Genomic DNA, 57,671 nt, shown 5'->3' with positions numbered 1-57,671 from the left:
CCGCGCGCTCGACTATGGCATGGTCGCCATCAACCGCGTCAAGATCACCGGCGCGCCGGTCCCGTTCGGCGGCGTCAAGCAGTCCGGCATCGGTCGCGAGGGCTCGCGTCACGGGCTCGAAGCCTTTACCGATCTCAAATATCTCTGCCTCGACGTGGCGTAACGCCCCGTCAGGCTTTTGCTTTCAAGGAGTAAAAAATGCTCGACCAGTCCAACGAACTCGCCGCCTGGGATCGCGATCATTTCTTCCATCCCTCGACCCATATGGGCACGCACGCACGCGGTGAATCTCCGACGCGGGTGATCGCCGGTGGCGAAGGCGTCACCATCTGGGACAATAGTGGGCGCAAGAGCATCGATGCCTTCGCCGGGCTCTACTGCGTCAATGTCGGCTATGGCCGCCAGAAGATAGCCGACGCCATCGCCGCGCAGGCCAAGAACCTCGCCTATTATCACGCCTATGTCGGGCACGGCACCGAGGCGTCGATCACGCTTTCCAAGATGATCATCGACCGCGCCCCGCAAGGCATGTCGAGGGTCTATTTCGGCCTCTCCGGTTCCGACGCCAATGAAACCAACATCAAGCTGATCTGGTACTACAACAACGTGCTCGGCCGGCCGGAGAAGAAGAAAATCATCTCGCGCTGGCGCGGTTATCACGGCTCCGGCATCATGACCGGATCGCTGACCGGCCTCGACCTGTTCCACAACGCCTTCGACCTGCCGCGTGCGCCGGTCCTGCACACCGAGGCGCCCTACTACTTCCGCCGTGCCGACCGCTCGCTGAGCGAGGAGCAGTTTTCGCAACACTGTGCCGACAAGCTCGAGGAGATGATTCTCGCCGAAGGGCCGGAGACGGTCGCCGCGTTCATCGGTGAGCCTATCCTCGGCACCGGCGGCATCGTGCCGCCGCCGGCCGGCTACTGGGAGAAGATCCAGGCGGTGCTGAAGAAATACGACGTGCTTCTGGTTGCCGACGAGGTCGTCACCGGCTTCGGCCGGCTGGGCACCATGTTCGGCTCCGACCACTACGGCATCAAGCCCGACCTGATCACGATCGCCAAGGGCCTGACCTCGGCCTATGCGCCGCTGTCGGGCGTCATCGTGTCAGACAAGGTCTGGCAGGTGCTGGTGCAGGGTTCAGACAAGCTCGGCTCGCTCGGTCATGGCTGGACCTATTCGGCGCATCCGATCTGCGTCGCCGCCGGCGTCGCCAACCTGGAACTGATCGACGAGATGGACCTGGTGCGGAACGCCGGCGAGACCGGCGCCTATTTCCGCGCCGAGCTGACGAAAGCCGTCGGCGGCCACAAAAACGTCGGCGAGGTGCGCGGCGACGGCATGCTGGCGGCGATCGAGTTCGTCGCCGACAAGAACGATCGCGTATTCTTCGACGCCTCGCATAAAATCGGGCCGCAGGTCGCGACCACCCTTGCGGCAAGCGGCGTCATCGGCCGGGCCATGCCGCAGGGCGACATTCTCGGTTTCGCGCCGCCGCTCTGCCTGACGCGGCAAGAGGCCGATATCGTCGTGTCGAGGACGGCCGACGCGGTGAAGAGCGTGTTTGCAAATATCTGAAGAGCCGACATGAATGCCATGACCAAGACCCTCCCCGCCACCATGGCCGCCGTGCAGCTGATCGGGCACGGCGGACCGGAAAAGCTCGTCTACCGCACCGACGTGAAAGTGCCCTCGCCCGCCCGGGGCGAGGTGCTGGTCAAGGTCACCGCTTGCGGCATGAACAACACCGACGTCTGGGTGCGCCAGGGCGCCTATGGAACGGAGGAGGATGCCGCCGCTGTGTCGACCTGGCGTCGTCGGGGCAATACGCTGAGCTTCCCGCGCATCCAGGGCACCGACACGGTCGGCAACATCATTGCCGTCGGCGACGGCGTCTCGCCGACCCGCATCGGCGAGCGGGTGATGGTCGATTTCTCCATCTACAATCGCGACGACGATTCACTCGCCGACATCGACTATATGGGCCACGGCCGCGACGGCGGCTATGCCGAATATCAGGCGGTGCCGGCAGAGAATGCCCATGTCGTCGATACCGATCTCAGCGATGTCGAGCTCGCCACTTTCTGCTGCGCCTATCTCACCGGCGAACAGATGCTGGAACGCGCAGCATTGAAGGCCGGTGAGCGCGTGCTGGTCACCGGCGCCTCGGGCGGCGTCGGCTCCGGCATCGTGCAGTTGGCGCGGGCACGCGGCGCCATTCCCTATGCGGTTGCCGGCAAGGGCAAGGAACAGGCCGTGCGTGACATCGGCGCCGAGGCGGTGATCACCCGTGGCGTGGCCGACCTGCCGGCAGCCGTGAACGAGGCGACCGGCGGGCGGCCAATCGATGTGGTCGCCGACCTGGTCGGCGGCGCCATCTTCAACGACCTCCTGCGCATCTTGAGGCCGGAAGGCCGCTATACCACGGCCGGCGCGATTGCCGGCCCGGTCGTCCAGCTCGATCTGCGCACCATGTACCTGAAACAGCTGCAACTGCATGGCTCAAGCCAGGGCACACGCGCGGATTTCCGCCGCATCGTGCGCTACATCGAGGACAAGAAGATCCGGCCGCTGGTCGGCGGCGTCTACAAGCTGTCCGATTTCCATCGCGCCCAGGCCGATTTCATCGCCAAGGATTTCGTTGGCAAGCTGGTCGTCGTGCCGGATGCGTCGCCAAAATAGCGCGTCGACCAAAAACGCCTATGACAGGCTCGGGCCGTTCGCGGACGCGGTGAGGTCGAGCGCCACATCCAAGCAGCGTTTTCGTGATGGCTTTGTTTATCTGAATGAGCAAAACCCATTCTGATTTGGCTGCACGCCGGCAACAAGGATTCCTGACCCTCTCCTGCGGTGTTATAGGTTTTCGCGATTTTCTTATAACTCCCGCTTGCGTCCCTTGAGGTCATGCCGCTATAAGAGAACCGCATTTTTCTTATAACCGGAGCCGCCTGACATGAAGACGGTCGACCTCGTTTACCGCACGATGTATGCGGAACTCGTCCAGCGATCCTTGGACGCAGTCTTCGAAACGGATTTCCCTACGACGGGCAATCTCGTCAAGGTGCCCGTCAAGGGCAAGGTATACTGGTATTTCGAGGAAACGCAGCCGACGAAGACGCGACGGTATGTCGGGCCTGACAGCGATCCCGAGATTGCAAAACGCGTTGAATCCTTCCGTCAGATCAAGGACGACCTCCGCGCCCGCAGGAAGCTGGTATCCACGCTCGTGCGCGAGGCAGGGCTGACAGAACCCGAAAGGTTCACCGGGGATGTCGTCGAGGCGCTGGGGAAGGCTGGCATCTTCCGCTTACGCGGCGTCCTGGTCGGCACAGTCGCCTTTCAGTCCTACGCGGGCTATCTGGGCGTGAAGCTGCCCGGTGCAGCGTTGCAGACGGGCGATGCAGACTTCGCCCTATTCCATTCCGTGTCGGCCGCGGTCGAGGACAGCCTGCCGCCCATCCTCGAAATCTTGAGGGAGATCGACCCAACCTTCAGGGAAATCCCTTACAGATCAGATCCCGGACACGCGACGCAATTCGAGAACGCAGTCCGATACAAGGTCGAGTTCCTTACACCGAACACGGGCAGCGATGACTACGCCGATCATGCAACCTCGATGCCGTCTTTGGGCGGTGCATCCGCGCAGCCTCTTCGGTTTCTCGATTTCCTGATCCACGAACCAATCAGAACTGTGCTGCTGCATCGATCGGGAGTGCCTGTCGTGGTACCGTCGCCCGGACGATATGCGGTTCACAAGCTGATCGTTGCCTCGCGCCGACAGAACAACGCAAACGGCGTGGGCAAGCGGGAAAAGGATGTCCGCCAGGCAGCACTTCTGGTCGAGGCACTGGAAGCTACCCGTCGCCAGGACGATCTCGCCGTCGCGTTTTCGGAAGCGTGGGACAGGGGGAAACATTGGCGTGAAGCGATACAAAAAGGACTTGGCTTGATTCCCCAGAAACAGCGTGGCGACGTCGAGGCGACGATCGTCAACGCACTTTCAGGAATCGGCGAGGAACTGGAAGGATTCAGCGGCTCATCTGCGAAAACAAAGCACGGAGACTAAACGGCAGCAACGGGTGTGGAGGGTAACCTTCTGCCAGCCGTCGCCGAGGCGTTTTTGTTTTCAGGTTTCAAAAATCGACTTTGCCTATTCAGCTCTGCGATCGGATCTGCTTGGCGGCAGCCTCGAGCGACCGTTCAAACGCGTCGATCACCTGGTCGACCTGCGGCTCGGTGATGATCAGCGGCGGGCAGAAAGCCAGCGCATCGCCCATATTGCGCGAGATGACGCCGTTCTGCTGCATGAAGCCGTTGACGAGCCCGCCCAGTTCACTGGTCTTCCCCCACGGCGCCTTGTTCGCCTTGTCGCCGACCAGTTCGACCGCCGAAATCAGGCCGATGCCGCGCACCTCGCCGACAAGCGGGTGCGAAGCGAGCGTGCGCAGCCGCTTCAGCATATGCGCGCCGACCGCACGCGCATTGCCGACAAGGTCGCGCTCCTCGATCAGCTTCAGGTTCTCGAGCGCGACCGCTGCCGCAACAGGATGGCCGCCGCCGGTGAAACCGTGGCCGAAGGTGCCGATACGGTTGCTTTCGTCGGCGATCGGCTCGAATACCTTGTCATTGATCAGCAGGGCTGAGATCGGCAGGTAGGACGAAGAGATCTGTTTCGATAACACCATGATGTCGGGCCTGATGCCGAAGGTCTGCGAGCCGAACATCTCACCAGTTCGGCCAAAGCCGCAGATCACCTCGTCGGCGATGAGCAGGATGTCGTATCTCGACAGGACCGCCTGTATCTTCTCCCAGTAGCCCGCCGGCGGTACGATGACGCCGCCGGCGCCCATGATCGGTTCGCCGAAAAAGGCGGCGATGGTTTCCGGTCCTTCGGCGAGGATCAGCTTTTCCAGTTCGTCGGCAAGCCGCGTCGAAAACAGCTCCTCGCTTTCACCCGGCAGCGCCTCGCGCCAATGGTGCGGCGTCGAGGTATACAGCACATTGGCAATCGGCAGGTCAAAGGAAGTGTGGTTGTTGGGCAGTCCGGTCAGGCTTGCCGAGGCGATGGTGACGCCGTGATAGCCCTTCTTGCGGCTGATGATCTTCTTGCGCGCCGGCTGGCCGAGCGCATTCGACCGGTACCAGATCATCTTCATGGCCGTATCGTTGGCCTCGGAGCCGGAATTGGTGAAATACGCCTTGCTCATCGGCACCGGCGCCATCTGCACCAGTCTCTCGGCGAGATCGATCAGCGGCGAATGCGATTTGGAGCCGAAATCGTGATAGTAAGGCAGCTTCGACATTTGCCGTACTGCCGCATCGACCAGCCGCTTCTCCGAAAAGCCGACCGCGACGCTCCAGAGCCCCGCCATCGCCTCGATATAGCGGTTGCCGGCAAGGTCCTCGACATAGATGCCGTCGCCCTTCTCGATGACGAGCGGCCCCGACTCCTGATGCTTGCGCGCATTCGTATAGCCATGCATGTGAAAGCTTATGTCGCGGGCTTCGGGTGAATTCGGTCGTGCGTCCATGACGGCTCCTGATGCTGACGCGGAACAATCCTGCCGCCGGTCCGGCTCGGCAGGTCCCCGTGCGTTATGCCGTTTGATGCATCTTTCTCGAACGGTATAGTGTCAAGCGCTTTCGGCAGGGCCAGCGGATGGATGGACGCATGCAGAACTTCGGCTTGACCTAACCGTGGACCATGTCGACTGCATTGTCGCCGGCGCCGGCGTTGTTGGCCTGGCGATCACGCGAGAGATGGCGCAGCGCGGCATCGATACGCTGGTCCTGGAAGCCGAGAACGCTATCGGCACCGGGACAAGCTCGCGCAATTCCGAGGTCATCCATGCCGGCCTCCACTATCCGGTTGGATCGCTGAAAGCCCGGTTCTGCGTGGCCGGCCGAGAAAGACTCTATCGCTATTGCGAGGAGCGGGCGGTCCCACACGCGCGCTGCGGCAAGCTCATCGTTGCCACAAGTGCCGAACAGGAGCCGGTGCTCGCCTCAATCCGGGCCAATGCACGCGCTTGCGGCGCCGGCGACCTGTTGCGCTTGAGCGAAGCCGAGGCGCATACGCTGGAGCCCAGCCTTAAGTGCACGGCGGCGCTGCTGTCGCCCGCCACCGGCATCATCGACAGCCATGCCCTGATGCTCGCCCTGTTGGGCGACGCCGAGGAGCACGGGGCGGCACTTAGTCTCAACACGCGCATCGCCTCCGGCCGCATCGAAGCAGGCCGCGTCGTGCTCGAGACGGTGGACGCTGCCGGCGGCGAGCGCTTCGAGATCGCCACTCCGCGTTTCGTCAATGCCGCCGGGCTTGGCGCCGCAGCACTTGCCGGTTCGCTTGAAGGGCTCAATCAGCAATTGGTGCCAAAGCTCCATTATGCCAAGGGCAATTATTTTTCGGCGGCCGGACGGGCGCCGTTCTCGCGATTGGTCTATCCGGTGCCCGAACCCGGCGGGCTCGGTGTTCATCTGACACTCGACCTTGATGGCGTCGCCCGCTTCGGGCCGGACGTCGAATGGACCGATCAACTCGACTACCGCGTCGACCCGGCTCGTGGCGAGCGCTTCTACAGCGAGATCCGCAAATACTGGCCGGACCTGGCCGATGGCAGCCTGCAACCCGCTTACAGCGGCATCCGGCCAAAACTGTCCGGTCCCGGTGAGGCCAATGCCGACTTCGTCGTCCAGGACGTGGCGGTGCACGGCGTGGATAGCCTGGTCAACCTGTTCGGCATCGAAAGCCCCGGCCTGACCTCCTGCCTGACGATTGCCGACCACGTCGCGCAGTGCCTCGCGCCGAAGTTGTAGCGTGCGGCGCCCCGCGCCGCGATCTGCACTGTATCAAGGCGCATTGCGTGAACTTTCAGACGCAAGTCGCCTATGAGGCACATCGCGCACTTGCAGCCCGCTCCGCGCTCTGATTCCCTGCATTCTGGGGCTGTCCTGATTCGCACTGCCCGGTTCAGAGTTTTCGCAGTGCGCCCGGGACAAGCTTCCAGCGACCACTCGGCGTATCCAGGGAGAACGGCAATGAACACCGCGACGAGGCCGGTAATCTCGGAGATGAGGCCCAAGATCACCGTCGTCGGGGTCGGCGGCGGCGGCGGCAACGCCGTCAACAACATGATCGCCGAAGGCCTGCAGGGCGCGGAATTCATCGTCGCCAACACCGATGCCCAGGCCCTTGCCATGTCGAAGGCAACGAGGCTGATCCAGTTGGGCGCTCATATCACCGAAGGTCTCGGCGCCGGGTCCCTGCCCGAGGTCGGCCGTGCCGCGGCCGTGGAATCCATCGACGAGATCATGGATCACCTTGCTGGAACGCACATGTGCTTCGTGACCGCCGGCATGGGAGGCGGAACCGGCACTGGTGCCGCGCCTGTTATAGCACAGGCAGCGCGGGCAGCCGGAATACTGACCGTTGCCGTCGTCACCAAGCCATTCGTCTTCGAAGGCAGGCGCCGCATGTACGCTGCCGATGAGGGCATCGAGCGCCTGCGCGAAAGCGCCGATACCGTCATCGTCATTCCCAACCAGAATCTGTTCAGGATCGCCGACGCCAGAACCACGTTCGCCGACGCCTTTGCCATGGCCGACCGGGTCCTCTATGCGGGTGTCGGCTGCATCACCGATCTGATCGTCAAGGAAGGCCTGATCAATCTCGACTTCGCCGATGTGAAGTCGGTGATGCGCGACATGGGCCGCGCCATGATGGGAACCGGCGAAGCCGCCGGAGAAGGCCGCGCCAAGAAGGCAGCGGAAGCGGCAATCGCCAACCCGCTGCTCGACGAAGCTTCGATGATGGGCGCCAAGGGCGTCCTTGTCTCGATATCGGGCGGCATGGACATGACGCTGTTCGAGGTCGACGAAGCCGCTACCCGCATCCGCGAGGAGGTCGACAACGATGCCGACATCATCGTCGGCGCCATCTTCGACAAGGCACTCGCCGGAAAATTCAGGGTATCGGTCGTGGCGACCGGCTTGCGGCGTGGCCTGGAGATTCCACTGCTTGCCGAACCGGAAGTTCGCATGAACTGAACAGCGTTATCGCGTGCGGTTCGCTCAGCTGATTGCCAGCCTCGCGTCACCACGGCCGCGCGCCGTCGATCACTTCCATGGCGCGTGCAGCAAAACGGCCGGCCAGCGGTGCCACGTCGGCCGCATCGGCCGCAACCGCGCTGCCGGCCAGCACGCGGTCGGCGATGCCGACGAAGATCACGGCAAAGCGGAACATGGCAAACACCAGATGGAACCGCTGGAGCGGCGCCGTCGGCACGGCGTGGGCGAAGTAATGATCGAGGAATTCGCGCTGTGTCGGAATCCCGAGGGCTGCCTGATCAAGGCCGAGGATGCCGCCATATTCGTCCGATGAGGAATGCCAGGGCATCGAGCAGAAGCCGAGATCAGCAAGCGGATGGCCGAGGGTCGATAACTCCCAGTCGAGTATGCCGATCACCTCGGGCCGCTCGGGATGGAAGATGAGATTGCCGAGACGGAAATCGCCATGCGCGATCGAAACGTGGCCGTCATCTGGCGGAAGATGTCGCGGCAGCCATTCGGCGACGGCTTCGAGCGCGGCAATGCGCTCACTCGGCGATTCCCGCAACTGTCTGGTCCAGCGCGCGATCTGTCGCTCAAAATAGTTCCCGGGACGGCCATAGTCGCCGAGCCCAACCTCTTCCGGCCGGACTGCGTGCAGCTTTGCCAGCGCCTCGGCCATGCCGAAATAGATGCCGCGCCGCTCGTCCGGCGCCAGTCCCGGCAACGCGCCATCGTGGAACACCCGGCCGTCGAGCCGCTGCATCAGATAGAACGGCGTGCCGAGCGGCTCGTCGCCGTCGTGATAGAGCACCGGCCGCGGCACCGGCACCTTTGTCGATGCTAGCGCCTCGATCACCCGGTACTCGCGATCGACCGCATGAGCGCCGCGCAGGATCGGTCCCGGAGGTTTCTTGCGCAGAACCATGCGGCGGCCGCCATAGTCGACGAAATAGGTCGGGTTGGATTGGCCGCCGACGATCCGCTCAAGCGACATTTGGCCATCGCCAAAATGCGCTCTCAGAAAATCCTCCAGGCGTACCGGATCGAAATCCATCCTCATTGCCGGCTCAGCGGTTCCCGCCGCGACCTGTTTCGTCTTGTCTGCCGGCTTCGACATGCCAGCGCCAGAAGCCCGCACCTTCCTCGTTGAGAAAGCGGTTGAGCACCATCTTGTGGACCTCGTCGGCGCCGTCGACCAGGCGAGCTTGGCGGGCGTAGCGGTAAATCCATTCGAGTACAGTGTCTTTCGAATAGCCGCGGGCGCCGTTGATCTGGATCGCCACGTCGGCGGCGTCATGCAGCACGTTGGCGACCTGGATCTTGGCCATGGAGACCTCCTTGCGGGCAAAGCCACCGCGATCGAGCTCCCAGGCCGCCTTCATCACCAGCAGCCGCCCGATCTCGATGCGCATGGCAAGGTCGCCGAGCATCAGCTGGATACTCTCACGGTCGGCCAAAAGCTGCCCGAAACCGCTACGCTCGGCGGCATAGGCGCGCGCGATCTCGATGCAGCGCTTGGCAAGACCGAGCCAGCGCATGCAATGGGTGAGCCGCGCCGGACCGAGCCGGACCTGGGTAACCCGGAGGCCGCTGCCTTCGCCGGCAAGCACGTCCTCGACCGGGACTTCCAGGCCGTCGAACTCCAGCTCGCAATGGCCGCCATGTTCTTCCGGTCCCATGATTTCGATGCGCCGCACGATCCGCCAGCCCGGCTGGTCCTTGTGGAACAGCAAGGCCGAAAGGCCGTGACGCGGATCGTCCGAAGTGCGCGCAATGAGAATGAAGTGGCTCGCCTCTTGCGCGCCGGTGATGAACCATTTGCGGCCTGTGACGACATATCTGTCGCCACGCCGTTCGGCTCTGGTCATGATCATCGACGGGTCGGAGCCGCCGCCCGGATGCGGTTCCGTCATTGCGAAAGCCGAGCGCACCTTGCCCTCGACGATCGGTTTCAGCCATCTTTGCTTCTGCTCAGGCGTTCCCAACCCTTCCAGCATCATCATATTGCCATCGTCGGGGGCCGCGGAATTGAACACGACCGGACCGAAGATCGAGCGGTTCATCTCTTCATAGCAGACGGCCATATCCACCTTGGAAAGGCCGGCCCCGCCGGTCTCGGGTTTGAGCTGCAGGCACCACAGGCCGGCTGCTTTCGCCTTGCCGCGCAGCGTTTCAAGCAGCGGCAGCGCAATATTGCCATGGCCGTCATAGCAAGCCTTGTCAGCCTCGAGCGGCAGGATTTCGCGCTCGACGAAATCGGCGATCCGGCTGCGGAAGGCCTCGGTTCGGACGGAAATGTCGAAATTCATGGCGCTCACAAGGATGAAACGAGATGCCGCCATCGGCTCCGATGGTCGCGCCGGTAGTGTAACTGCCGTCGTTGAATGCGAGCAACAGCAGTTCGCCGGCCGTTCCTTGCGCACGTTCAAAGCGCCGGTTCGATACGCATCGATGCCGGCGTGCTGCCGATGGCGGTCGAATTCCAGGAGTACTCAGGCTTCGTATGGCTAACGTCCGCGACAATGCTCAGATCAATTCGAGGACAGCGCAGCCATAGCCGTCCAGCGTCAACACTCCGGAGACGGGTCCTTCGCTATCGAGCAGGTTGCTGCCGAAGGGAACGCCGGTTACCGAAACGGGCGTGTCTTTGACGTTTTGCACGAACAGCAGCCGGCGTTCGTCATTCTCGCGCATCGTGACCTCGACGCCGTCCGGCAGATCCGGAACCAGAGGCTCCACATTCGCATCGACGAAAGTGCGCGTAGCGAGTTGAGCTGTCAGCTCCGGGGTTAGATAAGTGCCGACATAGAGCACACGGCCCTTGCCGACGGCGCGGGAGGTAATTGCAGGCGTTCCCGCCGCGTAGCGGTTCGACCAAACCCCTACAATTTCGACTTCCGGTTCGACTGCGAGGTTCTCATAGAAATAACCGGCATCGACCTCGTGGTTTCCGACGGTAAAACGACGGATACGGCGGCTGGATTCGGCCGGTCTGTCGGGAGGAATAACGAGCCCGCCGGAGCGCGACATCGTATTGAACAGGCCATTGGCCCCAGGTGCCGCCAGCCGCCCGAAATCCTCGACGCGAACGCCGGTCAACTTCGACAGCGACCGGCCCGGCGCTGTCTCGCGGATGACGTGGTTGTTTTCGTCGCGGGTTCCAGTGCGCGCGCCGATGATGACGGTACCGCCATTTTCGGCAAAGACTTGCAGCCGCTCGGTCCAGCTGTCCTTCCAGATCACCCAATGCGGCACGTAGAACACCTTGAGCTTCGACAGATCGTCTTCCGGGTGGATGAAGCCGCAGGCGATGCCGCGGTCATAGCAATACTGATGCAGCAAGATTGCATCATCCTGCGGACTTGGCAGGCCGATGGGGAAGGTCTTGTGGGCTTCCTGATTGTCGAAGTCCGAGCCGGCGATGCCGACATCCATCCGCACATGGGTGCCCAGGATCTTGTCTTTAAGCGCCGTCATCTCGGTGGCGAACTGCCTGGCTTCGTCATAGCGGCGGCGAGCGACATCATCATGGTCTATGATGCCCATCCAGTATATCTCGGCGCCGAAATGTGCGGGACGCCAGCGGAAGAACATGATCCCATCGGCGCCACGCGCAACCGACGACATCGCCATGCGTCGCATTTCGCCTGGCTCCGGCGTCAGCGTGCAGAAGCCCGGCTGGGCGCCAAAACCCGACTGTTGTTCCGGCACTATGTAGTTGCCGGAAAATCCCCTGCAGATGTCGAGATGCAGCGCCTGGATCTTGGCGTGATTGCCGAGGCGAAAGAACTCGTCATAGAGGAACGGATAGATGTCGTAGCCGACGAAGTCGAGATCGGTGGAGAATTGGCCGCGAAAGTCGATGTCACGCAATCCGCCGAGATTGTGGAAGATGAACCAACTGGCATTCGCTTTTCTCAGGATCTCGACCTGGTCGTGCTGGAACCGTGCTGTCGAAAAGGCGAGAAAACGGTGGTAGTCCTGGAGGTGACCGGGACCGGGAAAGGACGGGGAAAAATCCAGCGGGAAGACAATTTCGCGGAAATCGCCGTAAGCCGTCGCCCAGAAATCGCCACCCCAGGCGAAGTTCAGCCTGTCTATCGTCTGGTAGGTTTCCTGGAGGTAAGCCTGGAATTCCTTCAATGCCGACGGCGAATAGGATTCCGGCATGCTGGTGTTGAGTTCGTTGTCGGTCTGCCAGCCAATGACATTTGCGTTGTCGCGGTAGTGGTCCGCCATCGCGTTGGTGATCCTGCGGCTATAGTCGCGAAACACCGGGCTGCTGGTGTCGGCATACTGGCGCGAGCCGTGGCCCATCGACCGGCCATTTCCATCAAGCCGCAGGATTTCCGGATGCTTTGCGGTCAGCCAGCGCGGCGGGGTGGCGGTCGGCGTGCACAGGATCGTGTTGACGCCGTGACGCGCGAGGCCCTCGATTGCCCGGTCGAACAGGTCGAAATCGAAGGTGCCTTCACGCGGTTCGAAAATGTGCCAGGCGAATTCGCCGAGGCGGGCGACGTTGAAGCCGGCCTCGGCCATGCGCCTGGCGTCATTGTCCCAGTAACTCTCGTCCACATGCTCGGGGTAATGCGGCGCGCCGACCAGAAAGCGGTCGGTCTGGATCGTGCGCCAGACCGACAGGGCGCGGCCTCTTGAAGTCTTGTTCACGAAGGATACTCCTGCAGATCAGTCGGTGATGGTGGGTTTGCGGGCACTGATTGTCCGCTCATCGACAGAGGAAAAGAGATAGACGTCACGCGGCTCGACCTTGAAGCCGACGGTCGCATCGGCAGCGACGGCGCTCGCATGGCCGATCTGGACGGTGACGTTGCCGCTGCCGCTTTCAGAACTGACGCATTGCAGCGGGCCGGCGTCGGCATAGAGGATGGTCTCGCGGCCGAGATGCTCGACCAGCCGCACCCGTCCTGCAAAACTCGCTGTCCCTTCCGCGGCCAAGCTGATGCTCTCCGGCCGAATCCCCATCGTCACCCTATCGCCGACCTGTACGGATGCCGCTTCCGTCAGTTCGACAGTCAAAGGAGAAAGACCGGCGGTCGACAGCGTGGCGGCGCCGCCGGAGACAGCGGCGACGGTCACTTCGAAAAAATTCATCCGGGGTGCGCCGAGGAAGCCCGCGACGAAAAGGTTGGCCGGATTGCGATAGAGTTCGAGCGGAGCGCCCACCTGCTCGACCGAGCCGCGATTGAGCACGACGATACGGCTCGCCATTGTCATCGCCTCGGTCTGGTCGTGCGTGACATAGACCATGGTGGCGCCGAGCCTGGCGTGCAGATCGGAAAGCTCGACGCGCATCTGCGTGCGCAGCGCTGCGTCAAGGTTGGATAGCGGTTCGTCGAACAGGAACACATCGGGCGAGCGGGTTATCGCACGGCCGATCGCCACTCGCTGACGCTGGCCGCCGGAAAGCTGTTTCGGCCGCTTGTCGAGCTGGTCGGTAATGCGAAGGATCTTGGCGGCTCGCAGCACGGCGGCATCGATCTCGGCCTTGGGGCGATGCGCCATGCGCAGGCCGAAACCCATGTTCTCGGCGACGGTCATATGCGGGTAAAGCGCATAGGACTGGAAGACCATGGCAATGCCGCGCTCACCCGGCTCGGTGGTGGTGACATCGCGGCCGCTGATGAGAATCTTACCGGTCGAGACGGTTTCAAGCCCGGCGATGATCTTCAACAGCGTTGACTTGCCACAGCCGGACGGCCCGACGGTGACAATGAACTCGCCCTGTTCGACGCTGAGATCGATGCCGCGCAGCGCGTGGTAGCTGCCATAATTCTTTTGTATCTGCCGGAGTTCAAGACTGGTCATGGAGCCCTGCTTGCGAAATCAGTTTCGGATCGGGTGGGCGACGCCTTGAAGCCATGGTCGCTCATCCCTTGACCGCTCCCATGGTGAGGCCGGTGATGAAGTGCTTCTGCATTAGGAAGAACATGCCAACCGGCGGCAAAGCCACGACGATGGTGCCGGCCGAGATCAGGTTCCAGGCCGAGACCCATTCGCCGCGCAGGTTGGCGAGGCCGGCGGTTACCGGTTTGACGGTATCGCTGATGGTCAGCACGACCGCCCAGAAATAATCGTTCCAGATAAAGGTGAAGAGCAGGATGGCCAGCGCCGCGAGAGCCGGCCGCACCAATGGGACCACGACATGTACCAATGTCTGAAACGGCGTCGCGCCCTCGGCCCTGGCGGCCTGAAACAGTTCTCCCGGCAAGGCGGCGATGAAGTTGCGCATGAACAGTGTCGCAAACCCGGTCTGGAAGGCGATGTGGAAGATGATCAGGGCCGCCATCGTGTCGTAGAGGTTGAGCCGCACCATGAGATCGCGCACCGGGATCATCATGATCTGGTGCGGCAGGAAGTTTCCGCCGACGAACAGGGCGAAGACGAGCATATTGCCGCGAAACCGGTAACGGGCGAGCACGAACCCGGCGAGCGTGCTCAAGATGAGAACGCCCATCACCGAGGGGATGGTGATCGTCAGGCCGTTGAGGAAGTAGCGAGCCATCGGCGTCTGGGTGAAGACCGCCGTGTAGTTGTCGACCAGGCCGAATTGGGTCGGCCAGCCCCACAGATTGCCGCCCATGACATCCTGTGTAGAGCGGAACGAGGTAAGGATGATGGCAAAGAGCGGCGCCAGCCAGACAATCAGGATGCCGACCACCAGCACGACATAGAGGCCACGCTGCCAAATAGCAGTCTCGGGAATCGGGCGGGGAAACATCAGCCGCCTCTTTCATCGGCGCGGATCATCCGCGTCAGGTACCAGGCGATGAAGACCGCCATGATCACGAACAGCACCGAGGCAATGGCCGCGCCATAGCCGAAGCGGTAGGAAAATATGGACTGCTCGAACATCTGATAGGCAAGCACCTCGGACGAACCGAAGGGGCCGCCGCTGGTCATCACCGAGACCATGTCGAAGGAACGCAGTGCGCCGACAACAGTGACGGCGATGGCGATAAAGGTGACCTGCGTCAGCTGCGGCAACACGATGTGGCGCAGCATGTTCCAGCCCCTGGCGCCGTCGACCCGCCCGGCGCCGATCAGGTCCTCGCTGAGATTGTTGAGGCCGGCGAGATAGAGCACCATGCAGAAGGCGATCTGCGGCCACAACGCTGCGATCACGACGGCGAAGGTGACGAAGTTTTCATCCGACAGCACTGCCGGGGCGGTCGCGCCGAAGGTGCGGAAGATCAGGGCGAGAAGTCCGAATTCCGGCGTATAGACCCAGGTGAAGACAACGCCGACGGCAACCGAAGCCAGCACCAGCGGAATGAAGAACAGCGATTTGAGCAGGCGCATGCCGCGGATTTTCTGGTTGACGAGCAGCGCGATGGCGAGGCCGAGCGGCGGCGCCAGCATGAACATCACCAACCAGATCAGATTGTTCTTCAGCGAAACATAGAACTGCGGGTCGGCGAACAGTTCGCGGTAGTTGCCGAGGCCGATCCAGACCATCGGGCTGAAGCCGTCCCATTCGTGCAGGCTGATCCACAGGCTCTCGACCGCAGATGCCAGAATGACGACGGAAAACAGCACAGCGGCTGGCAGGATCAGAAGTGTCGGTGTCAGCCACCAGCGATGGCGGCGCCAAAGCTTCGTCATTTTGGGAGACCTCATTCACGGAAAGCATCAGGGAGCAGAGTACGAACCCCGCTCCCCTCCGCTGGGAGGCGCTAGATCTTGAAGATCCGGCGACGGGTTCCCTCGAGACGCTGAAGAATGGCGTCCCGGCGCTCCGGCTTGGCCATGAATTCCTGGAAGCCGACCAGGCCGGCCTGGGCCATGTCGGGATCGGTGTCACGGTCGTAATATTGCGACGTGCCGGCCACCGTCTTCAGGCTTTCCACAGCCGCGTTGACCAGCGGGTCCTTGCTGGCCGGAAGGTCGTTGCGCGGCGGAACGTTGCCGCCGGGTTCCAGATAAGGGCCGAAATTTTCCGGCTGGTAGAAGAACGCGAGGAACTCGCGGGCACCCGCCTTGTTCTTGGCGTTGGCCGGGATGTGGACCGAATTGACCGAGAATTCTTCGTAGCGGTCGAGGGCGCCGTCAATCTTCGGGAAAGGGGCGAATGTCAGCTGCTCGAGATCCTGCTCAGGGAAAGTAGCTTTCACGAAGGCACCGAGGTTCATCATGCCGGCCTTCTTCTGGGCGAGGAAGGCGCCGGCCTCCTGCCAGCCGAACGACGTCTGATCCGGTGTGAAGAAACCCTGCTTGATCAGCTCTTCCCAGTGGTCGAAAACAGGCGTCAGCGCCGGGTCGGTGTAAGCCATCTTGCCATTCATCAAGGCAAAGTGCTTGTCGAGACCGTTGATCCGCAGGTTCATCTGGTCGAACCATCCGGCCGCCGGCCAGAGTTCCTTGGTGCCGATGCTGACGGGAATAAGGCCGGCAGCCTTGGACTTCTGGCCGTAAGCAAGGAATTCGTCCCAGGTCGCCGGCACCGTCAGTCCGTGCTCGGCAAAGACGTCCTTGCGATAGAACATGCCCCACATCGTGCCGCCAGTCGGCAGGCCATACTGCTTGCCGTCGACAGTGACGGCACCGGTCGTGGCACCCAGCACGTCCTTGTACTTTTCCTTCTCGAACAGATCCGAAATGTCGTCGAACAGGCCGCGAGTGACGAAGGCGCGCATGCGGTTTCCGGAGAACCAGAAGCAGACATCCGGCGCGCCGGCGACAAGGTAGTTGCGGATCGCGGTCTTGTGGGCCTCGTGATCCATATTGTTGATCACAACCTTGGTGCCGGACTGCTTCTCGAAGTCGGCCGCGATGCGCCGCAAGATCCGCAGGGCATCGGCATTGTTTTCGTCGGAAATGATGGTGACTTCGCTCGACTGGCTGAGTGCCGGCATCGGGAAGCCCGCGAGGGCTCCAGCGGAAATCCCCCCAGCTCCCTTCAGGAAATTGCGCCGCGTCGACGGCTTTTCAATCCACTTGAACGTCATTGTTACTCCTCCCGTGTTGTCAATTCTCTACTGGCACACCGGCCGGCGCGGTTGTTCTTCTCAACGGCACGGCTCACCTCCCGGGCAAGGGAATATGCTTGCCCGCTCCTTCAGAGGGCGGTGACATTGCTAACCGGATTAATTTCGCTGACCCCCGGTTCGGGTGTTGAACAGTCGGGCAAACTTATGCATATGTTTTCTCGAGAGGCAATAATTAATTTACAAAATTAAGAAAGCGGATCCGTGAAGCTCAAGGGTGACCCGAGCACGACTCGGGCGATGAACCGCAGACTGATCCTCAATCTCTTGCGGCAGGAAGGAGCGCGCAGCCGGGCCGACATAGCGTCAGTTACCGGCCTTAGTCCGGCAGCGGTCACCTTCGTCGTGGCCGACCTCATCGAGGATGGCCTGCTGATCGAAGGCAAGACAGTCGTGGGCTCGGCTGGGCGCCGCCCTATCCCGGTGGATATCAACTATGCCAACGGCCTTGCCTTAGGTTTCAAGCTGATGGTCGGATCGGTCGAATGCGTGGTCACCGATCTTGCGACCAATCCGCTGGGCTCTCTGCGCGTCAAGCTCTCGGACAGCGATCCCGACCACATCATAGCGACCTTGGCCAAGGCGGTACCGGAGCTGATTTCCATTGTCGATCGGCCCGCTGCCAAGCTTGCCGGGATCGGCATTTCAATGCCTGGCGTCATAGACAACCAGAAGGCTGTGTGTATCCGCAGCAATCGCTACAACTGGGACAACGTTCCCCTTGGCCCGATGCTGGCCGAACTGGTAGACGTCCCCGTGTGGCTTGAGGACGACACCAATGCCTATGCCATTGCCCAGCAACTCTTCGGCCTGGGACGCCAGCACCGCAATATGGCTGTGCTGGCGATCGGCGTCGGAATCGGCTGCGCGCTCGTCTTCGATGGCAAACTCTATCGCGGCGCGAACGGTGCCGCCGGCAAGTTCGGCCACACCTCATATGAGGAGAACGGCCGCCTTTGCGAGTGCGGAAAGCGCGGCTGCTTGATGGCCTATTACGCCGAGCCGGCGATCCTGCGCACCTGGCGCGAAGCCACGGGGCACAACGAAACGGATAGCAAAGTCAGCCTTATGGCAGCCTTGGCAGACCGCGAACCGCGAGCCGTCGCCATTCTCGAGGAAGCGGGACATGGCATCGGCCGGCATCTCGCCAATCTTGTCAACATCACCGACCCGGAGGTCATTGTCGTCGGTGGTGAAGCCGTGTCGTTTGGCGATGCGCTGTTTGGCCCGATGCGGGCGACGCTCGGACAAAACACCTTTCGACAAGCACCGCCAATGCTGCTGGACTGGGAGGACAATTCCTGGGCAAGAGGGGCGGCTGCACTCGTGACGCAGAAGCTCTTCGATTTCGAAACATCGGCCGGCAACGCCGCGCCGCTTTCAAAGCGGGCTCTATGGTCAGCATAGAGCGACGAACTGGCAGCCCTGCTTCAGCTCGACAACGAATAGCCAAGTGGATTGGCGCGTCAGGCTGCCCGAACGCTGCGCGCTCCACGCGCCCATGCCGGCAACCAGTCGCCATGCGCAACCAGCAAATCATCGACCAGCGACCATATCTGGTCGAGGTCGAGCTCGGCCGCCGTGTGCGGGTCCATCATCGCCGCGTGATAGATGTGCTCGCGGTTCTCGGTCATCAGCGCCTGGACCGTCAGCTCCTGGACGTTGATATTGGTGCGGATCAGCGCGGTGAGCTGCACCGGCAGGTCGCCAATGAACGTGGGTTGAATGCCGGAGGCATCGACGAGGCATGGCACCTCGGCCGCGCAATTATACGGCAATGACGTGATGCAGCCATTGTTGCGGACGTTGCCATAGATCACCGACGGCTCGCCGGTCCAGACCGAGTTCATGATCGAGGACGCATATTCCTTCGACTGCTCCACTTCGATCTTGTCAGCCGAGCGATAGGCTTCCGCTTGCCCCTTCCAGCGTTCGATCTGCTCGATGCAGCGCTTCGGGTATTCGTCGAGCGGGATACCGAATTTCTCGATCAGATCCTCGCGCCCGTCCTTGATGAAATAGGGCGTGTATTCCGCGAAATGTTCGGAGCTCTCGGTGACGAAGTAACCGAGGCGCTTCAGCATCTCGTAGCGCACCTTGTTCGGGCAGCGCGGATTCCATCCCGGCTTCGGCGCCCGCCCTTCGCTGTAGGCGCGCAGCAGATCCGGATAGAGATTGCGGTAGGAGCCGTCCGGCTGGCGATGCTCGAACTTCAGGTAGAAGGCCATGTGATTGATGCCGGCCGAGCGGTAGCGAATCTCCTCGTAGGGAATATCGAGATCATGCGCCAGTTCCATCGCCGTACCTTGCACCGAATGGCAGAGGCCGACCTGCTTGATGTCGGGGTATTTCTCCGCGATCGCCCAGGTGTTGATCGCCATCGGGTTGACATATTGCAGCATGATCGCCTGCGGGCAGACCGCGAGCATGTCCTCGCAGATCTTCCAGAGATGCGGCACGGTTCTCAAGCCTCGCATGATGCCGCCAACACCGAGCGTATCGGCGATGGTCTGGCGCAGCCCGTATTTCTTCGGAACTTCGAAATCGGTTACCGTGCAGGGCTCGTAGCCGCCGATCTGGAAGGCGACGACGACGAAATCGGCGCCCGCCAGCGCCTTGCGCTGGTCCGAATAGGTTTCGGCTTTGGCCTTTACGCCAAGCGTCGAGATCAGCTTGCCGACGACGATTGCGCTTTCCTCGAGCCGTTGCGGATTGATGTCCATCAGCGCGATCGTCGAGCCGGATAAAGCCGGACGCTGCAATATGTCGCCGACGATGTTCCTCATGAACACCGTCGAGCCAGCTCCGATGAAAGCGACCTTGGGATTTCTTGCCACAACAACCTCCGGCATAAGCAATTAGGCTACCTCGAAAGCGGCTTTGACCAGCCGTTCGGTGTAAGCGGTCTTGGGATGGGACAGGACTTCGTCGACCGGCCCCTCTTCGACGATCTTGCCGTGCTGCATGACGATGACGCGGTGGCACAGCGCCCGCACGACCTTGAGGTCGTGCGAGATGAAGATGTAGCTCAGGCCCCGTTCGCGCTGCAGCTTGCGCAGCAATTCGATGATCTGCGCCTGGACCGAGAGATCCAGCGCCGATGTTGGCTCGTCGAGTACGATGAATTCCGGTTCGAGCGCGACGGCGCGGGCAATCGCAATACGCTGGCGCTGGCCGCCGGAAAACTCGTGCGGGAAACGCGAGAGGATATCGCCGGGCATGCCGGCGCTGATCAGCGCCTCGCGCACCCGCTCGATCCGATCGTTCCTGGTGGCGCCCATGCGGTTGACGACCAGCCCTTCCTCGATGATCTGGCCGATCGTCATGCGCGGGTTGAGCGACGAGAACGGATCCTGGAAGACGACCTGCATGCGCGACCGCAACGGCCGCATCTGCGCCCGCGAGCAGCCATGAATCGGCTGGCCATCGAAATAGATCTCGCCGCTGTCGGTGGTGTTGAGCCTGAGCAACGCCTCGCCGAAGGTGGTCTTGCCCGATCCGGATTCGCCAACGAGACCCAGCGTCTCGTGCCGTCGAAGGGTCAGGCTGAGGCTGTCGACGGCAACGAGTTCGCGCAGGTCCGGCCTCATGAACGTGCCATGCCGCAGCATGAAGGAGACGCGCACATTCCTAGCTTCAAGAATAACGTCGGCGCCTTCCGGCAACGGATTTGCCTGGCCGCGCGGCTCGGAGGCAAGCAGGTGACAGGTGTAGGGATGCTGCGGATTGGCGAACAGCTTCTCCGTCACATTGTGCTCGCGCATCTCCCCATGCTGCATGACGTAGACATAGTCGGAGAACTGCCGCACCACGGTCAGGTCATGCGTGATCAGGATCACCGCCATGCGCAGTTTCTTCTGCAGGTTTCGGATGAGATTGAGGATCTGCGCCTGAACCGTGACGTCGAGCGCCGTCGTCGGCTCATCGGCGATCAGCACATCGGGATCGTTGGCCAGCGCCATGGCGATCATCACACGCTGGCGTTGGCCGCCGGAAAGCTGGTGCGGGTATTGTTTCAGCCGCGCCTGGGGCTCAGGAATCTGTACCTGCTGCAGCAGCTCGAGCGCTCTTGCTTCGGCCTGCCTGCGGCTCATCTTGCGATGCACCCGTATCGCCTCGACGATCTGGCTGCCGATCGTGTAGATCGGGTTAAGCGAACTCATCGGCTCCTGAAAGATCATCGAGATGCGGTCGCCGCGCAGTTTGCGCCGCGCACGCTCGGAAAATTTCAGGATGTTGGCCCCGTTGTATTCGACAGTCGATTTCGGCGACACGACTGCGCGCTTCGACAACAGTCCCATGACGGTGCGCGCCGTCACCGACTTGCCCGATCCCGACTCGCCGACAATGGCGATCGTCTCGCCGCGATAGAGCTGGAACGAGATGTCCTTGACGGCTTCCACCATGCCGTGTTCGACCTTGAAATCGACGGCGATGTTGCGGGCATCAATGACCGGGTTTTCCGAACGGCCGTCATGGTCGAGCCGGACGGGCGGTGCGAAGGATTTGACGAGCGCGTGTTGCATCATCTCATGCTCAATAAGGATCGACCGCATCGCGCAGTCCATCGCCAAGCGCGTTGAACGCGAAGACGGTGACAAGCACGAAGCCGACCGGTGAGAGGATCCAGGGATAGGTGCCGATGACCGAATACGTCGCGGTGTCTTGCAGCATCAGGCCCCAGGAGATCAGCGGCGGCTTCACCGCGAAGCCGAGAAAACCGAGGAAGGATTCGAGCAGAACCACGCTGGGGATTGCCAACGTGACCGCAACGATCACGTGGCTCATCACGTTTGGAAAAATGTGTTGCATGATGATGCGGCCATCTGTGGCGCCGACCGCCATCGCCGCACGAACGTAATCAATCCGCGCCAGTGCCAGGGTCTTGCCGCGCACTTCGCGCGACATCTGCGCCCAGCCGAGTGCCGACATGACAACGATCACGAAGGCCAGGAAGACATTCGTCGGCGCCGTCACCGGAACCAGCGAGGTCAGCGCCAGATAAAGCGGCAATTGCGGAAACGCGAGCACCAGTTCGACGAAGCGCTGGACCCAGACGTCGAATGTGCCGCCGAAATAGCCCGACACCATGCCGACCGTCGTGCCGATCACGGTGACGATGAAGACCACGGTCAATGCGATCATCAACGAGATGCGCGAACCATAGATCGCACGAGCCAGCACATCGCGACCGAATTTGTCGGTGCCAAGGAAGTGCACCGGCTGGCCGTCGGTCGAGCCGAAGAAGTGCCGGTTCGCGGGAAGCAGGCCGAGCAGTCTGTACTCCGCTCCCTTGACGAAGAAGCCGAGCAGCCGCGGATGGTCGTAGTCCGGCCCGACGACGGGTTGGAAGGTGACCGGGTCGAGGTCTTCCGAATCCGCCAGGGCATAGACGCGTGGCTGGAAGACGAAGTTGCCGTCCTTGTCATGGAAGCTCATCATCTGCGGCGGGGCGAAGCCGACATCGGTCACCTTGGGATCCATCGGTGCGAAGAAGTCGGCAAACACCGCCAGCAGCACCAGAAACGCGACCAGGATGAGCCCGGCCATGCCGGTCCAGGACCGTTTCAGGCGGCGCCAGACGAGTGCGATGTAACTCTCATTGCCGCGCGGCTTGATCTTGGCCGGTTCCTCGGCAAGTGGCGGCAGCGAGGGCTCGAAAGCAAGCATCTCAGGACCCTGCATATTGGCGCACACGCGGATCGAGCATGACGAGCAGCATGTCGGCGATGATGTTGCCGACGATCAGCGTCGCCGACAGCACCATCATGAATGTCGCCGTGACATAGACGTCGCCGACCGCCATCGAGCCAACGATCGCCGGGCCGACGGTCGGCAGGGCAAAGATGATCGCGGTCTCGATCTCGCCGGTCAGCATATAGGGCAGCACCACGCCCTGATACATGACCAGCGGATGCAGCGCATTGGGCACCGCATGGCGCATCACGACCGCACCGCCGCTAAGGCCCTTGGCGCGAGCGGTTTCGACATATTGCGCGTTCAGCGTGTCGAGCAGATTGCCGCGCATCACCCGCATGTTGTAGGCGAGCCCGCCGAAGGTGGCGATGGCGACAACCGGCCAGACATGCCGGACGAGATCGACGAACTTCGCCCAGGACCACGGCGCCCCGCCAAATTGCGGCGAAAAGAAGCTGCCGATCTCGGAAACGTTGAACTGGAAGACCAGCAGATAGACGATGATCAGCGCCATCAGGAAGCGCGGCACCGTCATGCCGAGGAAGGAAATCGCTGACAGCGTACTGTCGATCCAGCTGTACTGCCTGGTCGCCGCCCATATGCCGAAGGTGATACCGAGGACCGAGGCCAGCAGATGGCACACCAGCGCCAGCAGCAGCGTGCGCGGCAGCCGCTCGCCCACCACATCGGCCACCGGCTTGTTGTAATAGAGGCTGTAGCCGAAATCGCCGCGGGTGATGATGCCGCCGATCCAGTTGAAATACTGGACGGGCAGCGGCTTATCGAGACCGTGTTCTATCCGATAGGCCTTGGCCTGCGCGTCGGCCTCGGCGAATGAGGCCCCGCCCTGATTGATCAACTGCGAGCGGATGTAGTCGGCATAGTCGCCCGGCGGCGCCTGGATGATGGCGAAGGTGACCAGACTCAGAATGGCGAGGACCGGGATCGCCGACGCTATGCGCGTGAGCAGGAATCGCAACATCGGTCGGTCCGCTTCCTTGTCTGGCCGGTCGCTCTCTTTGAGCGTACGGAGGTTTGCTTTGTCCGGCCGCGCCAGCTGGCGCGGCCGGAGTTCTCAGTCAGGGGAGGTAAACCTAGTTCATCGGGCCCTTGTCTCCGGGCTTGCCGGGAAGCTCTTCGGGGAACAGCTCGTACTTGGCCTGCTTGTCGGCAGCGACAAAGACCCGCTCGCGGACGATCGAATCCTCGGCCCAGTTGAACATGAAGATCGGCGTGCCCTGCGGGATGTTGGAGAAGCGTTTGTTGATGATCAGCGCGCCGGGATATTCCGTCAGGCCGACATTGTAGACGTGCTCGGTCGAGATCTTCTGGAACTTTCTCATCAGGCTGGCGCGCTCGTCATTGTCCGCGGACGAGACAAACTTGTTGACGATGTCGACGAGGTCCTTCTCGAAAGGCATCATATCGACCTCGCCGTTTTCCGGCGCACGATGGTCCCAGCTGGTTCGTGGACCGACCGGGGCCAGCTGATCGGTATTCTGGACGACGGAAGTCAGCTCCTGATCGTTGCGCCGTACCAGCCAGTCGAAGCGGCCGGAGTATTGCGAGGCATCGCGCTGGGTGCCGTTGAGTCCGTTCAGCACGATCCGCAGCCCTAGCTTTTCCATCTGGGCGACGACACCTTCGGCAAGGCTCTTGTCGGTGGTGTAGTCGTTGTTGACGAGCATCACGATCTCGACATTCTTGCCGCCGGCGGTACCTGCAGGAAAATTGACGAAGCCGTCGCCATCCGTGTCCTTCAGGCCTGCCTTGGCGAGTTCCGCCTTAGCGCCTTCGAGATCGAAGGGGTAGTAGACCGTCGACTTCCGGTCGTAGAAGCTCGTGCCCGAGGATAAGCCGCCCGGATAGATGGCAGTGAACGGACCCTTGACCAGCGAGTCGCCGAGCGCCTTGCGGTTGAGCGCCATGGTGACGCCTTTGCGGAAGTCCTCGTTGCGGTTCAGCTCGCGTATCGCCTGTCCGCGCTCGTCGGGGTTGCCCCAGCCATTGGCTGAGAAATTCATGCGCAGATTATAGCCGATCAGCCGCGCGCCGAACGCAAGCCGTGCCGGTGCGTCTTTTTGCGCCGCGCGCTTCAGCGAGGCGACGAAGTTCTCTGGCTGCTCCAGATTGGAGAAGTCGCCCGCCCCCGATACCGCCTGAACGTCGCGGTCGGCCCAGGTCGACAATTTGTAGTGCAGTTCATTGAGATACGGCAGCTGGTTGCCCTTCTCGTCGACCTTCCAATAGTACGGATTGCGACGCATGACGATGATGTCGTCGGGGCGGTATGCCACCGGCACCCAGGCACCCATCACCGGCATGTTCATATATTCCGGCGGGAACGCGTTCTTGAACTGCTCGTAGGTGTTCTTCGAATATTTCGGATGCTGCGGCTTGAGGATATGCGACGGGCCCGGACAAAAGGTGCCGTAAGCCATGGCGTAAAGGTATTGTTTCGGAAAGGCGTCCTTGAACGTCCACTCGACGGTGTAGTCGTCGATTTTCTTCAACGTCGTGCCGACGCCGAAGGTCTCCTGCGTCGCGCCGTTCAGCGGCGACACATTGGGGTCGATCACCTCGTCGTCCCAGTAGAACATCACATCGTCGGCGTTGAACGGAACGCCGTCCGACCATTTGGCGCCTTCGACCAGATGCATCGTCAGCGTGTGGCCGTCCTTCGACCAGTCCCAGCTCTTGGCGAGGTTCGGCAGCGGCTCCGTGTCCTTGGCCTCGACCTGGAACAGCGGCGCGGTGCGCGTCAGGCATTCGGAAAGGCCGATGTCGATACCGCCCCAGCCTTGCGTCTGGCCGGCGCCGTAGTTCCAGCCCTCCGGCCGGCCGCCGATGACATGACGCATCGTATCACCGTAGACACCGACGCCGTCCGGCATATTGCCGGTCTTGAAGACCAGCGGCTCCTTCGGCAGCCGGTCCTTGACCGGCGGCAGCTTGCCTGCCTTGACGTATTTGTCGGTGACCCAATCGGGTTCGTGGTATTCCGGAAGTGCCTTGAACTCCAGGATGGAGTCGCGCGCGACGTATTTGATCTTTCCCTCGGCGGGAAATTGCGCAGGCACCGGCGGCACGGTCGGCTCGGATGCATACGCGTTCAGCGCCGAGGCCGAGACGCTAAGCGCCAGCCCGGCGAGAATGCCAATGTTTCGAAAATTCCTCATCGTCTCTCCTCCCTGTTGTTCAGGAGCGCGTTGACGCCGCTCCATTTCTCCTCGAACGAATGTACAGACGGGTGCGGAAAATCCTCCCGAAAGCTTGCCGCGATCCGTTCTGGCGAAATTCAGACGGCCTGCTTGAGAGCCGTTTTTTCCGCACGCAATTCCTCGATCGAACGGACGTCGCGCCTTGCCGCACCGGCCCATTCGCGGGTCTTGATCCTGGATTTCGAAAGCCGTTCCTTCGCGGCCGGCACCGCATCGGCATATTGCGGCAGCCAGCGAGCCTGGGCGACGACCATTTCGTCCACCATTTGCCAAACCTCTTCCGGCGTCGAAACCGCGCCGACCAGCGGGTCGTGCAGGACCGCGAGCTTCAGCAGGTCGATATCGCCGGAGATCGCCGCATGAACCGACATGCGCTGGACGTTGATCGAGGAAATGCAAGTGGCGGCGCAGGCCTCCGGCAGCGTGATGCCGGAGGCCATGTTGATACCGAAGCGGTCGACGAAGCCGGGCGACTCGATGATCGCGTCTTGCGGCAGGTTGGTGATGATGCCGTTGTTCTTGACGTTGAAATGGCCGCGGTAAACGCGGTTCGTCTCCAGCGCCTCGAGAATGTGGCTGGCATGCTCGTTGGAGCGCTTGGCGGGGTCTATCGGCCTGGCGGCGGATTCCAGAAATTGCGGGAACTCCGTTTCGAACCAGTTGCGTGTTTCGGTCGAATAACGAAGGTAGCCGCCGGTCTCGCCGTGAATCCAGTCGGACATGTCGATCCAGCGGGTGATTTCGTCCGGCCGCTTGCGATACCAGGGCAGGTATTCGGAAAGATGGCCGTTGCTTTCGGTCGAATAGACGCCGAAGCGCTTCAGGACATCGATGCGCAGCTTTTCCTGCTGCGAATAGACCGGATGCGCCTCGAAGGCGGCAACCAGCTCGTCCTTACCGATCTTGCGGCCGTTGAGACGCAGGTCGATGAACCAGGTCTGGTGATTGATGCCGGAGCAGACGTAGTCGAGATCGGTGCGCGACTTGGCGCCGAGCACTTCGGCGATCTGGTCGGCGCCATGCTGGACGCCGTGGCAGAGGCCGACGGTATCGACCCTACCATATTCGATCGCCGCCCAGGTGTTCATGGCCATCGGATTGGCGTAGTTCAGGAATTTCGCTCCAGGCTCGGCGACTTCGAGGATATCCTTGCAGAAATCGAGGATCACCGGAATGTTGCGCTGGCCATAGAGGATGCCGCCGGCGCAGATCGTGTCGCCGACGCACTGGTCGATGCCATACTTCAAGGGAATGCGGATGTCGTCCGCATAGGCTTCGAGACCGCCGACGCGAACGCAGCTGATGATGTAGCGTGCGCCCTCGAGGGCAGCACGGCGGTCTGTCGTTGCCGTAACCTTGGTCGGCAGCCTGTTGAATTCAACGACCCTGTCGAGGATCGACTTGATCATCTGGAGGTTGCGCTCGCTGAGATCGGTCAATGCGAATTCGACATCCCTGAATTCAGGAACGCACAAAATGTCGGTGAAGAGCTTCTTGGTGAACCCGACGCTTCCCGCACCGATGATAGCGATCTTGAAACTCATCAGCCTCACCTCGACCTGATCGAACGCTAGGGCAAAGGCGGCGAAAAGAGGCTGGCCCGCCTGCGACGCTATGCAGGCTGGAATCCAGCACTTCCTCCCATCCGCTCTTTGACCGCGGTTTCTTTTGCTTTTCTCGAGGGATTATGCGCCTTATTCGGCACGCGACCAGAGAAGGATTATGCTTTTAGGGGTAATTTTGTGCTGCGGAACTTGATCGACATCGGGCCGGCGGGCAGGACGGTATCGCTGCCGCGCGGGCGCCAGCGCCTACACACCATGCCGACAAGCACCGGCTATGAAGTGCGCGAGAACGAGGTCTACGACTGGGATGGGCGCAAGCGCGGCCTGACGCCGTTTACCGTGCTCCAGCATACGATCAGCGGCACCGGCCGATTGCGCTACGAGAACCGGAACTACCGCCTGCAAAAGGGCGACACTTTGCTGGTTCTCGTGCCGCACAACCACCGTTACTGGCTGGCCAAGGGCGAACGCTGGGAGTTCTTCTGGATATCGATGAACGGCGAGGAGGCACTGCGCATCCACAAGTCGATCCTTGCCGCCGTCGGTCCGGTGCTGCGGCTGCAGCCCTCGACGATCGATCATCTGGCTGATTGCAGTATGCGCCTGATCACGGGCGCGGTCTCGCCGGGAGCCGCCTCGGCCGTCGCCTATGAAGCAGCCATGGCGCTCTACGACGATGTCTTCGGCTCGCATGCCGTCACCGACGACAAGAGCGCCATGCAGCCGGTCATCGATCACATCAGGGCCAATCTCGACAGGCCGCTCCGCGTTGCCGATCTCGCTGAGATCAGCGGCCTGAGCCGCGCGCATTTCTCGCGCTGCTTCGCCGAGAGCGAGGGACTTCCGCCCGCCGAATTCGTGCTGCAGCAGCGACTGCAGCGGGCGGCGAAGTTGCTGACGAAGGCCGATTTCCTGCCGGTCAAGGAAGTCGCCATCATGTGCGGCTTTGAGGATGCCAATTATTTTTCGAAGGTCTTCCGCCGCCTCTACGGCATCAACCCGACGCAGTTCCGCACCAACGGGATGTATGCCAGCCTGGGAACCGCCCGATAGCCCGATAGATTGGCACCGCGCTTGGCATCGGGTGCGGGAACGCTTTTGCTTCCCCTTGGTTTAGGACAAGAGAGCCTGCTCGCCGCTGCCGCACCCCCGCTCTGGCGGCGATCAGGCCACAGATGTCAGGGGAGTGATCGATGAACAACCCCGATCCGAACAACCCGAATCCACTGCCGGACAATCCCAATCCGGAGCCGGCCCGGCCGCCTGCCCCGCCGGAGACTCCGCCGGGAGAACCTCCAGGCGTACCCCCGCCCTCGCCGGATCCAATTCCGACGCCGGACCAGGAGCCGATCGGAGTTCCTCCCGGCACGCCTTCCGAAATTCCTTCGGAACCGACTTTTCCCGGGCCGACCGCCTGAAGGGGCGGTCGGGTGGAGGATGGCAAGGGTGATTTCGGCGAAGCGCTCGAAACGGGTCTTGCCATGGAACGTTTTGCGCTGGCGCTCATTCACCCTTCCATCATGGAAACCGGCGGCGGGCCCTGCAACCAAGGGAGGTTAAAATGAAAGTTGGCAACTGCATGACAAAGGACGTCGAGATCGCCAGTCCGCAGCAAACCCTGCGCGATGCGGCTGAAATGATGGGTCGCCTCGACGCCGGCGCAATGCCGGTGGGCGAGAACGATCGGCTTGTCGGCATGGTAACCGATCGCGACATCGCAATCCGCGGCGTCGCCCAAGGCAAGACACCTGACGCCAAGGTACGGGAAGTGATGAGCACCGAGGTCAGGTATTGCTTCGAAGACGAAGACGCAGAGGATGTTCTGCGTAACATGGCTGACCTGAAAGTGCGCCGCTTGCCGGTGCTGAACCGCGACAAGCGCCTGGTCGGCATCGTTTCGCTGGGCGACCTCGCCACCAACAGCGAGACGGCGACAGCAGGTGAAGCGCTGAGCGGCATCTCGCAACCCGGCGGCGAGCATTCGCAAACGATACACTGACGGCGCACCACCGGCCGGCCTTTGCTACGACCGAACCGCCGGCTGGATAGACGCCGGCCTGCCGGCGAAACTGTTCAGAGCGAACTGGACTGCAACCCGACGAGGAGCAAGCCATGATTACGATGAAGGCCGTCCGTATCCACGATTTTGGTGGACCGGAGGTTCTTTCGCTGGACGCGGTTCCGTTGCCTCAGCCGCATGACGACGAGGTCACGCTCAAGGTCTACGCGGCAAGCGTCAATCCCGTCGACTACAAGGTTCGCGAGGGCTCTTCGGGCGCGGATCTGCCCGTCACGCTCGGCCGCGACGTATCCGGCGTGGTGGAACTGTGCGGCACGCGGGCCCATACGCTGAAGAAGGGCGATCCGCTATATGCCATGCTCGGCAACGACCGCGGCGGCAACGCCGAATATGTCGTCGTGAAGGCAACGGAGGCGGCGGCGAAGCCGCAACGCTTAAGCCACGCCGAAGCCGCCGCCGTGCCACTTGCGGGCCTTACCGCGTGGCAAGGCCTTTTCGATCACGGCGGCCTCAAATCCGGGCAGCGGGTCCTTATCCATGGCGGCGCCGGCGGCGTCGGTCATCTGGCGGTGCAGTTCGCAAAGGCCGCGGGCGCGTTTGTCGCGACGACTGTGTCCGCGCAGGATTTCGATTTCGTCCGCGCGCTTGGCGCCGACCAGGCGGTCGATTACAAGAACCAGCGCTTCGAGGAGCTTGTCGAGGACGTCGACCTCGTCTTCGACCTGGTAGCGGGTGAAACACAGGACCGCTCGTGGGACGTGCTCAAGCCCGGCGGGACGCTCGTCTCAACGCTTTCCGAACCGTCGGCGGAGAAGGCCCGCCTGCATCGGGCTCGCGGCGTTTCCTATTTGACCAAGCCGAACGCGGCGCAGCTTGCCGAGATCAGCCGCCTCATCGACGCCGGGAAGGTCAGGCCATTCGTGCAGGCAATCTATCCTCTTGAGGAAGTCGCCAGGGCCGAGGAACAGCTCGAGAAGCAGCACACGCGCGGCAAGATTGTGCTTCAGGTAGCTGCCTGAGCACTCGCCGAACAACAGGCCGCGGGCCAGTTTGCGGAGTGCTCGGACACAGGCCGTTTTCTGCTGTCCAGAAGCCCGGCGGCCGAGAGTTTGACACAGGACGGCCCGCCGGGCCTGGCCGGCTTAGGCAGGTGCCGGCTAAAGCAGCATGCGCCGGGTTTGCCGGGATGCGCAAATCAAACAAATCAAGGAGATGCAACGGATCGTGAGGCACGTCGCGACGACACCGTCGCACGGCTGCGATCAGTTAACTGCGAAGCGAAGGACACAGCGTTTACCGACAGGCGGGCCAGGTTCCTACCGGCCGCAAGCCGCAAAAACCGCTTCAAACTGTCGGAAACCGGCGATAGGTTCGAACCATGTCTCAACCCGCCAATATCTCGCGCGAAACGGCAGTCTCGCCGTGGCGCCACAACTGGTCAGGAGCGTATGATGGCAGACGAATGCAGGCACGCCGGGGACATTCGCGGCGTGACACCGAGCGCGCTCGGCTGCGAGGAATGCCTGAAGAGCGGTTCGCAGTGGGTGCATCTGCGGCTCTGCCGCACATGCGGCCATGTCGGCTGCTGCGACGACTCGCCCAACCGTCATGCCACCAAGCATTTTCGGGCAACCGGCCATCCTGTCATCGAAGGCTACGATCCGCCGGAAGGTTGGGGATGGTGCTACATCGACGAAATCTTCCTCGACCTCGGCGACCGCACCACGCCGCAAAACGGTCCGATACCGCGCTTCATTTGAGCTTTTTGCGAGCGGGCCGTTTCCGTGAAACGATGAACCGTTCTAAAGCATGTCGCGCAAAAGTGTGCAGCGGTTTTGCGATAACGACATGTTAAAACAAGAATCTAAAGCGCGTTGCATGAGGCCGATCGAACGCGACGCGCTTTAGTCCAAGGCTGCTTCGGCTTGAGCGGGCGCATCGCGTCCCTCTGGTGGTGCCGATGACCGCTCGCGCATATGCCTGACCGTCTGGAGAACACGATCGGCAAGAAATGCAAGCGCGCCCTGTGCCGTGCGCGTCCCGATGACGGATTCCAGCGTAACCGCCTGCGTTGAGAATTTGTGTTTGAACGACTCTGCGCCACAGAGGAAATCGACCATGCTCAAACCGTGATCTATCGACCACTGCACGTAATCCATCAACAGGATCACACCCGGCGACGCCCGGCCGAAATCCGGATCGAACGTCGTCACGAAGGCCATCATCACGTCGTGCTGGACGAAATTGATCGACACCGCGACCATCACGCCATTGCATTCGAGGACGAAGATATGCAGCACGCCGGCGCGCGCCAACGCACCGACGAGCGCGGCGAGTACCGGGACGCCCTCTTCGAACAGGTCTGACTCACGCATGCGCTCGGTCAGCCATTTCCGCTTCAAGGCCGCGAGGCGCTCCAGTACCGGTTGCAGCGGCTCGTCGGGGGCAAGCAGGCGAAATCTCACCTCTCCGGTTTCTTCCAGCGCCTTGATGCCGCGCCGATAGTTCTGGCGCGTCTTTTTCGACTGGCCCGCGAACCATGCCGCTCCGCTTTCCCATTGTCCGGCAACGCGATAGCTGACTTCCGTTCGGTGAAACGGACGAAGCCTGATGCCGCCGGAAGCTCCCGGCGTGAAAATTTTGCGGGCCGCCGCATCCGGCGAGAGACGACTGATCAAGGCAAGGTCGAAGCCGCCGGCATCGCAGAGTTGGGTCCATAGCTCCTGCAGCGCCGATAACGAGCATTCCGGAGCAACGAGAATATCCCCATAGTCGGTATAGCTGCCGGCCGCCCATTCGAGAAACCGCAGCCCCCTGCGCCTGCCGATCGCCAGCGGAACGACAGCAACGAGTCTCTCGCCCTTCCAGACCAGGCCGATCCGCAACGCGCGCTGGTCACGGCGTTGTACGGTACTCCACCATGCCGAAATCCAGGCATGGCTTTGAAAGATCAGCCCGTCGGTACGATGCCAAAGCTCCATCCAAGCGGCTTCGATCGCAGCCAGGCGATCCGCCGAACGGACGATTTCCAGGCGCTCCGCGCTTAGGACGTCGATGGAAACAGCGGTGTTCATGAAGGAGAACTGTCCTGTGGCTGCGCGACCACATTGGGCCGTCTGTGAAACAGTCGCATGACATGCCTTGCCATCTTCTTGAGCGGCAGGATGTAGAGCCCAAAGAGCGACTGGTAATCGCGCACATCGCGATCGACCAGGCCAAATTTCAGGTCTTCATCCGGCTCCGGGACAAATTGCGTTCCGAACAGACGATCCCAGAACGAAAAAAGCAGGCCGAAATTCTTGTCATAATGACGAGGGTCGATGCTGTGATGCACCTGGTGCCAGTGCGGACACAGGATGATGTTGTTCAACGGGCCGAACGATATCTTGAGATGCGTGTGACGAACAAAGTCCATCATCAGGATGTTACGGATGACGTAGACGTTGATGCCGAAGATAGCGACCTCTACCGGATCGAGTGCGATCAGGCTCCAGATCCCGAAGCAGATGCCCGGGATGACGCCATCCCACATACGGTTCATCAGATCGTCCAGCGGATGAACCCGGTCCTTGGTGATCCCCACCATCACCTCGGCCGAATGATGTACCTTGTGCAATTCCCACAGGAACGGGAAACGGTGCTGGGCGACGTGGTAGAGGTAGTATGAAATATCATAGGCGACCAGCATGGTTGCGGTGAAGATGACGATCGTCACCGGTCCCGCCGGGCCGCCGAGAAGCGGCGCGTGGATGTTAAGGAGCCAGCCAATTGCCTCGCGTGTGCCATAGCCCACCGCGACGACGAAGGTGACGCCGGCAGGAATAAGCAGGAAAGGCATCATCGCCCGTTTCGTGATCCAGAACATGGCGTCGGCTCGCGCCGACGGGTGCAGGATGACTTCCTGTGGGAAGGCGAAGTCGAAAAAGTCCCTGAGGGACTTATGTTCGGCAGTTCGCCAGTAGGCGATCACCGCGCTGCCCAGTGCGGTGAGGAGAAGCAGGCCGAGCGTGGTCAGATTGACGTTCGAAAGCTTTTCCACAATCGCTCTGGCAAATTCGGAAAACATTGATGCAGCGGCTCCTGGTCGTAAGAAGGCAGTCTGGGGGTCGTAAGAAGGCGATCTCGCGAATAGCAAAGCACAAAATTCCCGCCAAACTTGCTACGCCGCCTGCAACCAGTGGCTGTTGCGGGGCGCAGCGGGCAAAGCAGGCTGGATGGTGCGAGACTAGCAGATCAACGGTAACGAAACCGCTAAATGTCCAAACGTAATTAATGTCGAATACGGCTGGAACTCACGCGGCAACTCTACGTTGGCACCGGTTTTTGCTGTCGCGGCGGGTGAATTGGGGCAAGATGGATATCGATCCCGGCTTCGCCCACTTCACCGTGCCAGGCGAGGCGTTCGGCTTGCTGCCTGCTGCCAAAACGCAGTGAAACCCAACCGCCTTGGCCCGGCATGTCACCGCCGGCGCCGATATCGAGAGCAGCATCAGGAAAGCGGATGGCCAACAGTACCTCGTCGCCGCGCAATACCGCGACCGTATCTTCGTGCCGGTCGGCATGGAGGCCGGGGGCCAGTTGGAAGACGATCTCGGACTGGCGCTTGCCGCCGAGCAGTTGGTCGGTGATGAGGATGCCATCGGCCTGGCGCGCCAAAGTGCGCTGATGCACGACGCCGAAGCGGCTTCTATAGCCGTCATGCCGGGCGCTCAGCCTCCAGTGCGGTTCCGGTTCGCTCTCCACCAGCGCTGCGACTGCCTTGTGCGACCAGTTGAAATTTCCAGCGATGGTGCTTTGACTCTTGCCCTCGATGTTCAGCGTGTTGTGCGCCGGTGTGGAGCGGAACCAGTCGCGCCATGCGCCTCCCGAACCGTAGAGCCAAGTGCCGGGATCGACCAGCACCGGCTCATCGTCGATGCACAGGGTGAGCGACAGCGCGTCGGCATGGCCGTGCGCCGCTATCGAGAGATAGCCGAGCGGTCCATGGTCGAACGTCAGTTCGACATTGCGGCCATTCATTGCTCCGCGCCAGACGGAGAGCCCGCCTTGCGTGAATGTCTGCAAGCCATGCACCGCGGGCGCCGGGCCTGACGGCGCACCAAAGAAAAGCGAACGAAAATCGTCAGGCTCCGGCGCGTTGCCCGGCGTCCCCAGTAAGCCGTGGATGGCGGCCGCGACGGATCGGATATAGTTCGGCTCGTCGCCCAGCTTCAGCACATGGCCCTCATCGTCGTCGCCGAAGCGGGCGGCTTTCTGTGGCAGCCAGCCGACGAAATTGGCGAAGGCGCCCAGACGCGCTTCGACGGCCGAGGGAAACGGCGTTCCCGCCTGGCGCGCCGCGGCGGCGCACAGCAAGATGAGTTCGGCGCTGAAGGCTGCATAGGTCGGCGTTTGCTCGGCACCGGCGCCGTCGGCAAGAATCTGCTTGTGCGTCTCATTTAAGAGGGCGCTGCGGGCAATTTCGGATTCGGCCCCGAGCGCCAGGCCAACCAGATATTCGCCAGCCAACTCTGCGACGAGATGGTTGTTGGCGGAGGAATATCGCGACGGAAACCGCGGCAGCCAATAGGCGCTTGCCGCGAGTATCTCACCGGCTTTCCGCAGCGTCGCCGGGTCAAGCCGGTCACCGATAAGGTCCAGGGTGACGATGAGGCTGATGGCTCGCAGCGCTACTTCGATGCCGGAAGCCCAGCCAATGCCTCGGTACGGCGGATTGGCGGAATGCCAACTGCCGATTGCCGCCTCAATGGCACTCCTGGATCGATTGTCCTCGCTGAGGAGCAGGTGTGCAGCCAGTACTGGCAATTGCTGCAGCCGGTTGATCTCCCAGACATATTTTATATCGCCAAGGTCGCCGCCATCGCGAAAATCGATATCGAAAGTATGAGCCTCGGCGCCAGGCCAAAGCCTGCCGGTTACCGGATCAAGACGCCAAAGCTCAGCAGGAAACAAACGATCGGGCTCACGCTTTGGCCATGTCCGCCCGAGTGCCGAAAACCGGCCATGAAGCATCTCTTGCGCGGCCGCCGCTATGGCCTGCCGTTGAGCGTCGGTCGCTGCCAGCGCAGCATGGCGAAATCCGGGCAGCACTGGGTGCAACTGCGGCGATGGATAGCGTTCCCACCCATCATCGCGGCGGCGCGACGCGATCCTTCGACGTTGCTCGCCCAGCCGGTGCAACACCTCGGCCGGTCCCATGCTGCGCAATCGGTTGATGTACCAGCCGATTCTCATGCACGCCCCGTCAACGTTTCGGTCCTTGTATACCATGCCGTCGAAAAGCTGCGGGCCGGCAATCTTCTTTCCCGTTCGTTGCGGTTAATATCTCCCGCGAGCATGCGGAGGGAGCGATGCGAAAAGCGGTGTATTTTGTTGCCTGGGTGCTCGCCTTGCTTGTGGCGGCCGAGGCAGAGCCCATCCCTCTCAAGCGCGGCGTTGGCGTTCATCAGTGGCTCAACTGGTCGCCGGTGGCGAAAGACGGAACCTACGTTTGGCCGCCCTATCGCAGCGAAAAGGAGTGGCTTGCGGAAAGCAGGCCGCTCACCGACTGGCCGGCCGGGGAGGTGTTTGCCCACATCCGATCGATGGGCTTCGACTTCGTCCGGCTGAGCGTCGATCCCGGCCCGCTGCTTGCCAGCGGGGACGCCAAGCGGCAGCAGGCGCTGGACATACTTGCCGCCGCCGTCGAGCGGATCACGTCGACCGGCCTCAAGGTGGTTTTCGACCTGCATGGCGTCACTCAGGTTCCCGACTACAGCATGGAGATGATCTATGGCGGCGCCGACAGCGAGGGCGTTGCCCGCTATCGTCACATGGTTGTGGCGGTCGCCGCCATGCTGGTCAAGATAGGCACCGACAAAGTCGCCCTCGAACCTTACAACGAGCCCGCATACTACCCTTGCGATGCGAGCGGCAGCGATCACTGGCAGCGGATCATGGCAGGGACCGTCCACGACATTCGAGCGGTCAACAGCGAACTTACCATCGTTGCAACCGGCGCCTGCGGCGGCAGCATTGCCGGATTGGTCAACCTCAGCCCCGGCTTTGATGACCCAAACCTCTATTACAGCTTCCATATGTATGAGCCGCACAGCTTCACCCACCAGCGGCCCGATGACACGATCAGCTTTGCTTCGGGACTTCCCTGGCCGGCCGACAGCAGTACACCCGAAGTGGTGACCGAAACCCTTAGAGCGCGGATGGACGCTGCCGGCTTGAGCAGGGTCGAGCAGGTCATGAACATGGCCACCGCGCGCCAAGCAATCGCGAACTATTTCGAGCAGAACTGGGGCCAGAGCCAACTGGAGGCGAGCTTTCGCCAGGCTGTCGACTGGGCTGAAGGCCATGGCATTCCCAGCCGGCGGCTCTTCATGGGCGAATTCGGCGCTATCCTCATGTCCGCGGACGGCCGCATGGGCGCCTTTGAGGCCGACCGTTCGCGCTATCTCAAGGCAGTGCGCCAAGAGGCCGAACGCTTCGCGATCCCATGGTCTGCCTGGGAGTTCTCCAATCCCTATGGGATGAGCCTCATCCCGCCCGATGGTCCCCCAGTTCCCGACCCGGAGATGCTGCAGGCATTGGGCCTGCCATAGGTGCCATCACTCGCCCTCACCAGCGAACAACCGGTGGCAACCCCTGACGGCCAGACTCGATCGAGGAACGGCCCGTGGCAGCTTTCTCCCGGTTGGGTTGTATTGGCACGAAGTGTTTAACACATTTGTTGTACTGAGTGGGGAATGCGCGCGCCTAGGGGGGAACAATGTGTGGAATTGCCGGATGGATCGGGCGAAGGGCTAAAAATCCACAAGAGCGGGCCGCCAAAATGTCAAACGCATTGCGGCATCGCGGTCCCGATGCCGAAGGCACCGAGATATTGGACCTGAATACCGGCGAGCAACAATTGGCATTGGTTCATCGCCGTCTGGCGATCATTGACCTAGCGCCCGAGTCGAATCAGCCGATGCAGATTGAGGACGGTCGTCTCAAAATAATTTTCAACGGCGAGATATATAACTACATCGAGCTGCGCCAGGAACTGATCGGCCTTGGCCATCATTTTCGAACGCGCTCCGATACCGAGGTGCTGCTCCGAGCCTACGATCAGTGGCGCTTGTCAATGTTCGACCGGCTGAGCGGCATGTTCGCCTTTGCACTCTGGGATGCTCAGAGGCAGGAATTGATCCTCGCCCGGGATCCCTTCGGGGAAAAGCCGCTTTACCTCATGCAAAGCGAAAAATTGCTGCTATTTGCCTCGGAGATCAACGCATTGTTGTCATCGCAGCAAGATGCTCAGGAACTCGATCTGGATGCCGTGCACGAGTATCTGAACTGGCGTTATGTGCCGGGACCGCGCACGCTCTTCAAACAGATCCGCAAACTCAATCCCGGAAGCTATGCTGTCTGGTCGCAAGGGGTAGTCAAGGAAACGCGCTACTATACGCCTCCGGACCAGGCGGCCGTTACCGAGCGGATCGACGGAAAAACCGCCAAGCGGCGATTTCTGGAATTGCTCGACCATTCCGTCGAGATCAGGATGCGCAGCGATGCACCTTTTGGGGCCTTTCTCTCCGGAGGGCTCGACTCCTCGGCTATCGTCGCGCTGATGGCCAGGCACAGCGCCACGCCCATTCGCACGTTTTCCGTCGGGTTCGACAACGCAGCCTATAGCGAATTTGCATTCGCCCGACGCGTTGCCGATCATTTCAAGACCGATCATTGCGAACTTGTAATCCAGCCAGGCGATCTGATGGATCATCTGCCGACGATGGTTCGCCAACGCGGGGCACCTGTTTCGCAAAGCAGCGATATTCCAATTTACCTGATGTCGGAGCGAGCCTCGCAAGACGTCAAGATGGTGCTCACCGGAGAAGGAGCCGACGAGATTCTCGGCGGCTATCCCAAGCATCGCGCGGAATCACTTGCCGGGATCTACCAGTCGCTTGTTCCAGCCTCGCTGCACGATAACGTCCTTTCCCCTTTGGCACGCGCCATGCCGGGCGCGTCGGCCAAGGTCGATACATTTGCCCGCACCGCGGGCGAAAGGGACTTTGCCGCCCGGATGGTCTCCTGGTTTGGAGCCGTTTCGGCGCAGCAGAGCGCCTGCCTGATCGGCGCGTCCGCAAATCGCCGTTATGAGCGCAACGACTTTCCGTTCTCGTCAAGCGCTGCGGCTTCCCATCTTCGCCGCGTGCTGTTTTTCGATCAGACATCGTGGCTGCCTGACAATCTCCTGGAACGAGGCGACCACATGATGATGGCCGGTTCAATCGAAGGAAGAATGCCGTTCCTCGATCGAGACCTGGTTTCATTCGTTAGCAAATTGCCCGATCGCTACAGGCTGGGTTGGTTGCACAGCAAGCAGATCCTGCGCGACAGCATGGCCAATATCCTCCCGGAGGAAATTCTCAGCCGCCGCAAGGTCGGGTTCAAGGTACCGGTCGCCGAATGGTTTCGCGGATCGATGAGGAACTACGTGCATGACCATCTTTGCTCGCCTCACTCCGTCATTCGCAGCTATCTGAGTCCGAAACAGCTAGATCAAATCGTCTCGGAACACACAACGCGTGCTGCAGACCACGAAAAGCTGATATGGGCGCTGTTGAATTTGGAGATATTCCACCGCGAATTCAGGCTCGACGCGCCGCCGCGATCGTCGGCCTCAGCGCTTGACCGGTTGACGGCTTGACGCGGCCGACCGCCAGACATCGCAGATTGCGCCAACAAACGGGGCGAGCTCAAGCCGTTCCCGATGCACGGCCATGGCACCGGCACCAAGCCTTGCCCGCAGTGCCGGGTTCTCCACGAGGCGGCTCAGCGCCTCGGTCAACGCTGTAACATCGCCTGGCGGCACCAGCAGCCCGGATTGCCCGTCGGTGATTATGTCTTCGACGGCGCCAACCGGGGTCGCCACCACCGCCAAACCGGCTGCCATGCCTTCGATCACCGACATCGGCAGATTTTCGGCGAAGGATGGAAGAACCAGAATATCGGCCGAAGAAATCAGCGATGCGACATCGTCCGGTCCCACCCAACCCGGAAAGGCGATCCGGTCTGCAATCCCCAGCGCGGCCGATTTTGCCCGTGCCGCCTCGACTTCGCCATCGCCGGCAATCGTGGCGCGCCAATTCTTGACAAGGCTCATGCGGTGCAGTGCCTCGAGCAATTGCGGTACGCCCTTGCGGTCGCCGATGCGGCCCAGGAACAGGATATGCACATGGTCGCCGCCGCCGACATGCGCCAGCGACGGGACTTCGGTCGCATTGGGCACGATCACGATATTGCCGGCTGCGCCCGGCGCCCGGCTGGCGACGAAATCGCGCCAAAGCCTGCCCAAAACGATCACCCGATCGGCATGCTCGAACAGAGCTTTGATACGGCGGCTAATGAAACCGCGGTCGGCTTTCCAGAATGTCTGATACTGCGCCCCGTGCAAGTGCAGGACATAGGGTATCGACAGCAGCCGTGCGCAGGCGGCGATCACCATCTTGCGGTAGGTGCTGCCGGAAACCGAGATGTTGATATGAATGACATCGGCGCGTCCAGCCAGACGCGCTTTAAGCATCCGTAAGCAAAAACCGAGCATATAGAAGATCGAAAGTCCGACATGCCCCGGGCCACGACTGGCAAGGAAGCACACATCGATGTCGGCGATTTCTTGCCGTTCGAACTCCTGCTTCAGCGCGCCCATGATGCGGTCGATGCCGCCCTGCCCCGAAACGCCCGAGGGCGTCGCGACCAGGACATGTATTTTTCGATCGGATATGAGGCGCTGCAACATGATGGTACTCTAAATAACACAGACCGGGTAACTGCAAAGCAAACGTTCCCGATAAGTTTTACGGCAAATCTTTTAGTTCAAACTGAATCTGTTCACCCCTCGGCGTCATCGGGCTGGATTTTCCGCCAGTCGGCGGCTAGTCGAAGGTGAGTTTTCCAGGGACACGCCCTTGCTGCTCCGTTCCACGCTCATTTATGCTCCGGCGATCCTGCTGACGCGAATTTCGGCGCTGCTCCTGCTGGTCGTCGTGACGCGTTTGATCGACCAGACCGAGTATGGCCTGCTCACCCTGGTGGTGACCGTCGGGGAAATGACCGACATTGCCGTCACCAACTGGCTGCGCATCGCCTTGCTCAGGCTTGGCGGCAAGGGCGAAGTCAGCCGCGGCAGCCTGATGCTGGCCGGGCAGGTGTTGCTTGCCACCACGGCACTGGCGCTGGTCATATCGGTAGGCGCGTCGGCGGTGATCGTGCCTGAACGCTGGATCGAGTTCGCGATCGCAGTCTGCGGCTATCTGGTCGCCGGGTCCATCAGCCGCTTCGCGTTGACGGTGCTGCAGATGCAGCAGCGCCATTCGGTCTATTCGATGCTAGAAGCCCTGCGTGCCCTGCTGCAACTCGCGTTACCGATCGGCGCTATCCTTGTCTTTCAGGATAGCTTTCTGACGGTGTCGCTCGGCTCGAGCCTCGGCGCCTTGATTGCCGGCATCGTGGCGGGCATCATGGCATCGCGACGGCTCGTTGCCGGTCCGCCGCGTTTCACCCACAGGGACTTCTTTGCGCTCGGTGTGCCGCTGATCATCATGGCGCTGGTTGGCTTCGGGCTCAACAGCGCGGAGCGTCTGTTCCTCAAGTTCTATTACGATGCCAGCGCCGTGGCGATCTTCGCGGCAGCCTATGCGCTGGCCCGCCAGCCGATCGATATGGTCGCCAACGCCATCAACATGGGCGCCTTTCCCGAGGTGGTTAGCCGGTTCGACGAGGATGGCCCCGCGGCATCGGGTCGGTTGCTGTCGCAGTTAATGGCCTTGATGATGCGGCTTTGCCTGCCGATTGCAGCGATGCTGGTCGCGCTCAGCAGCGATATCACCGAGCTCATGCTGCCCTCGCAATATCACGGCCGCTTCGGCCTGCTGTTTCCGATCATTGCCTTCAGCGTGCTGTGCGCCAACCTCACCAGCTTCGTCTATGGCGTCGTGGTGCACGCGCACAAGCGGCCGTGGCTGCTGATCATCGCCAATCTCTTCGGCTCGGTGGCAACAATCGCATTGTCCCTGCTGTTGATCCCCCCGATGGCGGAGATCGGCGCCGCTTTGGCGCTGGCGGGGGGCTCGGTGGTGGGCTCCATAACCTGCATCATCATCAGCGAGCGGCTCACACCGGTGCCGGTGCCGTGGCGCGACATCGGTGTTTCGGTAATCATCTCGCTCAGCACGGGGATGGCCGCCAAGCTTGCCAGCATGGTGGCCGGCGACGTGCCGGCGATCTTCTCGCTTGTCGCCGGCGGCACCACCGGCGCCGCGGTTTTCTTCGGGCTGACCTCGTTGTTCCACCCCGTGGCAGCGACGCAATTCGTCGCCCAGCTGCGAGCGCGGCTACGGATCGCGTAAAGCGAAGTCCAGGGGCAACGCCTGTTTTGTGGGGGGAACGCGAAACTATAAACCGGCGTTTCGGCGCCAGCGACGCTCCCAGAACTCCCGGCACAGCAGTCCCGCATAGGCAGTGTTGGTATCGTAGTAGCGGCGCCACAAGCGTCGCGGCTCCTGGACGACGCGGAACAGCCACTCCAGGCCGGCCGCTTGTATCAGCTTCGGCGCGCGGGCAACCTTGCCCCCATAGACGTCGAAACTGCCGCCCACGCCCATCACGAAACTTGAGGCGAGTTCATCGCGGTAGCGTTTGAGAAAGCGTTCCTTGCGCGGTGTCGGCATGGCCACCAGCAGGCAGTCGGCGCCCGAGGCGTTGATCGCCGCGACGATCCCGGCCTGGTCCTCCGGCTTGAAATAGCCGTTGCGCATTCCCGCTATGACGAGGCTCGGATGGTCCTTGGCAAGTCTCACTACAACCGCGTCGAGAACGTGCTGTTCGGCCCCCAGCAGATACGGCCTGAATCCACGCTTCGCGCAGAGGCTCAGCAGATTGATCATGATGTCGACGCCCGCCACCCGCTCGGGCAGCGCGACGCCGCACAGACGTGCACCCCAAAGCACGCCGATGCCATCGACATTGACCACGTCCGCCCCGGCCACGTCCTCGCGCAGCTCGGCATTCTGGCGCATGGTCACCAGTTTGGCGACGTTCACGACCACATGATGCAGCGGCCGCCCCAGGGTCATCGCCTCGTCGGCGATGGCCAGTGTCTCGGCCATGGTCAGCGCATGGATCGGTGCGCCAAGGAACTCCCGGCGCCGTGATGCCAACAGGGAATGCTGCGCCCATGCCGGGGCGTGCGCGTTCATGCGGCCTGCTCCCTTGCAAGTGTCACTTGTGCGACCTCTGGTTTCTTGCCTTCGATGCGGGCGTCGGGCTTGCGTGCCTTGCGCCATGTCCACAGACCCCTCGTATCGACGAGCTTCTTATCCTTGAGCGCTTCGGGGTCGACCAGATTGAACTGCCGATGGTCGACCAGGAGGACGACGATATCGGACTTGTCGATGGCCGAAAGTGCGTCGGTGAACACGATGCCCCTGCCCTCGAGCTCATGCGGCAGCGCATTTGTGTTGGGTTCAGCCGCAATGATCTTCACATTGGGGATATCGGACAGAAGTTTCACCACCTCGACGGCCGGGCTCTCGCGCAGATCGTCGATGTTGGCTTTAAAGCTGAGGCCAAGACAGGCGATCGTCTGTTTGCGGGAGGGGTCGAGCAAGGCCTCGATATCCCTGACCACCGACATGGGCCGTTCGGAATTGATCCGGCGTGCCGAAGCCATCAGCCGCGTGCTGTTGGGTGCGGCGTCGATGATAAAATATGGATCGACCGCAATGCAGTGACCGCCAACGCCCGGGCTCGGCTGGAGGATGTTCACGCGAGGGTGTCGATTGGCGAGATCGATCACTTCCCAGACATTGAGCGACAGATCCTGACACACGGCGGCAAGCTCGTTGGCAAAGGCGATGTTGACGTCGCGGAACGCGTTCTCCGTCAGTTTCACCAGCTCAGCACTTTCGGCCGTTGTCATGAACAGGTCGCCGGTGACGAAGGTCGAATAGAGTGCCGCGGTCCGCTCCGACGATTTGCGGGACAATCCGCCGATCGAGCGATCGTTGTTGATCAGCTCGGTCAGCACCTTTCCCGGCAGCACACGCTCGGGCGAATAGGCGACCAGCACATCGGCGTCTTCGCCATGCTGGACAGGAAATTTGAGATCAGGCCGCAACTCGGCAAGCAGCCCGGTCATGATACGCGTGGTTCCAACCGGCGATGTCGATTCCAATACCACAAGGTCTCCGCGCTTCAGCACGGGGGCGATGCTTCGTGCCGCCGCGAGCACGTAGGTCACGTCCGGCTTATGATCGTGGGTCATCGGGGTCGGCACGGCGATGATATAGGCGTCCGCCGGCTGCGGCGTGCTGTAGGCCATGAGCTTGCCGTTCGCCACGACCTTCTGGATCAGACCGTCAAGGTCCGGCTCGACGATGTGGATTTCGCCACGATTGACCTTCTCGACCACCGCTCCGTTGACATCGACGCCAATGACGTTGAGCCCGCGGCTGGCAAAAATGGCGCAGGTCGGCAGGCCGATATATCCCATGCCGACTACGGAAACGGTTTTGATTTCAGCCATGATGCAGCAGTTCCTCAACAATCCGGTTACTGGCCCGGCCATCGCCATATGGGTTGTGTCGTTCCGCCATGCCGCGATAGGCAGCCTGATCGTCGAGCAGGCGATTGGCGTTGAACAGGATTTTCTCGACATCGGTGCCGACAAGGCGGGCGGTGCCGGCCACGATCCCCTCGGGTCGCTCGGTATTTTCGCGCATCACCAGCACCGGCTTGCCGAGCGACGGCGCTTCTTCCTGCACGCCGCCGCTATCGGTAAGCACCAGATAGCTCTGCTTCTGCAGGTACAGGAACGGCAGATAGTCCTGCGGCTCGACCAGATGGATGTTCGGCACGCCTTCCAGCTCTGCGTTGACCACCGAGCGCACATTGGGGTTTGGATGGACAGGGTAGACGATCTGCACGTCTCCGCGCGCCGCCAATCCCTTCAACGCCGTACAGATGCGCTGGATGCCGCCGTCAAAATTCTCGCGGCGATGTCCGGTGACGAGGATCATCTTCTTGGAAGGGTCGAGGAAGGGGAAGCTGGCAGCGAGCTTCGCCTTCATCAGCCTGTCGGCATCGATCGCGCTTGAAAAATGCAACAGCGTGTCGATCACCGTGTTGCCGGTCACGAAGATGGTGCTTTCGGCCTTTCCTTCGGCGATGAGATTGTCGCGCGCTTGAACGGTCGGCGCAAAATGCCAGGTGGCGATGTCGCCGGCAATCTTGCGGTTCAGTTCTTCAGGAAACGGCGAGTTGATGTTGTGGCTGCGCAATCCTGCTTCGACATGAGCGACGGGGATACGCTTGTAGAAGGCAGCAAGAGCCGCGGCCATTGCCGTGGTGGTGTCGCCCTGTACCATGACGATATCGGGCTTCGCCTTGTCCAACACCTCGGCCATGCCCAGGAGCACGCGCGAGGTCACATCGAACAGCGACTGGCCGGGTTGCATGATGTTGAGATCGTGGTGCACAGGCAAGCCGGTCAGCTCGACAACCTGGTCGACCATTTCACGATGCTGGGCGGTTATGCATATTTCGGTGATGAAGCCTGGATGAGCGAGGGCGGCACGCGCCACTGGAAAGCATTTGAGTGCCTCCGGCCTAGTGCCGAACACGATCAGCAGTTTCTGCCTGGATGGCAGTTTTGGACGTGAAAGGACGTTCATCGCTGATCCTGGTCGCCTGCAGCCTTCGGGACATGCCGACTATTGCCCGCAAGAGTCATAATAGCGCCGGAAAGCGCCTTCGTGATCTCAATTCTTAATATATGATTAACAACCAAGGCCGCGTTCTCCCGGTTTAACTCTTATGAAAGGTTGGGCTGACAAGTAGTCTATGGCAGTAGTCTTGAAAAAGAATATATTGGATTGACTAATATTTTAATCATCGGCCACGCCGACCCATCCCGGCGCTGGGAAAATGAGCTTCTGGCGCGGTTGAGTGCGGCTGGACATGCGGTTTCGAGTTGCCGCGCGCCGACGCCTGAACCCAATGCGCGCACGATGGATAATGTGCTGGCGCTCGAGGGCCGGCGCTTCGGCCCCTCACTGGCAAGCCGTTCCCGGCCGTTGCCGTCCGGCGACACCGGCCCAGTCGATCTTATAGTCGATCTCACGGCTACCGCCGCACGACGCGGCACGCCTGTCCTGACGCTCGAATTTTGCGGCCAAAGCAGCTTTGCCGCAGGCATGACCGAGATGCTGGCGAGCGGGCGGCTGCCCGAACTCACCGCGCGCCTCGACGGCGTTGCCGTCGCCAGGGCGCGGCCGATGATCAGCGACCGGTTGTGGCTGTCCCGAACCAGCAACGACCTGCTCGCCGGCGCCATCTCCCTGATTGCCCAATGTGTCGCCCGCTTTTCCGCGGGCAAACTTGCGCCGATTGCCGAGAGCCCGGCGCCGCCCCTGCAGAAAGGCGGATTTATCGGGCACTATCTGCCCTTTTTCGGCAGGGGGTTAGTCGACCGCGCCGTGCAAAAACTGCGACGTGGTCGGCGTCCCTTCTATTGGCAGGTTGCTTATCGGCTGATCGACGGTCCAGGCGTCGCCGAAACCGGACTGCTGGATGGTAAGCCCTTCACCGTGCTTGCCGATGACGGGCAGCGCTTCTACGCCGATCCGTTCGTTCTCGAGCGCGACGGCCGTCATTTTCTGTTTGTCGAGGAGTTTCCCTACTCCACCGGCCGCGGGGTGATTTCTGTCGCTGAACTTGGCACCGACGGCACTTTCGGCGTGCCGAAAGTGGTGCTGGACGAAGCGCATCACCTGTCATATCCGCAGGTGTTCGCTCACTCCGGCGAGATTTTCATGATCCCTGAAAGCGCTACGGCGCGAGAACTGGTGCTCTACCGTGCCGTGCAGTTTCCGGATCGCTGGATACGCGATACGGTGCTGATGACGGACAGGGATTTCAACGACGCCACGCTGCTCGAATCCGACGGCCGTTTCTGGCTGTTGGGGACGGAGCGGTTCGGTTACGGCAGCGCGTCCGACACGATGGCCGTCTATTCCGCCCCGGCGCTGCGTGGGCCGTGGGCTGCGCACGCGCTCAATCCCGTCGCCGTCGATCACTCGGCCACTCGGCCGGGCGGCGCTTTCATCCGCCAGGGCGACGCTTTGCTGCTGCCGGTGCAAAACGGGTCTAGAGCCTATGGCGGCGGCCTGGGATTGATGCGGCTGGATCGGCTTGATGATTTCGATGTCCTGTTTGCACCGCCCCACCCGATCGGCCCAGGACCGGCATGGGCGCGGGCGGGCATCCACACGCTCAATCGCGCAGGCAATGTCGAGGTTGTGGATAGCGCCGGCTGATGCGTCTGGAGCCTGCGCTTATCCAAGCCGATCCAGTTTCGGCTCGGATGCGACAGCGGTCGAAGACGTGCTCTTCGGCTGGTTTCTATACGGCACGTTTCTATAGGCAAGCAGCAACACCACGATAGTCGTAATATCCGGCGCTTTTGACGAGAGCGCGTTGTTCGACAGCGCAGCAAGCAGGAAGGTCATGGTGCCGATCCATGCCGGCAGCGGCGACGCGCGCAGCAGCCGAAAAATGAACCAGAATACCAGCACTATGAAGAGCACAGCTATCGGCAAGCCGAAGAGCATGGTGATGACCACCGGAGCGCTCTCGATATAGGGCAGATGCAGCTTCTCTTTGACGATCGCCAGGAGGTCGTCGACGTTCATGCCAAACAGGATGTCTTTCCAGCTAACAAGTCCGAATATCTGGTAGATCGTCACCCGCGCCATGAAATTCTCGTCAAAGATCGTGTTGCCGAATCGATTCAGCAGCCCGCCCGAAAATAGTATGGCCACCAGCACTGCGCCGCTCACCAGGGCGAACAGCAGCACGACGGACTTGGCCTGCCGCTGGTGCTTGAGAGTCAGGCGCGGCCAAGGCACGAACAGCAGCAGAATGAGGGTTTCTCCCGCAGCGAGCATCAGGGCGGCGCGGGCGCCTGACGCAGCACAACCGACGAGCAACACGAGAATCGATGCCACCCGCACCCATATGCGCCAGCGCGTCAGCGGCACGAATCCGATGGCTGTGGCGCAGAGCGCGCCTAGCGCCAGCGGGTGCGCCGATAGGCCAATTGGCCTGAACTGCAGTTCGTTGAGACCGTAAGGCATAAATCGATGTTGAGTCACCGCTTCGATCGTGCCGAGCACAGCGCTGAGGATCACCATTCCAAGCACGACGTCGCCCAACGCCCGCCGCACTTCCGCGTTCAAGGCCAGCATCAACAGGCCTGCGGCGCCGGCCACCAGATAAGAATCGATGATGAACCCGGAGGAGCCCGCACGGCCGGTGACGAACAGATAGGGCACCAGCGCGAACATCAGCACCGAAAAGCGAATCAACGCTTTGAATATCCCAATTTCGTCGCCCTGCAGCAGAAACGGTCGGCTGAAAAGAACGACGGCAAGGACCAGGAAGATCGCATAGGTGCCGAAATGCAGCTTCTCGTAGAACGAGCCCCCCTGGGCCGTATAGTCGACGACCATGTTCATCACCTGCGGCGACACCGTAAAGCGAAGCAGGAGCGCGAAGGCGGCGCATAGGAAAAACAGCAGCGACAGCGCGTTCTCACGGCGCGCTCGACTGGGCAACAATCGTTCCGATGCGGCAGCGGGATAGCTCATGGCCCATCCAGGTGAAGGTATTCAAACAGCATTCCGGGCAACGAGACCCCTTCAACGTCCGCCGGACGGACAGCGAGAGCGGTAAAATGGGCCAACTTGGAAAATAAGATGTTAACGATGTTTCTGTAGAGCAGGCCAAGCGTAATGATTTAACAAGGGTTGTCACCATGTCTGCCGGTTCCGGCACACCCCCTATCTCCGCGACGGCTTCCAATAACAGTGCATTCGAGCGTATCGCCAATGCACGGCGCAGGGCATTGCTGCAACAGCATGGCCCAGTCGCGGGGCTAAGCTCCGCGCCGGTGACGCCGCAACCTCCAGAGCCTGTCGCAACGGTGACCCTGGACAAGATCGGCGATTTCCTTGAGCTCGATTTTCGGCGTCTGTTCGTCTGGCTGCGGGCCGGCCTCGCCCTGGCCTTCATGCTGGCGGTAGTCGGCGGCATTGTCGGCGGCGCCTATGCATTGCTGAGCAAGCAGCGTTACACCGTCACGACCGAGGTCCTCATCAACCCATCCAATTTGCAGGTTGTGGAAAACGACCTCTACTCGCAACCGGGCCAGGTCGATAGCCAGTTGCTCAGCACGCGCAGCAAGCAGCGCATCCTGACCTCGGGCAACGTGCTTTCCCGTGTGGTGGACGAACTGAACCTGACTCACGATCCGGAGTTTTTCGATCCGGACCGGAGCACATCCTCGTCCGGCGCTGTGGCGAAGCCCGACCCGAGGCTCATCGCCTTGAAGAACCTGGCGGACCGGGTAGACGCCATCGCGGATCCGACCTCGTTTGTCACAACCCTCTCGGTATCTGCGGAAACCACCGCCAAGGCGATCCTGATCTCGCAGGCCATAGTCAAAAACTTCCAGGAAGAACTGGCTAAGGCCGAAGCTGCCGGCGCCAGCCGTGCCGCGGCTGCCCTTGACAGCCGGCTTGGCCAACTCAAGAGCGACGTGCAGGCAGCCGAAGAGAAGGTCGAGAGCTACAGGCGCAGCCACAACCTGTCGTCCAGCAATGGCCAGCTCGTCAGTTCGCAGACGCTGACGCAGCTCAATGGCGAAATCGTCGATGCGCAATCGCGTGTCATCGCCGCGCAGGCAAGCTACGACGCCCTGGTTGCCTCCGGTATCAACGGGGCCAATCCCGACCCCACGGTTTCGGAAGCGCTCGCTGCGCTGCGCGACAGGTCAAACAGCCTGCGGCAGCAGATCGACTCACAGTCGATGACCTTCGGTCCGCGCCACCCGACGATTGTCAGGCTCAGGACGGAACTCGAGACCGTCAACTCGCAACTCCGGGCCGAGTTCTCCCGCACCGTCGGCACGGCAAAGGCCAGCCTGGACAAGGCCCGGGCCTCGTTGGCTTCTCTCAACGCCAGGATGAACGATCTGAAGGGCAATGTATTCACCGACAGCGAATCCGAAGTCGCCCTGCGAGAACTTGAACGCGATGCCGCGTCCAAGAGAGCGGTCTATGAGAGCTTCCTGTCACGTGCGCGCCAAATCAGCGAGCGCGAGCAGATCGACACCACAAACGTACAGGTGATTTCGACCGCGGTGCCCCCGCCCGCGCGCTCATGGCCCCCGCGCACTGCCCTGGTGGCAGGCGCCGGAGCGTTCGCAGGCTTTGCCCTGGGGATGCTGCTGGCCATCGGCATGGGCATCATCCGCGACATGCGCCGGCCGCCGAACCGATCAGGCGTTGCCGCCAGCCGAGCCTGAAGCAAGGCATGGTGAAGCGCATCGTTTTCCACATCGCCAGCCTGAGGGGCGGCGGCGCCGAACGTGTTTTCGTCCTGATGGCAAATGAACTGGCATCGCGTGGCCACGAGGTCACGCTTTTTACCTGGAACGCGGAAGGCCCTAACGCCGCGCTGCGTTCCGCTGCCGTGCATCTGGTCGACTTCGGCCTTCCCTTGCGCGGCGAGGGTTACGCCAAGTCGGCGACGCTGAAAGGCATCGTGCGAAGCGCAAATTTGTTCCGCCGCCTTGATCCTGATGCGGTCTATAGCGCCCCGGAATTCGCCAATCTGGTGATGGCGCTGTCACTCATGTTGGCCAGAAGCCGGGCAAAATTCTTTCCAAGCTTCCATGCCGCGGCCTCGCTGCCTGCCAGCGGCCTCGGCGCCAGGCTGGCGATCTGGCTTTCCGCGCTGGTTGCAGCGCGCGCAACCAAAGCCATCGCCGTTTCGGCGGGTGTCGGCCGTGACATCATCGCCCGAGGCTTCCCCGAATCGAAGGTTGTCGTCATCAATAACCCGCTGCCGCCAGCTGTAGCACCGCAGAGGAATTCCTATGCCTGGCAGGCAGCGTTGGCGGCGATGGGCGATGGCCCGGTCATCGCCACCGCGGGACGCCTGGTGCCGGTCAAGGACCACCGGACTTTGCTGCGGGCCTTCGCTGCCCTGCGCGCCGGCCGCCCTGCCCGGCTTGTCATCTTCGGCGAAGGTCCGCTGGCTGCCGAATTGCACGCCTGTGCCGAGCAGATCGGCATTGGCCAGGACGTACTCTTTGCCGGCTACGTCAACGATCCCGCAGCCTGTTACGCCGCAGCCGATCTGTTCGTCCTTACATCCACGAGCGAAGGCTTTGGCAACGTCTTGGTCGAGGCCATGGCCGCCGGTGTCCCCGTAATCTCCACCGATGCTCCGCACGGCCCGCGCGAAATACTCGGTGACGGCCGCTTCGGCACCTTGGTGCCGATCGGTGACGCCGCGGCCCTGGCGAAGGCGATGGCCGAGACGCTGGACCACCCCACCCCTGCTGCCGTGCTGAAAAACAGGGCGGTGGATTTCACAGTCGACAAGATTGGCAATCAATACGAAGCGTTGCTCTAGTCGTTACGCACTGGCAGCAAATCGGCGTTGGATGCGGTCGACGTAGTCGGGCTTTGATTGCGATAATCTCTTCACGGGCTGGGGCGCAACGAATTCATCGTGAGACGTTTCCTCGTTCCTTGAGTTGTTGGGCAAGGAAATCCTTGACCGAATCGAGAACCGCGTCCCGTTCATGAGATATGCCTGGCAGCAAATCGAAGCGCACGCGCGCCCCCGCCTCCTCGAACGATCGACACAATGCCACGAGGCGTTCCGGCCGTGTTCGCCCGGCATCGTTGGCGCCTGGCATCCAATGGGTGCTGCCTTGGACATGAGTGATTTCCCAAGTCTCCAGGTCAGCGCCGCCGACGATCATCTGGAAAGGCACTTTTGCCAGCGCTGCGGCATCGAAGGTGATGCCGAACTTCTCCGGCAGATCGCGAATGCCCACCCACCAGTCATGCGTCGGATCGAGCAAGGTCACCGAGCCTGGCGCGCCGATTGAGGCCGCCCAGAGCCTGTCGGGATGCAGGATAGCAAAACGATGCGTGAAATGTCCGCCGCCGGAAAATCCGAACATGGCAAAGCGGCTCCAATCCTGACTGTATTTGGCGCTGACCTCCTCAACCATGGCGAGCAGCACCTGATCGTAGCGTATGTTGCCCTCGAGCAAATATTTGTACCCGCTGCGGGCATCATCCCCGAGAACGCCGATTGGAAACAGCGGACACAAAACGGCGCAGCCGTTCCAGCGTCCGAACTCGGAAAACGCGTCGCGGAATCCAAGAAAAGAGGTGCGGCCGGTGCCATGGACAGCGACCATCAGATCGACTTTGGCCCCTTCCCCAACCGCGGGAGGCACATACAGGCAATAGTGAAAGCCCGCGTCTGATTTGGAAGCAAAGATGGCGGTCGCGCCAAGGTCATAGGTAGCGCGACCGCGATCCGCGACAGGCCCCTTGGCAACACTTGTCAAATCGATAACTCCTTAATAGGCTCGGCGTTCCGACAACAATATACCGGTCGGCCGACCTCGTGAACTGGAGGCGCCTCCAGGCAGCCGCGAGGAGGACCTCGTCGTGCACCGGAAGCAGGGCGCCGCCGGGACGATCGGGGACAAAAAGAATGCCTCCGCCAACGCCTCGGGAAGCCGCCATTAACTTTTCGTTAACCATGCCGGGCTAGCCTTAACCAATCAGTAAGGACTCGCCTCTGTGACCTGCGTCGCTCCCATCCAAAACAAGTCCATACGCTTTCGAGCGCGCTCGTTTGTAGCCTTCACCCTCACCCCTGAGGCTCCGCTAGGGGAATGGCTGCAAAGCCTCGATCACTGGACCGAAAACTCCCCCGGCTTCTTTGCCGGCCGCCCGGTCGTGCTCGATCTGAATATACTCAAGCCCGAGGTGGGCGAGATGCGGGATCTGGTCTTACAGCTCGCGGAGCGCGGGATTCGCATCTACGCGATCGAGGCCGATGGCAATGTAGCGCTCGATGCCGATCTGCCGCCGCTCCTCGTTGGCGCCAAGGAGGCCACCGCTGATGCGCTTTACGTGCAGCCGGACCCGAAGGCCGCCGCTGAGGCCAAGACGGAAGAACCGCAGGCGCCGAACTCATTGATGATCAAGGCACCGATCCGCTCCGGCCAGTCGATCTTTCATCCCGATGGCGATGTGGTCATTGTCGGCTCCGTCAGTTCCGGTTCCGAGATCGTCGCCGGAGGATCAATCCACGTCTACGGCACGCTGCGTGGACGTGCGTTCGCCGGCGCCACGGGAAATTCCGCGGCTCGCATCTTTTGCCGGAAAAACGAAGCCGAACTTCTGGCGGTGGACGGCTGGTACCGCACTGCCGAGGAGATGGACGCCTCCTCGCGAGGAAGGCCGGTACAGGCCTTTCTCGAGGACGGCGCACTTTGCGTCGCACCGCTCAACTAACAACATTGGAGGCACAAATATGGGCAAGGTAGTGGTTGTCACATCCGGCAAAGGGGGTGTCGGCAAGACGACCTCGACGGCCGCTCTCGGCGCCGCGGTCGCGAAAACCGGCAAGCGGGTGGCTCTCGTCGATTTCGACGTCGGCCTGCGCAACCTCGATCTGATCATGGGTGCCGAGCGGCGCGTTGTTTTCGATATCGTCAACGTCATTCAGGGAACCGCCAAGCTTTCGCAGGCGCTGATCCGTGACAAGCGACTCGACACGCTGTTCCTGCTGCCGGCCTCACAAACGCGCGACAAGGATGCTCTCACCGAGGAAGGCGTCGCCGATGTCATCGACAAGCTGCGCTCGGTTTTCGACTACGTCTTCTGCGACAGTCCCGCCGGCATAGAGCGGGGCGCGCAACTTGCCATGCGCTTTGCCGACGAGGCGGTAATCGTCACCAACCCGGAAGTGAGCTCGGTCCGCGATTCCGATCGCATCATCGGCCTGCTCGACTCCAGAACGATGAAAGCCGAGCAGGGTGAATCGATTGCCAAACACGTGCTCGTCACGCGCTACGATGCTGCGCGCGCTGCCCGCGGCGAGATGCTCAGCATCGATGACGTGCTCGAGATCCTGTCGACGCCCTTGCTGGGAATAATTCCCGAGAGCCAGGACGTGCTGCGCGCATCCAATGTGGGCGCGCCGGTTACGCTCAGCGAAAACACCAACCCCGCCGCACGCGCCTATATCGACGCGGCGAGAAGACTCGAGGGCGAGGACCTGCCGGTCATTCTGCCTTTCGAGCGGAGGGGCCTCCTCGACCGGCTGTTGGGAAGGAGGGCAGCATGAACCTGCTCGATATCTTCAAGCGCCGCGGCAGCGCGCCGGTGGCGCGCGAGCGCTTGCAACTGCTGTTGGCTTACGAGCGTCGAAGCCGCAACCAGCCCGATCTCGTCTCGGTGTTGCGCGAGGAGATCATGGCGGTGATCGCCCGGCATGTTCAGGTCGACCAGGATTTCCTGCAGGTGAGCATGGATCACGGCGAAACGACGTCGAGATTGGAGATCGACATCCAGATCCCCAACAAGGTCGCAATGCCCATAGCCGCGGCGTTCTAGAGCGGAATGCATTTGGATCGAATCGGGCATTCCGCTCTATCTGTTTGTTTCAGCCGCATTTGTGCGACGCCAAGTGGTTCCACTTGGCTGCAAAATGCTTAGCGGAATCCTCCAGTCAGGGCTTGCGTCGGCTGCTGCCGAGGTTGCGGCGCCGTGGTTGGCGTGCTTGAGCCGGTTGCCACCGGCAAGTCTCGCAATTCGAGGACAATAATCACTGCCTCACCAAAAACCCGCGGCCGTTTCCAGCCGCGGGAGCCTTGGGAGGGCCTTTCGAAACCGGTGGTCAGATGTTGGCGAGCAATTCGTTGACGCGGCTTTCCATGTCGGCAAGGGCGGTGTCGACGTCCTTCTGGCCACTGATTGCTGCACTCATCTCTTCGCCGATAATGTCCTGGATCGCAAACTGACGCTGTACGGCGGACGGCAGCGGCTTGCCGAGATCAGCGACCGCAGAGATCGTGTTGCGATGCGGCAGGGCCTTGAAGGCGTCCGAGGTGATGACGGCCTTATAGGCCGGCAGGTGACCGGTGCGTGACCATTCGAAGTCGTTGTCGGCGAAGAACTTCAGGAATTTACCGATGGCCGCGATCTGTTCAGGCGTGCGGTCTTTCTGCGAAACGGCCCAGGTGTGGCCGTCGGCATATTGGGCGTGGGCGCCGCCAAACAGCTGCGGATACGGATAGACCGCATAGCCGCCCTTGTTGAGCGCCGTACCCTTGGTCTCGGACTGGGCGTTGTAATCGCCGACCACCCAGGTGCCGTTAAGGTGGACGCCACCCTCGCCGGCAAGGAAGGCGTTGATCGAGCCGCCATAATCGAGATCCTTGGTGGTGTAGCCCTTCTCGAAGATCGCCTTGTACATCTCGACGACCTTCTTGGCTTCCGGCGTATTCAACTTCACGTGCTTCGGATCGGCAAAGAAATCGGAATCCTGCTGGAAAAGATAGGTGTAGAGGTTGCGTGTGTAGAGTGCAGTCTCATTGGTCAGGTTCTGAACGAAATAAGGCTTGCCCGTCTTCTGCTTGAACTGTTCGGCCTGGGCGAGCAGTTCCTCGGGCGACTTTGGAAAAATCGGCGTGCCGTCGGCATTGACGAGGCCGGCTTGTTTGAAAAGATCCATGTTGACGTGATAGAGCATCGTCCAGCTGTCGATCGGCAGGCCATAGACCTTGCCGTCTTTGGTGGCGCCATTGCGTGCCGCGTCGGTGAAGGCGTCGGGTGTCACGCCGACCGACTTCAAGAGATCGTCGAGCGGCATCAACAGGCCCTTCGACTGATAATCCGACAGTACGGATTCATGGATCGTGACGATGTCCGGAGCGTCGCCTGAAGCGAACTGCGCGGTCAGCTGATCATAGCCGGGCCATTCCACGGTGGTGACGTTGACATGGACATCGGGATTGTCGGCGTTGAACTTGTTGATTAGCGAGGTGATGATGCCGCATTCGCCAACGGCCTTGGTGGCATCGGTGTTGGTGCCGAAATCGGCATCGCAGGCGCCGAAAAAGCGCTGCACGCTCAGCTCCGTGGCCGCGAAGCTTGGACTCGCGAGCATCATTGCGCCCGCAGAGACTGCGGCAAACAGTATTTTCTTCAGTTTCATATCAGTTCCTCCTACTGAGTTTCCGCCGCTCCACCCTGGATTGGCTTTCGTGCTTCAATTGCTGCGCATTCCCCCGGCCGTCAGGCAATCTTCGTTATCTCACCGCAGCGCCGGAGACCGCCGTGACGATGTATTTCTGGAAGAACAGGTAGACGATCAGGATCGGTGCACCGGCGAACACCGCCTGCGCCATCAGGAAGCCGATGCCTTCGGACTGGGCGAAGTTGGTCTGGGTCGAGGCCATGCCGACCGTCAGCGTGAACATGTCCTTCTTCGTCGCCGAAATCAGCGGCCAGAAGTAGTCGTTCCACGCGCCGAGAAAGGTGAAGATGCCGAGCGTCGCCTGCGCAGGCAGCGTGAGCGGCAGAAGCACCTTCCAGAAAATCCTGAGCCGGCTGGCGTTATCGAGCATGGCGGCTTCGTCCAGCTCCTTCGGGATGGCCTTGAAATACTGGGTCATCAGGAAGACGCCGAACGGAGCTGAAAGGCCCGGCAGGATGAGCCCTTGATAGGTGTTGTGGAACTTCAGCATGCTGAAGATCTGGTGACGGGCGACAAGCACGGCCTGTTCCGGGACCGCCAGGCCGAACAGCACGATCACGAACAGCACGTCTCGGCCGGGGAAATTCAGCCGTGCAAAGCCGTAGCCGGCGAGCGATGACAGGATCAACGTGCCGAGCGTCAATCCGCCCGAGACGATGATGCTGTTGCGCACCCAGATGAACACCGACGAGGTGCCGACGGTGTTGATGTAGTTCTTCAGCGTATAGGGCGCGTGAAACACCGAATTCGGATCGGCCATCAGCTCCGTATTGTCCTTGAGTGACAGGCCGATGACCCACAGAACCGGCGCGATCATGACGATCGAAAGCAGGATGACCAGGGCCAATAACAAATGGTCGCCAAATGCCCGGCCCTTGATGGAAGCTGCTGTGGCGCTCATGCCTGGTCTCCCCTGCTGCGTGTCACCAGGTACTGGGCCATGGCCGCGACCAGGATGAGGATGAACAGGATTTCCGATGCCGCGGCGCCCAGGCCGAGATCCCAGCGACGGAATGCGGTATCGTAGATGTAGAGCACGATCGGCTTGGTCAGGTTGTTCGGACCGCCGCGCGTCATCAGCCAGGCCTGGCCGAACAGCTGGAATTGCAGCACGATCTGGATGATGATCACCAGGATGAAGGTCCGCTTGATCGACGGCAGCGTGATCGAGCGTAGCGTCTGCCAGCGATTGGCATTGTCCAGCGCTGCCGCCTCGTAAATATCCTGTGGAATCTGCTGGAGCGCCGAGAGAAAGAGCATCATCGGCAGGCCGATGCACCACCAGATGGTGGCAATGGCGATGCCGGCCATCGCCAGGCTGGGATCGGAAATGAAGGCCGGAGCCGTTGCGCCGAACCATCCGTAAATCGTCGACAACAGCCCGACATTCGGAATGAAGACGATGCGCCAGATCAGCGTGACGATGGTGACCGATAGCACCGACGAGGAAAAGAACAGCGTCCGCAAACCGCGGCAGCGCGCGTGCGGCGGTTGAGGCAAAGCGCCAGGAAAAGGCCGATCAGCGCCAGCGTCGGCACCGTCAGAAGCACGAAATAGAAGGTGTTCCAGATCGATTGCAGGAAGACCTTGTCGTGATACAGCCTGGCGTAATTGCCGAGACCGACAAAATTTCCGGACGAGAACGTGTCGGCCTTGTGGAAACTCAGCCACATCCCCCAGAGCAGCGGGAAGAGCAGCAGCGTGGTGAAGAAGAACAAGAATGGCGCAACGAAAATGACGTTTCGCCATTGCGGCGCATAGATGTCGGCGGTAGGGGCTCTGACGCCGACAGCAAGCGTCGCGGTCGGGGACATCGCCAGCCGGTCAGCCATCTCAGGCCTCCCTCGCATGCCAGGCGCGGCCGGTCTCGTTGAACAGATGCGATTTCTGGCCGTCAAAGGCGAGCCCGATTCTGTCGCCGACGGCGACGCGG

At 61.4% G+C, this 57,671-nt stretch carries 47 protein-coding genes and 1 pseudogene (2 of these 48 cut by a window edge); 21 read left to right on the top strand and 27 right to left on the bottom strand.

Features of this window, described 5'->3' with window-relative positions:
• The 4 genes from NKI41_RS12465 to NKI41_RS12450 all read left to right on the top strand — a co-directional run.
• Positions 1-163: the final stretch of an NAD-dependent succinate-semialdehyde dehydrogenase gene (locus NKI41_RS12465; protein ID WP_352683219.1), read on the top strand. Its footprint begins 1,331 nt before the window's first position; only the last 163 of its 1,494 coding nucleotides appear in the window; its start codon lies beyond the left edge, outside the window; its stop codon occupies positions 161-163.
• Between the two features lie 35 nt (positions 164-198).
• The gene (locus NKI41_RS12460) at positions 199-1,578 is read left to right on the top strand and encodes an aspartate aminotransferase family protein (RefSeq protein WP_352683217.1); all 1,380 of its coding nucleotides are present in this window, start codon (positions 199-201) and stop codon (positions 1,576-1,578) included.
• A 9-nt stretch (positions 1,579-1,587) separates the two neighbouring features.
• Positions 1,588-2,682, top strand: a complete 1,095-nt coding sequence (locus NKI41_RS12455; RefSeq protein WP_352501341.1) for an alcohol dehydrogenase family protein — start codon at positions 1,588-1,590, stop codon at positions 2,680-2,682.
• Between the two features lie 271 nt (positions 2,683-2,953).
• The gene (locus NKI41_RS12450; protein WP_352501342.1) at positions 2,954-4,066 is read left to right on the top strand and encodes a nucleotidyltransferase family protein; all 1,113 of its coding nucleotides are present in this window, start codon (positions 2,954-2,956) and stop codon (positions 4,064-4,066) included.
• An 88-nt stretch (positions 4,067-4,154) separates the two neighbouring features.
• Here the strand turns inward: NKI41_RS12450 and NKI41_RS12445 are convergent, their stop codons facing one another.
• On the bottom strand, positions 4,155-5,531 hold the full coding sequence (locus NKI41_RS12445) for an aspartate aminotransferase family protein (protein ID WP_352501343.1): 1,377 nt from the start codon (positions 5,529-5,531) through the stop codon (positions 4,155-4,157).
• A 166-nt stretch (positions 5,532-5,697) separates the two neighbouring features.
• Between NKI41_RS12445 and NKI41_RS12440 the strand changes: the two genes are divergently transcribed.
• Positions 5,698-6,816: an NAD(P)/FAD-dependent oxidoreductase gene (locus NKI41_RS12440; protein ID WP_352683215.1), complete on the top strand. Its 1,119-nt coding sequence runs from the start codon at positions 5,698-5,700 to the stop codon at positions 6,814-6,816.
• A 222-nt stretch (positions 6,817-7,038) separates the two neighbouring features.
• Positions 7,039-8,046, top strand: coding sequence for a cell division protein FtsZ (ftsZ, locus tag NKI41_RS12435; RefSeq protein WP_023677189.1), 1,008 nt, complete (start codon positions 7,039-7,041; stop codon positions 8,044-8,046).
• A 46-nt stretch (positions 8,047-8,092) separates the two neighbouring features.
• On the opposite strand, the gene NKI41_RS12430 is transcribed toward ftsZ, so the two are convergent.
• The 7 genes from NKI41_RS12430 to NKI41_RS12400 all read right to left on the bottom strand — a co-directional run bounded on the left by NKI41_RS12430 (position 8,093) and on the right by NKI41_RS12400 (position 17,015).
• Entirely contained in the window at positions 8,093-9,109 is a 1,017-nt protein-coding gene (locus NKI41_RS12430; RefSeq protein ID WP_352501437.1) for a phosphotransferase family protein, read from the bottom strand.
• Positions 9,110-9,116: 7 nt separating this feature from the next.
• Positions 9,117-10,358, bottom strand: coding sequence for an acyl-CoA dehydrogenase family protein (locus tag NKI41_RS12425; protein WP_352541731.1), 1,242 nt, complete (start codon positions 10,356-10,358; stop codon positions 9,117-9,119).
• 217 nt (positions 10,359-10,575) lie between these two features.
• The gene (locus NKI41_RS12420; protein ID WP_352541682.1) at positions 10,576-12,717 is read right to left on the bottom strand and encodes a beta-galactosidase; all 2,142 of its coding nucleotides are present in this window, start codon (positions 12,715-12,717) and stop codon (positions 10,576-10,578) included.
• An 18-nt stretch (positions 12,718-12,735) separates the two neighbouring features.
• Positions 12,736-13,875 (bottom strand): ABC transporter ATP-binding protein, encoded by a 1,140-nt coding sequence (locus NKI41_RS12415; protein ID WP_352683213.1) that lies wholly within the window; start codon positions 13,873-13,875, stop codon positions 12,736-12,738.
• A 61-nt stretch (positions 13,876-13,936) separates the two neighbouring features.
• Complete coding sequence (locus NKI41_RS12410; protein WP_352683211.1) at positions 13,937-14,788, bottom strand: carbohydrate ABC transporter permease; 852 nt, start codon at positions 14,786-14,788, stop codon at positions 13,937-13,939.
• Positions 14,788-15,672 (bottom strand): carbohydrate ABC transporter permease, encoded by an 885-nt coding sequence (locus NKI41_RS12405; RefSeq protein ID WP_023677182.1) that lies wholly within the window; start codon positions 15,670-15,672, stop codon positions 14,788-14,790. The genes NKI41_RS12410 and NKI41_RS12405 overlap by 1 nt, the downstream gene beginning before the upstream one ends.
• A gap of 71 nt (positions 15,673-15,743) precedes the next feature.
• Complete coding sequence (locus NKI41_RS12400; RefSeq protein ID WP_352473206.1) at positions 15,744-17,015, bottom strand: ABC transporter substrate-binding protein; 1,272 nt, start codon at positions 17,013-17,015, stop codon at positions 15,744-15,746.
• Between the two features lie 243 nt (positions 17,016-17,258).
• On the opposite strand from NKI41_RS12400, the gene NKI41_RS12395 reads away from it, so the two are divergent.
• A complete protein-coding gene (locus NKI41_RS12395) occupies positions 17,259-18,461 on the top strand; it encodes an ROK family transcriptional regulator (protein ID WP_352683208.1) in 1,203 nt (400 codons plus the stop codon).
• A gap of 59 nt (positions 18,462-18,520) precedes the next feature.
• Here NKI41_RS12395 and NKI41_RS12390 read toward each other — a convergent pair whose 3' ends face one another.
• The 6 genes from NKI41_RS12390 to NKI41_RS12365 form a co-directional block, all read right to left on the bottom strand.
• Positions 18,521-19,891, bottom strand: coding sequence for an alpha-glucosidase/alpha-galactosidase (locus NKI41_RS12390; protein WP_031211901.1), 1,371 nt, complete (start codon positions 19,889-19,891; stop codon positions 18,521-18,523).
• A gap of 21 nt (positions 19,892-19,912) precedes the next feature.
• On the bottom strand, positions 19,913-21,580 hold the full coding sequence (locus tag NKI41_RS12385) for an ABC transporter ATP-binding protein (protein WP_352683287.1): 1,668 nt from the start codon (positions 21,578-21,580) through the stop codon (positions 19,913-19,915).
• 10 nt (positions 21,581-21,590) lie between these two features.
• Positions 21,591-22,724, bottom strand: coding sequence for an ABC transporter permease (locus tag NKI41_RS12380; RefSeq protein WP_352467677.1), 1,134 nt, complete (start codon positions 22,722-22,724; stop codon positions 21,591-21,593).
• Between the two features lies 1 nt (position 22,725).
• Positions 22,726-23,733, bottom strand: a complete 1,008-nt coding sequence (locus NKI41_RS12375; RefSeq protein WP_352452370.1) for an ABC transporter permease — start codon at positions 23,731-23,733, stop codon at positions 22,726-22,728.
• 112 nt (positions 23,734-23,845) lie between these two features.
• Positions 23,846-25,930 carry an ABC transporter substrate-binding protein gene (locus NKI41_RS12370; protein ID WP_352541688.1) on the bottom strand — a complete coding sequence of 695 codons (2,085 nt, stop codon included), beginning with the start codon at positions 25,928-25,930 and terminating at the stop codon, positions 23,846-23,848.
• A gap of 119 nt (positions 25,931-26,049) precedes the next feature.
• Complete coding sequence (locus NKI41_RS12365; protein WP_352472519.1) at positions 26,050-27,516, bottom strand: alpha-glucosidase/alpha-galactosidase; 1,467 nt, start codon at positions 27,514-27,516, stop codon at positions 26,050-26,052.
• Between the two features lie 198 nt (positions 27,517-27,714).
• On the opposite strand from NKI41_RS12365, the gene NKI41_RS12360 reads away from it, so the two are divergent.
• The 5 genes from NKI41_RS12360 (at position 27,715) to NKI41_RS12340 (ending at position 31,317) form a co-directional block, all read left to right on the top strand.
• On the top strand, positions 27,715-28,590 hold the full coding sequence (locus NKI41_RS12360; protein ID WP_502898565.1) for an AraC family ligand binding domain-containing protein: 876 nt from the start codon (positions 27,715-27,717) through the stop codon (positions 28,588-28,590).
• 377 nt (positions 28,591-28,967) lie between these two features.
• The gene (locus NKI41_RS12355) at positions 28,968-29,102 is read left to right on the top strand and encodes a hypothetical protein (RefSeq protein WP_352683206.1); all 135 of its coding nucleotides are present in this window, start codon (positions 28,968-28,970) and stop codon (positions 29,100-29,102) included.
• Positions 29,099-29,536 carry a CBS domain-containing protein gene (locus tag NKI41_RS12350; protein WP_352472517.1) on the top strand — a complete coding sequence of 146 codons (438 nt, stop codon included), beginning with the start codon at positions 29,099-29,101 and terminating at the stop codon, positions 29,534-29,536. The genes NKI41_RS12355 and NKI41_RS12350 overlap by 4 nt, the downstream gene beginning before the upstream one ends.
• A gap of 113 nt (positions 29,537-29,649) precedes the next feature.
• The gene (locus tag NKI41_RS12345) at positions 29,650-30,576 is read left to right on the top strand and encodes an NADP-dependent oxidoreductase (RefSeq protein ID WP_352449638.1); all 927 of its coding nucleotides are present in this window, start codon (positions 29,650-29,652) and stop codon (positions 30,574-30,576) included.
• Positions 30,577-31,005: 429 nt separating this feature from the next.
• A complete protein-coding gene (locus tag NKI41_RS12340; protein WP_352501352.1) occupies positions 31,006-31,317 on the top strand; it encodes a UBP-type zinc finger domain-containing protein in 312 nt (103 codons plus the stop codon).
• A 144-nt stretch (positions 31,318-31,461) separates the two neighbouring features.
• Here NKI41_RS12340 and NKI41_RS12335 read toward each other — a convergent pair whose 3' ends face one another.
• From NKI41_RS12335 to NKI41_RS12325, 3 genes are all read right to left on the bottom strand, one after another.
• Positions 31,462-32,631, bottom strand: coding sequence for a GNAT family N-acetyltransferase (locus NKI41_RS12335; protein WP_352472515.1), 1,170 nt, complete (start codon positions 32,629-32,631; stop codon positions 31,462-31,464).
• On the bottom strand, positions 32,628-33,623 hold the full coding sequence (locus NKI41_RS12330) for a sterol desaturase family protein (protein ID WP_352683204.1): 996 nt from the start codon (positions 33,621-33,623) through the stop codon (positions 32,628-32,630). Before NKI41_RS12330 ends, NKI41_RS12335 begins: the two co-directional genes overlap by 4 nt.
• A 239-nt stretch (positions 33,624-33,862) precedes the next feature.
• On the bottom strand, positions 33,863-35,791 hold the full coding sequence (locus tag NKI41_RS12325) for a heparinase II/III family protein (protein ID WP_352683203.1): 1,929 nt from the start codon (positions 35,789-35,791) through the stop codon (positions 33,863-33,865).
• A 116-nt stretch (positions 35,792-35,907) separates the two neighbouring features.
• Between NKI41_RS12325 and NKI41_RS12320 the strand changes: the two genes are divergently transcribed.
• Entirely contained in the window at positions 35,908-37,149 is a 1,242-nt protein-coding gene (locus tag NKI41_RS12320) for a glycoside hydrolase family 5 protein (protein ID WP_352683201.1), read from the top strand.
• A gap of 167 nt (positions 37,150-37,316) precedes the next feature.
• On the top strand, positions 37,317-39,242 hold the full coding sequence (gene asnB / locus NKI41_RS12315; RefSeq protein WP_352683199.1) for an asparagine synthase (glutamine-hydrolyzing): 1,926 nt from the start codon (positions 37,317-37,319) through the stop codon (positions 39,240-39,242).
• On the opposite strand, the gene NKI41_RS12310 is transcribed toward asnB, so the two are convergent.
• Complete coding sequence (locus tag NKI41_RS12310; RefSeq protein ID WP_352683197.1) at positions 39,216-40,334, bottom strand: glycosyltransferase family 4 protein; 1,119 nt, start codon at positions 40,332-40,334, stop codon at positions 39,216-39,218. The two genes, asnB and NKI41_RS12310, sit on opposite strands and share 27 nt — an antisense overlap.
• Positions 40,335-40,503: 169 nt before the next feature.
• Between NKI41_RS12310 and NKI41_RS12305 the strand changes: the two genes are divergently transcribed.
• Complete coding sequence (locus tag NKI41_RS12305) at positions 40,504-41,943, top strand: lipopolysaccharide biosynthesis protein (protein ID WP_352683195.1); 1,440 nt, start codon at positions 40,504-40,506, stop codon at positions 41,941-41,943.
• Positions 41,944-41,988: 45 nt separating this feature from the next.
• On the opposite strand, the gene NKI41_RS12300 is transcribed toward NKI41_RS12305, so the two are convergent.
• Genes NKI41_RS12300 through wecB form a run of 3 tightly spaced genes read right to left on the bottom strand, consistent with a single transcriptional unit; the run spans position 41,989 to position 45,267 of the window.
• Positions 41,989-42,792, bottom strand: coding sequence for a WecB/TagA/CpsF family glycosyltransferase (locus tag NKI41_RS12300; protein ID WP_352683194.1), 804 nt, complete (start codon positions 42,790-42,792; stop codon positions 41,989-41,991).
• Positions 42,789-44,120 (bottom strand): UDP-N-acetyl-D-mannosamine dehydrogenase, encoded by a 1,332-nt coding sequence (gene wecC / locus NKI41_RS12295; RefSeq protein WP_352501359.1) that lies wholly within the window; start codon positions 44,118-44,120, stop codon positions 42,789-42,791. Before wecC ends, NKI41_RS12300 begins: the two co-directional genes overlap by 4 nt.
• Complete coding sequence (gene wecB, locus NKI41_RS12290; RefSeq protein ID WP_352472506.1) at positions 44,113-45,267, bottom strand: non-hydrolyzing UDP-N-acetylglucosamine 2-epimerase; 1,155 nt, start codon at positions 45,265-45,267, stop codon at positions 44,113-44,115. The genes wecC and wecB overlap by 8 nt, the downstream gene beginning before the upstream one ends.
• A 201-nt stretch (positions 45,268-45,468) precedes the next feature.
• On the opposite strand from wecB, the gene NKI41_RS12285 reads away from it, so the two are divergent.
• On the top strand, positions 45,469-46,911 hold the full coding sequence (locus tag NKI41_RS12285) for a glucosamine inositolphosphorylceramide transferase family protein (protein WP_352683192.1): 1,443 nt from the start codon (positions 45,469-45,471) through the stop codon (positions 46,909-46,911).
• An 18-nt stretch (positions 46,912-46,929) separates the two neighbouring features.
• Here NKI41_RS12285 and NKI41_RS12280 read toward each other — a convergent pair whose 3' ends face one another.
• The gene (locus NKI41_RS12280; RefSeq protein WP_352683190.1) at positions 46,930-48,243 is read right to left on the bottom strand and encodes a VpsF family polysaccharide biosynthesis protein; all 1,314 of its coding nucleotides are present in this window, start codon (positions 48,241-48,243) and stop codon (positions 46,930-46,932) included.
• A gap of 167 nt (positions 48,244-48,410) precedes the next feature.
• Between NKI41_RS12280 and NKI41_RS12275 the strand changes: the two genes are divergently transcribed.
• Together NKI41_RS12275 and NKI41_RS12270 are read left to right on the top strand one after the other, a co-directional pair.
• On the top strand, positions 48,411-49,961 hold the full coding sequence (locus tag NKI41_RS12275) for a GumC family protein (RefSeq protein ID WP_352472503.1): 1,551 nt from the start codon (positions 48,411-48,413) through the stop codon (positions 49,959-49,961).
• An 8-nt stretch (positions 49,962-49,969) separates the two neighbouring features.
• Complete coding sequence (locus tag NKI41_RS12270) at positions 49,970-51,076, top strand: glycosyltransferase (RefSeq protein ID WP_352472502.1); 1,107 nt, start codon at positions 49,970-49,972, stop codon at positions 51,074-51,076.
• Between the two features lie 94 nt (positions 51,077-51,170).
• On the opposite strand, the gene NKI41_RS12265 is transcribed toward NKI41_RS12270, so the two are convergent.
• Positions 51,171-52,031, bottom strand: a complete 861-nt coding sequence (locus tag NKI41_RS12265; protein WP_352683188.1) for an alpha/beta hydrolase — start codon at positions 52,029-52,031, stop codon at positions 51,171-51,173.
• Positions 52,032-52,269: 238 nt separating this feature from the next.
• Here NKI41_RS12265 and minC point away from each other — a divergent pair, with 238 nt between their 5' ends.
• The 3 genes from minC to minE are packed head-to-tail and all read left to right on the top strand — an operon-like array spanning position 52,270 to position 54,093.
• A complete protein-coding gene (minC, locus tag NKI41_RS12260; protein ID WP_352472500.1) occupies positions 52,270-52,989 on the top strand; it encodes a septum site-determining protein MinC in 720 nt (239 codons plus the stop codon).
• Between the two features lie 19 nt (positions 52,990-53,008).
• On the top strand, positions 53,009-53,824 hold the full coding sequence (minD, locus tag NKI41_RS12255) for a septum site-determining protein MinD (RefSeq protein WP_352472499.1): 816 nt from the start codon (positions 53,009-53,011) through the stop codon (positions 53,822-53,824).
• A complete protein-coding gene (gene minE / locus NKI41_RS12250) occupies positions 53,821-54,093 on the top strand; it encodes a cell division topological specificity factor MinE (RefSeq protein WP_352683186.1) in 273 nt (90 codons plus the stop codon). The genes minD and minE overlap by 4 nt, the downstream gene beginning before the upstream one ends.
• Positions 54,094-54,376: 283 nt before the next feature.
• On the opposite strand, the gene NKI41_RS12245 is transcribed toward minE, so the two are convergent.
• The 4 genes and pseudogenes from NKI41_RS12245 to NKI41_RS12230 form a co-directional block, all read right to left on the bottom strand.
• Positions 54,377-55,696 (bottom strand): ABC transporter substrate-binding protein, encoded by a 1,320-nt coding sequence (locus NKI41_RS12245; protein ID WP_352449655.1) that lies wholly within the window; start codon positions 55,694-55,696, stop codon positions 54,377-54,379.
• A gap of 94 nt (positions 55,697-55,790) precedes the next feature.
• Positions 55,791-56,639 carry a carbohydrate ABC transporter permease gene (locus NKI41_RS12240; protein ID WP_031211878.1) on the bottom strand — a complete coding sequence of 283 codons (849 nt, stop codon included), beginning with the start codon at positions 56,637-56,639 and terminating at the stop codon, positions 55,791-55,793.
• Positions 56,636-57,552 (bottom strand): annotated as a pseudogene (locus tag NKI41_RS12235) (carbohydrate ABC transporter permease). The gene NKI41_RS12240 and the pseudogene NKI41_RS12235 overlap by 4 nt, the downstream one beginning before the upstream one ends.
• Positions 57,553-57,571: 19 nt before the next feature.
• On the bottom strand, positions 57,572-57,671 hold the final stretch of the coding sequence (locus tag NKI41_RS12230) for an ABC transporter ATP-binding protein (RefSeq protein ID WP_352449658.1). Its footprint extends 992 nt past the window's final position; 100 of the gene's 1,092 nt are visible here — the last part of the coding sequence; its start codon lies beyond the right edge, outside the window; it ends in the stop codon at positions 57,572-57,574.

Source organism: Mesorhizobium sp. M0601, from assembly GCF_040320845.1.
Lineage (GTDB): Bacteria > Pseudomonadota > Alphaproteobacteria > Rhizobiales > Rhizobiaceae > Mesorhizobium.
The sequence above is the reverse complement of the archived record's forward strand: the minus strand, read 5'-3'. Positions and strand labels throughout refer to the sequence as shown.

Bases quoted from the DNA above. Each gene is read 5' to 3' on its own strand.
- NKI41_RS12415 (WP_352683213.1), bottom strand. From the start codon at position 13,875: ATGACCAGTCTTGAACTCCGGCAGATACAAAAGAATTATGGCAGCTAC.
- NKI41_RS12240 (WP_031211878.1), bottom strand. From the start codon at position 56,639: ATGAGCGCCACAGCAGCTTCCATCAAGGGCCGGGCATTTGGCGACCAT.
- NKI41_RS12270 (WP_352472502.1), top strand. From the start codon at position 49,970: ATGGTGAAGCGCATCGTTTTCCACATCGCCAGCCTGAGGGGCGGCGGC.
- NKI41_RS12365 (WP_352472519.1), bottom strand. From the start codon at position 27,516: ATGAGTTTCAAGATCGCTATCATCGGTGCGGGAAGCGTCGGGTTCACC.
- NKI41_RS12310 (WP_352683197.1), bottom strand. From the start codon at position 40,334: ATGTTGCAGCGCCTCATATCCGATCGAAAAATACATGTCCTGGTCGCG.
- NKI41_RS12320 (WP_352683201.1), top strand. From the start codon at position 35,908: ATGCGAAAAGCGGTGTATTTTGTTGCCTGGGTGCTCGCCTTGCTTGTG.
- NKI41_RS12370 (WP_352541688.1), bottom strand. From the start codon at position 25,930: ATGAGGAATTTTCGAAACATTGGCATTCTCGCCGGGCTGGCGCTTAGC.
- NKI41_RS12325 (WP_352683203.1), bottom strand. From the start codon at position 35,791: ATGAGAATCGGCTGGTACATCAACCGATTGCGCAGCATGGGACCGGCC.
- minD (WP_352472499.1), top strand. From the start codon at position 53,009: ATGGGCAAGGTAGTGGTTGTCACATCCGGCAAAGGGGGTGTCGGCAAG.
- wecB (WP_352472506.1), bottom strand. From the start codon at position 45,267: ATGAACGTCCTTTCACGTCCAAAACTGCCATCCAGGCAGAAACTGCTG.
- NKI41_RS12430 (WP_352501437.1), bottom strand. From the start codon at position 9,109: ATGAGGATGGATTTCGATCCGGTACGCCTGGAGGATTTTCTGAGAGCG.
- wecC (WP_352501359.1), bottom strand. From the start codon at position 44,120: ATGGCTGAAATCAAAACCGTTTCCGTAGTCGGCATGGGATATATCGGC.
- NKI41_RS12380 (WP_352467677.1), bottom strand. From the start codon at position 22,724: ATGCTTGCTTTCGAGCCCTCGCTGCCGCCACTTGCCGAGGAACCGGCC.
- NKI41_RS12405 (WP_023677182.1), bottom strand. From the start codon at position 15,672: ATGACGAAGCTTTGGCGCCGCCATCGCTGGTGGCTGACACCGACACTT.
- NKI41_RS12345 (WP_352449638.1), top strand. From the start codon at position 29,650: ATGATTACGATGAAGGCCGTCCGTATCCACGATTTTGGTGGACCGGAG.
- NKI41_RS12445 (WP_352501343.1), bottom strand. From the start codon at position 5,531: ATGGACGCACGACCGAATTCACCCGAAGCCCGCGACATAAGCTTTCAC.
- NKI41_RS12300 (WP_352683194.1), bottom strand. From the start codon at position 42,792: ATGAACGCGCACGCCCCGGCATGGGCGCAGCATTCCCTGTTGGCATCA.
- NKI41_RS12450 (WP_352501342.1), top strand. From the start codon at position 2,954: ATGAAGACGGTCGACCTCGTTTACCGCACGATGTATGCGGAACTCGTC.
- minE (WP_352683186.1), top strand. From the start codon at position 53,821: ATGAACCTGCTCGATATCTTCAAGCGCCGCGGCAGCGCGCCGGTGGCG.
- NKI41_RS12425 (WP_352541731.1), bottom strand. From the start codon at position 10,358: ATGAATTTCGACATTTCCGTCCGAACCGAGGCCTTCCGCAGCCGGATC.
- NKI41_RS12245 (WP_352449655.1), bottom strand. From the start codon at position 55,696: ATGAAACTGAAGAAAATACTGTTTGCCGCAGTCTCTGCGGGCGCAATG.
- NKI41_RS12375 (WP_352452370.1), bottom strand. From the start codon at position 23,733: ATGTTGCGATTCCTGCTCACGCGCATAGCGTCGGCGATCCCGGTCCTC.
- NKI41_RS12330 (WP_352683204.1), bottom strand. From the start codon at position 33,623: ATGTTTTCCGAATTTGCCAGAGCGATTGTGGAAAAGCTTTCGAACGTC.
- NKI41_RS12340 (WP_352501352.1), top strand. From the start codon at position 31,006: ATGATGGCAGACGAATGCAGGCACGCCGGGGACATTCGCGGCGTGACA.
- NKI41_RS12410 (WP_352683211.1), bottom strand. From the start codon at position 14,788: ATGTTTCCCCGCCCGATTCCCGAGACTGCTATTTGGCAGCGTGGCCTC.
- NKI41_RS12400 (WP_352473206.1), bottom strand. From the start codon at position 17,015: ATGACGTTCAAGTGGATTGAAAAGCCGTCGACGCGGCGCAATTTCCTG.
- NKI41_RS12275 (WP_352472503.1), top strand. From the start codon at position 48,411: ATGTCTGCCGGTTCCGGCACACCCCCTATCTCCGCGACGGCTTCCAAT.
- NKI41_RS12385 (WP_352683287.1), bottom strand. From the start codon at position 21,580: ATGCAACACGCGCTCGTCAAATCCTTCGCACCGCCCGTCCGGCTCGAC.
- asnB (WP_352683199.1), top strand. From the start codon at position 37,317: ATGTGTGGAATTGCCGGATGGATCGGGCGAAGGGCTAAAAATCCACAA.
- NKI41_RS12280 (WP_352683190.1), bottom strand. From the start codon at position 48,243: ATGAGCTATCCCGCTGCCGCATCGGAACGATTGTTGCCCAGTCGAGCG.
- NKI41_RS12455 (WP_352501341.1), top strand. From the start codon at position 1,588: ATGAATGCCATGACCAAGACCCTCCCCGCCACCATGGCCGCCGTGCAG.
- NKI41_RS12350 (WP_352472517.1), top strand. From the start codon at position 29,099: ATGAAAGTTGGCAACTGCATGACAAAGGACGTCGAGATCGCCAGTCCG.
- NKI41_RS12335 (WP_352472515.1), bottom strand. From the start codon at position 32,631: ATGAACACCGCTGTTTCCATCGACGTCCTAAGCGCGGAGCGCCTGGAA.
- NKI41_RS12460 (WP_352683217.1), top strand. From the start codon at position 199: ATGCTCGACCAGTCCAACGAACTCGCCGCCTGGGATCGCGATCATTTC.
- ftsZ (WP_023677189.1), top strand. From the start codon at position 7,039: ATGAACACCGCGACGAGGCCGGTAATCTCGGAGATGAGGCCCAAGATC.